The following is a 56,213-nucleotide window of genomic DNA, read 5'->3' on the forward strand; positions in this document are numbered from 1 at the left end:
CGCCAGCCGGGCCTCCTCGGCAAGCCGAGCCACTTCGGCGAGCCGGGCCTCTTCCGCGAGTCGCTCCTCCTCGGCGCGAATCCACGCCTCTGCCGCCAGCCGAGCAGCCTCCGCGCGCCGGGCCTCTTCCGCGCGCCGTTCTTCCTCGGCACGAACCCGGGCCTCTTCCGCCCGCCGTTCTTCCTCCGCCCGAACCCTCGCCTCTTCCGCGAGCCGTTCCTCCTCGGCACGAATCCGAGCCTCTTCCGCGAGCCGAGCCTCTTCAATCGCACGGAGTCGGGCTTCCTCCGCCAGCCGAGCCTCCTCCGCCCGCCGACGAGCCTCCTCCTCGGCGCGGAGCCGCTCCTCCTCCGCCCTCCTGCGCGCGGCCTCCTCCTCCTGCCTGCGCGCCTCCTCCCTCGCCTCCCACTCCTCCACCGACAGCGCCTCGACGCCCCCCTCGCGCTCCAACACGAGCAACAGCGCCTCGCGCGCGGGCGTCAGCGACTCCGGCTCACGAAACTCCCCCAACGTCCTCAACAACTCCCGCTCGGACGCATCCGTCAGCCACGGCTCGCACACGGCCACATCCGCGCACCGGAACACCCGCCCCTTCGCCCCACCCGCCCCCGGCCGCTCCAGCGCCGCCCGCACCACCCTCACCCCGGAGATGGGCTCGAACTCCGCCTCCACGCTCCCAGGCTCGAAGGCCGCGCGCTCGGCCAACTCACTCAACCGCCGCACGTGGGCAAGCACCTGCTGCTCCACCACCGCGTCCCGCTCCAGCCCGTGCTCCTCCAACAACTCCTCGTCCGCGGCGCCCGCACCACCCCGCGCCCACAGCGCATCCAGCGCCTCCGCGCTCAACAAGCCACTCTGCAACAGCGCCTGCGCCGGACTCTGATACCCAAACCCCAGCCGCGTCCCCACGAGGTCGCCCTCGCGCAGCATCAACCGCGACTCACGCCCTCCTGCGGACAAGGTCAGCCATCCCGTGGCTCGGGACTTGTGGGCGGAATACAGCGCTTCGGCGGCCTGCGACGGAATCATCCTCGCCGCAGTGTAGTCCCTCCTCACCGCCCCTCAACTTGCCGAGGGTGCCCGCCTGCCCGCCCCGGTGAAACACACCTGTCGCAGCGCCTCGTAGGTCCCCACCCCCACCGCCGTGGACAGGTTCATGCTCCGCCGCCCCTCCAACATCGGAATCGTCAGCGCCGTCCCCGTCCCCCCCTCCATCACCTCCGGCAACAGCCCCGTCACCTCCGAGCCGAACACCAGGTGGTCCCCCTCCTCGAACCGCGCCTCGTACAAGGTCTGCTCCGCCCGCGCCGAGAACAGCCACCGCCGCGCGTCCGGATACGCCGCCACGTAGGCCTCATAAGTCGGGTACAGCCGTAGAAATACCTTGTCCCAGTAGTCCAACCCGGCCCGCTTGAGGTTCCGGTCATCGATGGAGAAGCCCAGGGGCTCCACCAGGATGAGCCGGCAGCCCGTCACCGCGCAGAGGCGGGCCACGTTGCCGGTGTTGGGGGGAATCTGGGGGGAGACCAGAACCAGATGCAGAGGACGCGCCAGGGGCTCGAGCATGGGGTAGAACGCGCTACATGCGCTGGAAGGTGACCAACGAGACGCGGCAGAAGCCGCTGGCGGACCGGGCGGAGAAGGCCACCTCTTTCGCCCAGCGCTTCAAGGGACTGATGGGGCGCCAGGAGCTCGCCATGGGCGACGGCCTCCACATCCAGCCCTGCAACTCCATCCACACGTTCTTCATGCGCATCCCCATTGACGTCGCCTTCCTGGACGCCCAGGGCCGCATCGTCAAGCAGATGATGGCGCTGCCGCCCTGGAGGGCCACCTCCGTGTACTTCCAGGCCCGTTCCGTGCTGGAACTGCCCGCGGGCGTCCTGGCCGCGAGCGGCACCCAGGAAGGGGACCGCTTGAGCTTCGAGCCTGCCTCCCCTGCCCCGGTGTCCCCTGTCTGACCGCACCAAGAGCACGTCTTTTGACCGTTTTCCGAGCGCTTTGTTAACGTGCGCCGCCAGTTTCTCGTCCCCTTAGAAGAGTCCCCGCGCATGCGCATCGAGGTAGCCGGCAGCACCCACGTCGGGATGAAGCGGAACCACAACGAGGACAACTTCCTCATGTTGCCCGATGAGCACCTCTTCATCGTCGCGGACGGGATGGGCGGGCACTCCTCAGGAGAGATCGCCAGTCGCATCGCCGTGGACGAGTTGGGTGAGTTCTACAAGATGACCTCCAAGGACCAGGACAGCACCTGGCCCTTCAAGATGGACAAACAGCGCAACTATGACGAGAACCGGTTGGCCACCGGAATCAAGCTCGCCAACGCGCGCATCTTCGAGAAGGCCAGCAGCGAGTCGAAGTACAAGGGCATGGGGACGACCATCGTCAGCGTGCACTTCGCCAGCGACGTCGCGTACGTCGGGCACGTGGGCGACAGCCGCGTGTACTGCTTCCGCGCTGGAGCCCTCAAGCAGATCACCGAGGACCACTCCCTGCTCAACGACTACCTCAAGGCGAAGAAGCTCTCGCCCGAGGAGGTCGAAAACTTCCCGCACAAGAACGTCATCGTCCGCGCCCTGGGCATGAAGGAGAACGTCCAGGTGGACGTCTCCCGCGTGGACCCCCAGCCGGGCGACGTCTTCCTGCTGTGCTCGGACGGCCTGAGCGGCATGGTGACCGACCCCCAGATGCAGGAAATCCTCGGCCGCACGCCCGAGCTGGACAAGGCGTGCTCGCAGCTCATCGACATGGCCAACGCCGCGGGCGGCAACGACAACGTCACCTGCGTGCTCGCCCGCTACCACCCCGCCTGACCCGACGTCAGGCGATGCGCAGGAAGACCCGCAGCGCCTCGGCCACTCCCCAGGCCTGGGCGATGCACCCCCTTGGCCTGAAGGGGGGCGTGGCGTCGAAGATTTCGCTGACCTGACCAACGCCCGCCTGTCTCAGGTGGGTCTCCAGGCCCTCCATGACGTCACGCACGTGCGCGCGGGCCGGCTGAACCCTGAGCGCGGCGTCCACGTAGTGGCCAATCAGCCAGCTCCACACCGTGCCCTGGTGGTACGCCGCGTCACGCGCGCGCAGGTCTCCGTCATACGTGGCCTTGTAGTCGTCGTGGTCCGAGGCCAGCGAGCGCAGCCCCACCGGGGTGAGCAGCTCCGTCTCCACCTTGCGCAGCACGTCCGACCAGTGGTCCGGGTTCAACACCGGGTACTTGAGAGACAGGGCGAAAATCTGGTTGGGCCGCACGGCGGCGTCATTGCCGCCCCCTTGCGCGTCCACCACGTCGAACAGGCACCCCTCGGCCGGGTTCCAGAAGCGCCGGTTGAAGGAGTCCTGCGCCTGTTGCGCGGCCATCGCGTAGGGCGTCCCGTCCAGTCCCTGGAGCGCGGCCCACTCCGCCATCAGCCGCATGGCGTTGAACCACAGGGCGTTGAGCTCCACGGCCTTGCCGCGTCGGGGCGTCACCACCCAGCCGTCCACCTTCGCGTCCATCCAGGTGAGCTGGTAGCCCTCTTCGCCCTGCGTCAGCAGCCCATCCGTGGGGTCGATGCGGATGTTGTGGCGGGTGCCCTGCTGGTGCCTGCGGACGATGTCCTCGAACGTCGGGTAGAACTCCCGCAGCAGCTCCAGGTCCCCGGAGGCCGTCACGTAGCGGTCCACCGCGTGGAAGAACCAGAGCGTCGCGTCGGCCGTGTGGTAGAGCCCGTCGGCCTCTCCCTCCGGGAAGAGGTTGGGCAACAGCCCGTCCTTCACGTGGTGACGGAACGTGCGCAGAATCGCCGCCGCCTCACGGAAGCGCCCCGTGGACACCGTCAGGCCCTCCAGCGAAATCATCGTGTCGCGGCCCCAGTCGGTGAACCAGGGGTAGCCCGCGATGACGCTGCGGGCATCCTCGCCAATGGCCCGGGCCCACGCATCGTCGCGCGGACGCATGGGGTCGACGATGAACTGGTCGCCCGCGAGGACCAGGCGCGCCGCCGTGCCCGTCCTCGCCGCCACGGGCGCGCGCTCCAGCAGGCGCCACTCGCGCTCGCGCTCCATGTCGAAGCTCATGGACGGGTCCCGGTCCAACAGCGCCCAGTCATCCACCGTGGCACCGAGCGACAGGCGACTGCCTGGCCTCACCGTGCACTCGAAGTAGCCAGGGCTCGCCTGCGTCTCGATGTGGGGCATCCCCCGGGAGCGCTCCGTCCGGTAGAGCAGGGGTGAGGAAATCTCAGGCATCGCCACGAAGGGCACGATGCCATCGCCGTACAGCCGCAGCCGCAGCGAAGGCGCATCCTTCGCCGCCTGCATCTCGATGCGCTCTCCCTGGAGAATGACCTTCGGCTGGCAGTAGTCGTGCGGGAAGTCGTGCTCGTGCACTCGAAACACCGGGAAGGGCCGCAGCCGGAGCTTCACCGGAGGGCCGGACAGGTGCGCCCACTCGATGAAGAGCGTGTTCTCCCCGTGCACCAGCACCAGCCTGCGACGCAGACGGGAGGCGCCCAGGACGTACTCCCATTCGGGAATGAGGCCGTCGAGCCGGAAGGAGCGCAGCAGCGAGGCGTCCCCCATCAGCGCGCCGTCCGCCCGCACCTCGCCGTCCAGTCGGCACGTCTGCCCCTCCACCCGGGCCGTCTCCACCAGGCGGGACAGCATGACGGTGCGGCCCCGCTCGGGCAGGGTGGGGATGAAGAGGCCGTGGTAGCGGCGCGCGTTCACCCCCGCCAGGGTGCTGGACGCATAGCCCCCCAGGCCGTTCGTCATCAGCCACTCCCGTCCGAGCACCTCGATGGCCGGCGCTCCCACCGGCCATGCGAACTTCAGCTCCGGCAGCCCGCGCACCCGGCTCATCCGGCCTTCTGTGGGCCGAGCCCCTGGCCGCTCCTCCCGGTGCTCGTCATCCACAGGGCGGTCATCCCCGGTACGCGCCACGACGTCTCGACCCTCAGTGACTCCAGTGAGCAAGACCCTGCACCTCCGAATCGAACCTCTTCACTCGACAGTCCAAGACGCCACCCTTCATCCCGAGGTGGTGCGAGTAATGGTTCGGGGCACGGAGAGAGCTCCAGCTCGCCCCCCAGGTTGACGAGCAGCAGCCGGTCGCCTTCCTGTTCGCTGCCCGAGTAGCGCAGCACGAGCGCGAGCGGGGAGAGGACCGCGCCGGTGAGCTGGCCGCTGTCCTGCCGGGCAAGCACGGAGTCCTCGCGGCGCAGTCGGAGCAGCTCCCGGTGCAGGGTGAGCGGCCCGGTGTGGCGCTCGCGCTCGCTCCAATCGAGCCGGGAGAGGGTGAACGCCTTCTCGTCCACGTGCTCCACGTAGCCCTCGTGCTCCAGCGCGTGACGGGCGCTCTCGAACTGGCCGAGGAACTGGTCCCGACCCTTGCGCACCAACGGCTGCAGCTCCGGCTTGTGGTCCACGAAGTAGAAGAAGGGGGAGTTCGCGAACCACTCCTGGCCCATGAAGAGCAGCGGCGTCTGGGGCAGCAGCAGCCACAGCGTGGTGAGCGCGCGCGCCAGTCGCTCGCCGCAGATGCGGTGCAGCCGCTGGCCCTGGAGCATGTTGGCGAGCTGGTCGTGGTTCTGGAGGTAGAAGACGCACGCGCTCGCGGGCACGCGCAGCAGTGGACTGCCTCGGGCCTTCTTCTGCCAGCGGTAGTACTGCCCCTGATAGAGCGAGTTGCGCAGCGCGCACGACAGCAGCTCCTGCGCGGTGCCGCGATAGTCCTGGAGGTAGGCCTCCGCGCGTCCCGTGGCGGCGACACGGGCGGAGTGGTGGAAGTCATCCACCCAGAGGGCATCCGTGCCCCAGCCGCCCCGCTCCACCGACCTCACGCACAGTTCGTCCTGGGGCTCGTTCTCGGCGATGACGAGCACACCGCGGCCAGCCGCGGCCTCGCGCACGGCGCGCGTCAGCTCCTGGACGATGTGGCACGGCCCGTCGTCATACAGGGCCTGCGTCGCATCCAGGCGGAGCCCGTCGAAGTGATACTCGGCGACCCAGGCGCAGGCGTTCTGGATGAAGAAGTCGCGGCTGGGGCCCGCGGCGGCGCCGTCGTCGAAGTTCGTCGGCTCGCCCCACTCGTTCTCGTACTTGCGGGTGAAGTAGTCCGGTGAGTACTGGGCCAGGTAGTTCCCGTCGGGCCCCAGGTGGTTGTAGACGACGTCCACCAGCACGCCGAGCCCCAGCGCGTGCGCGGCCTCCACGAAGGCGCGCAGGTCCTCCGGCCGGCCGTACTGCCCGCTGGGCGCGAAGAGCTGCGCGCCGTCATAGCCCCAGTTGAAGCGCCCGGGGAACGTGTGCAGCGGCATCAACTCCAGGCAGGTGACGCCCAGCTCCTTGAGCAGCGGCAGCTTGGCGATGGCCGCCCTGTACGTCCCCTCGGGCGTGAAGGCGCCCAGGTGCAGTTCGTAGAGCACCTGCCCCCGGATGCAGGACACGCCCTTCCAGTCGCCGTCCGTCCACGGGTGCGCGTACGCGTCGACGACCTCGCTGAAGCCATGCGGGCCCTCGGGCTGGAAGCGCGACGCGGGGTCTGGGAACTCCTCGCTCGAATCCAGGCGGTACTTGTACAGCGCCCCCACGGCCACCGGATGCACGGCCTCGAAATAGCCCTGGGCGTCCCCCGCGAGTGGGAGCGGGCGGGAGCCTCCCTTCACCACGACCTCCACACTGCGCCTGCGTGGCGCCCACACACGGAAGTGAGTGCTGTCTCCCCCCGCCGGCCTGGCCCCCAGAGAACCTCGCCACTTCATGCCCCAGACCTCCCCTTGTTCCCCGCCGGAAACCCCCGGCGCAGGCAGGCTGTCCGTGGCGAAAGGTAGGGCCCATTGTCCGAAACGGCGACCTTCGTGCGGAGGACAGAGCTCGCTCGCACGCCGTGCGGTAACCGACCCTTTCCGAGCAGGGTTCGTGCGCGCGCGGACAGGAGTCGACAGGCATCACCATGCGGCCGCCCCCACACGCTCGCGGCGAGGGCACGCGCGAGCGGGCGGCGCACGGCACCCGCTGGCCGCGCACGCGGTCAGCTCATCCGAGGGCCTTGAGGCTCGTGCGAGTCAGCGCCCCGAAAGCGGCGCGGGAATCCGATGCTCCCGCCACGCAAGCAGCTCCGTGAGCGACTCATCCGCCTCGATCACGGTCTGCTCGAAGACGGCGGCGTTCTGGAGGCGAGCCCCCGCGTCCACCTTCACTCCGGCGCCCAGCGCCACGGACTCGCCGACGACGGCGCCCTCCGCCACCGTGACGCCCCGGCCAAAGTACGCGGGGCCCTCCACCTTCGCGCCACTCACGTGCGCGTCGGGATGCGCCCACGAGGACCCCGGCCCTCGCACCGTGCCAGCGAGCGGCGAGTCCGCCCCCAGCCACTCCAACCGCACGCGGCCGGCGAGCACGTCCCGCACCGTGGCCAGATACCGCGACGGCGTGCCCAAATCGGACCAGTAGCCATCCACGCGCACGCCTCGCACCACCTGTCCCTGGGACATGGCGCGCGCGTAGACCTCGCGGTTGATGTCCTCGGGTCCTTGCGCGCTCATGAAGTCGAAGACGCGCGGGGACATGACGTGCACGCCCGTGAAGTGCCACGGCGTCAGGCCCTCGCCTCCAGGCCCGTGTCCCGCGATGCGCCGCACCCGTCCGGACGCATCCAACTCCACCGACGCGTACTTCTCCCCCTCCGGCATGGGCAGCAACACCATCGTCGCCAGCGCACCGGACGCCTGGTGCACGGCCACCACCGGCCGCAGGTCCACCGGGTAGAGGATGTCGCCGTTGTAGACGATGAAGTCTCCGTCCGAGAGGAAGTCGCGCAGGCCCCGGATGCCGCCGCCGGTGCCCTGGATGACGGGCTCGCGCACCACGTGCAGCGCCAGCTTCGCGCGCGCGCACTCCTCGCGAGCCACCTCCTCCATCGTATCCGGCAGGTGGTGGGTGTTGATGCCCACCGCCGTGACACCCGCGGCCTTCAGCACCGCCAGGTGGTAGCGCAGGAGCGGCTGACCCAGGAACGGGAGCGCCGGCTTGGGCCAGCGCTCCGTCAACGGACGCAGGCGGGTTCCCAGACCCGCGCAGAGCACCATCGCCTTCATTGTCGACTCCCCTCCCCCGCCAATGGGCTCAGGCCGCCAGCTCCGGGACGTACTTCGCCACCAGCTCCTGCAGCCCTCGCAGCTCCGGCCGCTGACGGAACGCCTCGCGCACGTAGCGCAGCGACGCGGGGATGGAGACGAGGAAGCCCGGGTTGCCCTTCACGCGGTTGATGTACTCGAAGCGGCCCGCGTCCTTCAGCTTGCGCTGCACGGTGAGCAGGTCGAAGAACGCCTTGAACTCCACCGCGTCGATGCGCTCGCCGCTCGCCTCCTGGAACGTGGCGATGTAGCGGTCCAGCATCGCGTCCACGAAGGCCCGGTCCAGCTCCACGTAGCTGTCGCGCAGGAGCGCCACCAGGTCGTACTGCCTGGGGCCCTGGAGCGCGTCCTGGAAGTCGATGACCACCAGCTCGCCCTCCTTCACCATGATGTTGCGGCTCTGGTAGTCGCGGTGCGTGAAGCCCCGGGGCGCGGCGGCCAGCTGCTTCGCGATGTCCCGGAACGTCGCGTCCAGTTGCGCGCGCTCGGCGTCCGTGGGCAGCTTGCCGCTCCACGCCTCCAGGCCCCACTCGCGGAAGTGGTGCAGCTCCCAGTCGTACAGGTCCTCGTCGAACGAGCGCGTGAAGGCCAGGCAGTCCGGGTCCTGGTGCTTCTCCGCCTGCACCCGCAGCCGCGCCAGCAGGTCCACCGCGCGCGTGTAGAGCGCCTCGTTGTGCTTGCCGCCTTCCAGCGCGGACTCGAAGGTGATGTCGCTCAGGTCCTCAATCACCATCATCCCCGCCGGCTCGTCGTAGCGGAGGATGGCGGGCACGCGCACACCGAGCTTGTTCAGGTAGCGGTGCACGTTGACGAAGGGCAGCTCCTTCGGAGGCTCACCCTTGGTGGCCTCCTCGCTCTTCTTCGTCGCGTCCAGCGGCATCACCATCACCACCCAGCTCTCCGGGGGCGCGCCGACGCGGTAGTACGAGCGATTGCTCGCGTCTCCCTTCAGCTTCTTGATGGGAGCATGGGGCACGGGACGGCCAGTGGCCTGTCCCACCTGGTCGCGCAGGGCGGCCTCGAGTTCCATATCGACGGGGTTCTCCAAGGGGGTTGGGAGAAGAGGCTTGCGAGTATGGGAGGGGCGACTTTCCGCGTCAAAGGCCCGGCGCGGCGATTGCCCCCTGGCCCCTCGGGCTGTCACGTAAGCGACGGCGAAACCTTGAGCCCCCAATTCCCGTCGCGACGCGTCGCGCGCCCGGCCGCCCCCTGACGAAGCAGGCCCGTCCCTGCTGGCAGGTCGCCAGGAGACACCCCGGGTCCTGGTGCTCCAGGGGCGCGGGGGAAGTGCCCAGGATGGGGCACTGTTACTTCTCGACCGGGGAGATGGACTCCCGCTGTCGACCGGGCCCCTCCGGCGGCATATAAGACGCGCCGCGAACCCCCTTTTTTCTGGAAGCCCCGATGGACATCCACGACACCATTCTCTCCGCCATTGGCAACACGCCCCTGGTCAAGCTCAACAAGCTCGTCGGACCGAACGATGCGACTGTTCTGGTCAAGTGCGAGTTCATGAACCCGGGCGCGTCCATCAAGGACCGCATGGCGCTGTACATCATCGAGAAGGCCGAGCGGGAGGGGAAGCTCAAGCCCGGCGGGACCATCGTGGAGAACACGTCCGGCAACACCGGCATGGGCGTGGCGCTGGCGGCCGCGGTGAAGGGCTACAAGTGCATCTTCACGATGCCGGACAAGATGTCGCTGGAGAAGATCAACCGCCTGAAGGCGCTGGGCGCGCAGGTGGTGGTGACGCCGACGAACGTCGCGGCCGAGGACCCCCGCAGCTACTACGAGACGGCCAAGCGGCTGCACCGTGAGACGCCGGGCGCGTTCATGCTGAACCAGTACCACAACCCCGACAACATCGAGGCGCACTACCAGCTCACCGGTCCGGAGATCTTCGAGCAGACCGGCGGCAAGATGGACTACTTCATCTCTGGCCTGGGCACCGGCGGGACGATGAGCGGCGCGGGCAAGTTCCTCAAGGAGAAGATCCCCGGCCTGAAGAACGTGGGCGTGGACCCCGAGGGCTCCGTCTACGAGGGCTACTTCAAGACGGGCAAGCTGACCGAGCCGCACGTCTACAAGGTGGAAGGTATCGGCGAGGACATGCTGTGCGGCGCCATGGACTTCAAGGTCGTGGACGACGTGCGCCAGGTGGATGACCGCCAGTGCTTCGCGGCGGCGCGGCGGCTGGCGCGCGAGGAGGGCATCTTCGCGGGTGGCTCCTCCGGCGCGGCCGTGCACGTGGCCGTGCAGTTGGCGAAGGAAGTGGGCAAGGGCAAGACGATTGTCGTCGTGCTCCCCGACTCCGGCAGCAGCTACATCAGCAAGTTCCACTCCGATGAGTGGATGCGCGACAACGGCTTCGCCGAGGACAAGAGCACCGGCACCGTGCGCGACATCATCGGGAGCAAGCAGCGCGACGTGAAGACGGCGCGCAAGGGCGACCGGGTGGACCAGGTCGTGGAGACGATGCGCGGACACGGCATCAGCCAGATGCCCGTGGTGTCCGAGGACGGCCGCGCGGTGGGCATGGTGCACGAGTACGACCTGCTCAACGCGCTGGTCGCCGGGAAGGCGAAGTTCGCCGACACCATCGACGCCATCGTCTCGCCGCTGCAGGGCGCGCTGTCGCCGGACACGAGCATCGCCCGCCTGCGGGAAATCTTCGCGCAGGACAACGTGGCCGTCGTGAAGGAGGGCGAGAAGGTCATCGCCATCGTCACGAAGATCGACCTCATCGACTTCCTGCACCGCACGGCGGCCTAGTCGGCCCCCAGGCAGTCGCGTCTTGAAGAGGGCCTCTCACCGGTGGTGGGAGGCCCTTTTCGCGTCCGGAGGGCGCGTGCCATCGATGTCCGAAAACCGCGAGCGCGCACGGCGCCCCGATGACACTGTCTGGGCATGGACCTGCTCGATTCCGACGCCTGCTACCGCGTGCTCCAGACGCGGGATGCCCGCTTCGACGGCCGCCTCTTCGTCGCGGTGACGTCGACCGGCATCTACTGCCGGCCCATCTGCCCCGCGCGCACTCCGAAGCGGGAGAACTGCCGCTTCTTCGCCTCCGCCGCCGCGTCCCAGGAAGAGGGCTTCCGGCCGTGTCTGCGCTGCCGGCCGGAGACGGCTCCGGACCTCGCCTCCTGGCGGGGCACCTCCAACACCGTGTCGCGCGCGCTGGCCCTCATCGCGGAGGGCGCGCTGGACGGAGGCGAAGCGGGCGTGGACGCGCTGGCGGAGCGGCTGGGCGTGGGAGGACGACAGCTCCGCCGTCTCTTCAAGCAACACCTGGGCGCCACGCCGGTGGCCGTCGCGCAGACGCGGCGCGTGCTCTTCGCCAAGCAGCTCATCCAGGAGACGCGGATGCCGCTGGCCGAGGTCGCGCTCGCCGCGGGCTTCGGCAGCATCCGGCGCTTCAACGAGACGTTCCAGGACCTCTACCAGCGGCCCCCCAGCGCCCTGCGCCGCAAGCAGGCGGTGGAGACGACCTCCAGCGCGGCGGCGGAAGCGGGCGTCACGCTGCGGCTGCGCTACCGGCCGCCGTATGACTGGGCGGCGATGCTCGCCTATCTGTCCGCGCGAGCCATCCAGGGCGTGGAGCAGGTGTCCGACTCGCGTTACCTGCGCACGGTGTCCCAGGACGGCGCGGTGGGCACGGTGGAGGTGTCCCACGAGCCCGCGAGGGACAACCTCGTGGCGAGGATTCGCTTCCCGCGCGTCCAGTCGCTCCCCGCCATCGTCGCGCGCGTGCGCAGGGTGTTCGACGTGGGCGCGGACATCGAGGTGATTGGCGCGCACCTCTCCAGGGACCCCTTCCTGGCGCCCCTCGTGGCGCTGCGCCCCGGGCTGCGGGCCCCTGGCGCATGGGACGGCTTCGAGCTGGCGGTGCGCGCGATTCTGGGCCAGCAGGTGACGGTGGTGGCCGCGCGCAGGCTCGCGGGCCAGTTGGTGGGACTGTGCGCTGACGCCCCCGTGGACGGACTTGCTCCGGGCCTGTCGCGGGCCTTCCCTTCACCGGAGCGCGTCGTGGCGACGGACCTGGGAGCGCTGGGAATGCCCTCCGCGCGCAAGGCGTCGCTGAAGGCCCTGGCGGAAGCGGCGCTCGCGGACCCGCTGTTGTTCCAGCCGTTCGGCACGGTGGAGGAAGGCGTCGCCCGGCTGCGCTCCATCCGAGGCGTGGGCGAGTGGACCGCGCAGTACATCGCCCTGCGCGCGCTGCGCGAGACGGACGCGTTCCCCGCCAGCGACGTGGCGCTCTTGCGGAGCGCGGCGACAGACGCGGGCGCGCGTCCCACACCCGAGGACCTGCTTCAACGCGCGGAACCCTGGAGGCCCTGGCGGGCCTATGCCGCGCAACACCTGTGGGCCGCGGACCCGGGCCTGCTTCCACGACTTCAAGAGGTGCGTCATGGCTGAGACTCTCCGCTTCCTCATCGACAAGACGGACACCCCCATCGGCGAGCTGGTCATCATCGCGGACCGGGACGGACACCTGCGCGCCGTCGACTGGACGGAGCACGAAGGCCGCATGCGGCAGTTGCTGCGCCTGCACTACGGGGCCGGAGGCTTCGAGCTGGACGCCGCGAGAAATCCGGGCGGACTCACGGAGACGATGCGGACGTATTTCTCCGGGCGGCTCGACGCCATCGACGGCCTGTCCGTCCGCACCGAAGGCACGCCCTTCCAACGCGAGGTGTGGGCGGCGCTGCGGGGCATTCCCTGCGGCGCGACGGTGTCCTACTCGGAGCTGGCGAAGCGCATCGGCCGTCCCGCGGCCGTACGCGCGGTGGGCCTGGCGAACGGCGCCAATCCGGTGGGCATTGTCGTGCCGTGTCATCGCGTGGTGGGTGCCAATGGCTCCCTCACCGGCTACGGAGGTGGCATCGAGCGCAAGCGCTGGTTACTCGACCACGAGTCGCGAGTGCGACGGACATCCACGGCCTGAAGCGCTCTGCGTATCATCCGGCCCCGCTCCACACCCCTGTCGAAAGAGGACCTCTGCCCATGCCTGTCGCTCCGCCGAACTCCGCCCGGGACTTCCGTCAGTTGCACGAAGCGGGCTTGTTGCTGCTGGTCAACGCGTGGGACGCCGGAAGCGCCCGCGTCATGGAGAGCCTGGGGGCCAAGGCCCTCGCCACGACGAGCGCGGGCGTGGCCTGGGCCCAGGGATACCCGGACGGCGACCTGCTGCCGGTGAGTCGACTCCTGGACACTGTCGCCGCCATCACCCGCATCGTGAAGGTGCCTCTGACGGTGGACATCGAAGGGGGCTACTCGGAGGACCCGCACGCGGTGGGCGAAGTGGCCGCGGGGGTGCTGGAGGCGGGCGGCGTCGGCATCAACCTGGAGGATGGCTCGGGCTCGGTGGACCTGCTGTGCGCCAAGATTGAAGCCGTGAAGCGCGCCGCCGCGCGAAAGGGCGCGGACCTGTTCGTGAACGCGCGCACGGATGTGTTCCTGCGGGGCATTGGCCCGGCGGAGCGTCGCGTCGAGGAGACGCTGGCCCGGGCCCGTCGCTATCGCGCCGCGGGCGCGGATGGGCTCTTCGTTCCGGGCCTGAAGACGCCGGTGGACATCAAGGCCATCGTCACGGAAGCGGGCCTGCCCTTGAACCTGATGGCGATTGGCGGCCTGCCTCCCGCGTCGGAGCTCGCCTCGCTCGGCGTGCGTCGCGTCAGCGCGGGCGCGGGCATGGCCCAGTCCATCTTCGGCCGCATCGCGGCGCTCAGCGCGGACTTCCTGCGGGACGGCTCCTCCGCGCCTCCGCCCGAGGCGGGCATCAACTATCCCGCGCTCAATGCCCTGATGGCCCAGCGCTGAGCCGACGTCGCGCGGGCGGACAACAAGACGACGCGGTGTCGCTCGCCCACGCGGAGGGGCGCACCGACGTCGGGTCCAGCCAGCGCCTGGCAGGTGAAGCGTGGCCGCGCCGATGAATGGCGCGGCCCTTGCCATCGGTTCCCTGAGGATGGCTCGCGGCTACTTCGCCGCGCCGCCCTCGGGCCGTCGGGCGAACAGCGCGTTGGCGACCTCCGTCATCACCACTTCGCCATTCTGGTTGCGGACCTCGAAGCGGAACTTGATGGCGCCGCGGTCCGGCTTGCTGCGCGACGGCGTGGTGGAGAGGACCTCGAAGCGCGCGCTGAGCGCATCCCCGGGACGCACCGGCCGCAGCCAGCGCAGCTCGTCGAGCCCCGGTGAACCCAGGCTCGCGGACTTGCCCAACAGGCTCTCCACCGCGAGCTTGTGGCAGATGGAAGCGGTGTGCCATCCACTGGCGATGATGCCGCCGAAGATGCCTTCCCGACCTCCCTCGTCACTCAGGTGGAAGGGCTGCGGATCGAACTGCTTCGCGAAGGCGATGATCTCCTCCCGGGAGACCACGTAGGGCCCGGCCTCAATCGCCTCACCAGGTTGGAAGTCGTCGAAGTAACGCATGGGACTCCTCGGATACGGGTGACTCTTGCTGCGTGGCCCCCTGGCGCATTGCATAGGCCGCTCGCGGGGCCAGGGCAACGCATTGCGGCGCCCATCCGCTCCCGAACCATCTATCCTCGACTTTCTGGATTGGTTGTTTTCATGACAGACTGGCGTGGCCTCGTCAGGCACTGCCAAGGAGACACGCATGTTCGCGAAGCTGCTCAAGAGCCAGTGGTCCATGGTGCTGTGCATGTTGCTCGTGGTGGGGCTCGCCGCCCTGTCCATGGGTGAGCCTCAGGCCGCGCTCGTTGAAGTGGAAGGAGACGCGACGTGTGACCTGGAAGTGAGCACGCCGCCGGAGGGCATGCTGCTCGCCGACAGCGAGCACGCCAACGCGGCCTGTCGTCCCGGCTGCGTGGGTCCGTGCTGGTTCTGCCTGCTGGGTGTCTGTGAAAACCGCTGTATGTAGACAGTCCTCGGAGCGTTGAGCCACCCAGCATGGATGGACGCGGCCAATCTCTGCTCAGAAGTGCCCCATGAATCCGTCGCCTGGGATTCATGGGCTCGCGGAGTCAGGAGTCGCGGTCCTCGTCACGACAGGCTGTGACACTCGGAATTCTTCCGTGCCGCAGTCGGGTGACTCGTCGCGAAGGGGCAGCGCACCCGGCCTGCCCCCTCGCGGTCCTCACCTCAGGGCGCGGTCACCGGGCAGGGCCACCACGCGGGAGGAGAGGCCCGGTCATCCCAGGCGCCATCCCAGTAGTCTCGCAGCGTGTACGCCACCGTGTTCGCGGCGGTGCAGAAGCGCTCCGGATGGGGGTTCACGAGCAGCACCTGGTCGAGGCGCGACACGGGACGGATGTACGTGCCGCAGCGCTGGGTGCTCCCCGGCGGTGGCGGCCCCATGGTGGAGGCGCGCACCGAGTCCACGAGGACGCTCGCGTTGGGCAGCTCACAGGCCATCTGCTGGAGGGCCTGGCTCGCCTTCAGGACGACGTTCACGTCCACCTTGCGCGTCGTCACGAAGCACTCCTCGGAGGTAGGCGTGTAGCGCATCGTCACCACGGAGTACCCCTGGGGAATCTCCGGGCAGTTCGGGAAGTCCAGGTGGAAGAGCGGGTGGAGCGCGCCCTCGCGAAACATGATGAATGAGCTCTCCGTCTGTTCTCCGTCGAAGCCCTCCTGAAACCCGACGACGATGTCAGGGCTGGAAAGAGCCTCGGTCGGGACTCGGTCCAGCTTGCCGTTGCCGTTGCCGTCCACGTAGGCCATCACATAGGCCATGCCCAGCCGGGAGCCTTCCTCCCCCATCAGGGCTCCAGGCTCCGGCAGGCGATTGAGGGGCATGCTGAAGGAGTTGGGGAACCGGCCGTTCACCTTCACGTCCACCCCGGGATGGTGGAACGACGACCTGGGGCTCAGCCGCGCGCACTTGGAGATGCCCTCCGGGTACGTTTGCTGGACCAGGCAGTCCACGACGACCTTGGGCCAGGTGTTCCAGAGCAGCGCCGCTCGCAGCCGGTCGGAGTTGGAGTTGCCCAGATCGAATGAAGCGCTGGATTGAAGCGTCCCCTCCAGCGTGAGCAGCGGCTCATCCCCCGCCTCGTCCCCCAGGACACCGCCGCACCCCGCCAATGCCAGTGAAAGCAGGCCCCACTTCCAGAAACCGCGCTCCAGCCTCGTCGTCATATGGCCTTCCTCTCGGTGCATGGGAGCAATCCCATGTCGCGTGACAGACACCGGCCAGGAGACACGCGCGCCGTGCTTCGAATGCGCTCGGGCCACCTGAACGATGCGAGAAAGGAGACGCGCGGACAGCGAGGCGTGGGACATCCCTTTCACGCGCTTCCGTGTCACAGCCCCCAGGTGCAACCCAGCAGCAGTTGTGGCGCGAGTTGCGTGCGGAGCTTTTCATCCTCGCGCATCAACGCGACATGGCCGCCCAGCCGAGCGAAGAGGCCCGTGCGCGCCCCCACCGGCACCTCCGCGGAGAGCGAGGCGAACGCGGCTGCTCCCGCGCCCGTGCGTGTCCGCCGCGCGGGCAGCCCCAGCTCCCGGCGTCGCTCCGCGTCCGGGCTCGTCGCGCGTTGAACCAGGCCCAGCACTCCGAGGCCCGCATGGGCTCCGGCCCAGACACGTCCCAAGGAGCCCGCCACGCCCAGGCCACTCCACAGCCCCAGCTCCAACTGCTCCAGGTCCTGAGCGGTGGTTGAGCCCCGGGTGGCTCCCAGCGTGAGGCCCCCGAGGAAGGACACTCCCAGCCCTCCCGTGCCCTCGCGCGCGAGCAGCACGCCCACCTGCGGCCCCCATCCGCCCAACTGCGTCGAGGAGCGGCCCGCGCCCAGCGCCGCTTGAAGTCGCCAGGAGCTGGCATCCAGGAGTTCGCCCTTGCGCTGGTGCAGGGCCAGGGTGCGCACCTCCAGGGACTCGGGATTCAAGCGCTGCCTCTCGCCCCAGGGCAGGTACACCTTGCCGTAGAGCACCTGCGAGCCACGCCGCACCTGCACGCGGTAGCGCCCCGAAGGCAGGGCGATGCTCACCGGGTCCTCCGCCCGCGGCTCCACCTCCGCCATCACCTGCAGCGTGCGCTCGTCCACGAGCACGACGCTGTCCCCCACCAAGGGAGGAAGTTCGAGGTGCGCGTGGGCTCGCGAGAGCGTGGTGAGGAACAGGTCCCCTTCTCCCGCGAGCTGGCTGGACAGCTCCGGGTGCTGCACCGCCGCCGTGGAGCCATGGGAGCCCGCGAGCGTGCGGTGGTAGACGTGGCCATAGGCTTCCGTGAGGGTGACGCGGCCGTCGGCGTCCACATCCGCCGCGCCCCGCAGGCCCGAAATCAGGTGGTGCGTGAAGAACGAGCCCCGGAGGCTGTCCGACTCCTGCGCGACCTCGTGTGCGCCGGCGGAGGCGATGAACACGCGGCCCTCCGGCCCCACCTGTCGGAGGAAGGAGACATCGAAGGCGGGCGCGGACTTGAGGCCCTTGGACCGGCCGCGCACGAGCGCGCCACTGTGACAGGCATCCATCATGGCGATGGTGACGGTGGCAGGGACTTCGGCGAGCAGCCGTTGCAGCTCCACGAGCGGGAGCGCCTCCCCACCCATGCGCAGCGCGGCCTCGTCTCCGTGGCCTGAGTAGAAGAAGAACAGCAGCGTGCGCTCCCCGGCGCGGCGAGCCTCCTCGATGCGGCCTCGCATCCGCGCCAGTCCCAGCCGGAGATTCGAGACCGACTCACCGCGCAGGAGGATGCGGCGATCCTCGGGCACGCCGCCAAGCTGGCCGAAGACCGCGTCCATGCGTTCGGCGTCCTGCTGGGCCCAGCGCAGGGGCTCATCCGTGTCCCGGCCCAGGTTGTGTCCCACGCTGATGGAGAACCGGTTCTCCGCGCTCGCGACAGAGGCGGCGAGGAGGACGAGCAGGCCTCCGAGCACGCGCGCCGCCCCGGCGCTCAAGGCAGCTCCTTGGGCAGCGCGCGCACGGCGTGGCGGGTGCCGGGCAGCGGCGTGAGTGACGGTGGGAAGACCGTCTCTCGCGCCGCCTGCTCCAGCCAGCGATGGATGGCCTCTGGCGACGGTGCATCACGGGCGTCGGCCGCGAGCACCACCACCAGCGCCTCCTGCTCGGGGGCGTCATCCAGCTCCAGGCTCCCGGGCAACACCCACCGCCCCGGCTGCATGGACAACGCGCCCCCCGTGGCCGGAAAACCCTGGAGCGGTGTGACGCGGCCACGCTCACTCAGCGCCAGCACATAGAGCGCGCCCCCCTCCACGTCCTCCACCTCCACGCGCACCCTGTCGCCGGAACGCAGCACCGCGCCGGGCCCCTGCTCGAAGACGACGTCGCCTCGCTTGACGAGCACCCGCGCAGTGAGGCCACCGCGCACGCGCACCCGCTCCACCTCCTGGAGCGAATGAAGCCGGGGCAGCACCGCCGCCAGCACCACGCCGAGCACCAGCACGGGCTGGCTCCAGCGCCAGAGCATCCGCCAGCGGCTCGGACGAGGGACCTCCAGACGCGCGCGCACCGGCCCGAAGGGACGCACGAGGGAGAAGGCCGCCTTCTCCGCCCGTCGCTCGCGCAGGTGCGCGGCCAGCGCGGGCGAGGCCCTGGCCGCCTCCTCCACGTGACGAGCCTCTTCCGAAGAGAGTTCGTCACACAGGTAGCGCTCCACCAGGAGGTCCGGCACGCCCGGGAAGTGAGGAATGGATGAGGTGCTCATGCGGAGACCGCTCCCTTTCGCGGCTCAGGACGGGGGGCGACTTCCAGCAGCCGCCGTGCGGTGTCGAAGAAGGCCTGGAGCTTGCGCTGCACCGTTTTGCGCGAGACGTCGAGCAGCGTGGCGATCTGCTCCTGCTCCAGCTCGTCGATGAAGCGGTGGGCCACGATGCGCTGGACGTCCTCCGGACAGTGGGCGAGGACACGTCTCACCAGGTCCGCATCCACCAGGAGCCGCTCCAGCGTGGCCTCCGGTGAAGCGTGGGCGTCCGGAAGCGGAGCCAGTCGCGTCAGCGCGCTGGTGGCCTCCGTGCGGCGGCGACGCAGCACCGAGAAGCACTGTCGGTCCGCCACGGTGAGCAACCACGACAAGGCAGAGCCGGCGGCGCGAAGCTGCGTCAGGTGCGCGTGGGCGCGGAGGAACACCTCCTGCGTCGAGTCCCAGGCCAGCGCGTCGTCGCCAAGCAAGCGCAGGCAACGCCGGTGCACGGCCTCACCGTAGCGACGGTAGTAGCCCTCGGTCTGCTCGACCTCATTCACTGGCTCGCGCACGCAAGGACCTCACCCTGGGCCGACACCTGCCCCCACAGTCAGTCTCGCCCGGCGCGGGCGTCGGGGGAGGCTCGACCCACGAAGCGAGACGCATGACCCTCATTCCGTGGGACATTTCCCGAGCCCATTCTTCTCGGCTTGACGGGAAGCAGACGGCTCGTTCCAGGCGGGCGGGCCTCACCGGCCACCCTCGGCGGAATCCTCCATGACCCGGTATGCAAATACGCAGGTGATGTGCGCCGCGCTGACGGCGGCGCGCGACTCGGAGCGCACATGGGCCGCGTATCTGGATGCGCGGCTTACGGCACGGACGGGCGCGGCGTGCAGGCAAGAGGCGCCACCGAGCGACGGAGCGGCGCCGCCGTAGTGCTCCGGGGCTCCGTTTTGGCGGGAGCGCCCCAATTGCCGTTACGGCTCGTCGAGCGCGTCCAACTGCACCTGGGCAAGCTCGCGGTAGAATGGAACAACCTCAACATCAAGCAGCTCCAGAAGCGGTGCACGCGCGGCGTCAAGGTCACCTTCCTCCTGGCGCTTGTCCACTTCGGCAAGAGCGCGCGACAGGCGCCACGAGCCCACGCGAATGCGCTTCGCAATCTCCTTGAGCAGAGCGGCGGCACTCGCGTCGCCCTGGAGGGCCTGGGAGACCTCCTGCGGCGCGATAGCCACCTCGGAGGCCGTGCCAATCAAGAGCGCTCGGATTTCATCCGTGAGGGCGAACGGCTCCCCGAGGTCGATGACGCGGCGATTCAGTTCCCTGATTTCGTTCCAAGTTCTATGGTCCGGCATCGGAAGCCCCTAGCGTTTACTCTGGCTGCACAGTTCGTAAGGCCATTGGTGTTGGCCTTCGCAGTTGCGTAGGCAGTCATAGCAAGGCCCCACCCATCGCGGCTTCTTCTGGCTCTTGCACCGCACATAGTTGTCGATGCAGTGCTGTCGCCATCCTTCATCGGGGTCGTCGCCTTCGCTCGACGTGGCCAGCACTGACGTGGCCGTCGCGGCAGCCGCGAGGATGATGGCAGCTTCCGCATCGGTGAAACCGCACGCAGCCGGGTTGCCCGGATGTGACTGCAGGCAACACGTCTCGCTGTCCATGCAGCGCCCCCCAGGGGTGGCGCATTGCAGCGAGAGCGCGGCGACGAATGCGGTGAACCCGATGGATTGCACGTTTGTCATGGTGAGCAATTTATCCACCAGGAGTGACGTCAATGCGTTGGACGTGATGCCGCGCTGACGGACGCCTGCAAGGTACGGCATTAAGCGCGGCGCCACTGGTACGCATCCAGCACACCGTCGGTCCGGGACGCCAAGGTGCGTCCTGCGGCACCCGGTTGACGGCCGAACCCCAGGCAAGGATTCCAACTGACAATGCAATACCCCTCGGAGTCACGTCCGGGGCCGCGCTTTCAGGCAGCGCTCCGAAAGCAGTCCAGTCTGAGGCCTACCCCGCGCGCGTCCGTGAGCGCGCCGGGGCCGCTCGGCGAAGGTAGCGGTCGAGCAGGCACACCACCTCGCTGGCGAAGTCAGGCCGGTCCAGCAGCTCCGGCCTCGAAGTGGCCGCCTCGTGAATCACCGCGTGCAGCGTCACCCGGACGAAGAAGGCCGCGAGCGGCAGGTCCGTCACGTTGCGCACGAACGGCGCCAGCACCTCCCTCCAGAACCGGTCCACCTGCGCATCCGGCACCTCCGAGGGAGCCCGGGCCGAGCGCGGCAGCTCCTCGGAGAAGATTCGGTGCAACTCCGGCGCAACACGATGCTCGGCGATGGCCCCCTCCACCACGAGCTCGAGCACGCGCGGAAGCGTCTTCTGCGCCCGCAGCGCGGAGATGGCCCCCTGCATCCCCTCCCGTGACTTCGCGACATGTCGCCGCTGGAGCTCCACCACGATGGCTTCCTTGTTGGGGAAGTACTGGTAGAGCGAGGCGATGTTCACCCCGGCCCGCTCCGCCACGCGGTTGGTGGTGAAGCCCTCCCAGCCCTCGCGGACCAGAATGTAAGTCGCGGCTTGCAAAATCGCGTCGACCGTCGCGACGGAGCGGTCCTGCTTCGGCTTTTTGCGGGGAGAGGTCCTGGGCTTTCGCGCGGCCATCGCTGGGTCCTGAATGCAAGTTGTGAATCCAAGCCCCAACTTACATTCTTGACACATGACAGACCAGCCCCACACCGAGCCTCGCTGGAGCCACTTCTGCGAGGTCAACGAGCACCGCCGCGCCATCCGCGATTTCGATGGAGCCCCCCTCCCGGACGAAGACGTGCGCGCGGTGTTGCAGGCCGCGCTGCTGGCGCCATCGAGCGGCAACCTCCAGCCCTATGAGCTGCACTGGCTGCGGGACACGGACCTGAAGCAGCGCGTGGTGGAGGCCTGCCACGCCCAGCGCGCGGCCCGGTCCGCGTCGACGCTGGTCGTCGTCGCCGCAAGCAGGAGCATCGGCCTCAGGACAGCGGCGCGGCAGCTCGAGCACGTCGAGCACGCCACGGACCTGGATGCCCGGTCCAGGACCTACCACCTGGGACAGGTCCGCAAGTTCACGCGCTTCCTGAAGCTGGCCCCGCTGCTGCTCTGGACGCCGATGCGCGCCCTGCTGTCGCTGCTGAATCCCGTGCACTCGCTCCTACCCATCGGCACGTCGGGCATGCGCAACTGGGCGGCGCGCAGCGGCATCTATGCGGCCCAGACGCTCATGCTGGCCGCGTCCGCGCGAGGACTGGACTCGTGCCCCATGGAAGGCTTCGACGCCCCCAAGGTCGCCAAGGCGCTGGGGCTGCCGCGCGGCACGGTGATTCCGATTGTCATCGCCCTGGGCCATCGCAGCGCGGACGCTCGGCTGGAGCCGCGCTGGCGCAGGGCGCTCACGGACGCGGTCATCGAGCACTGAAGCTGTCCCGCCGCGTCCTCCGCGAGCAGGCGGGGCAACGGGCCTCGCCCCTCCATCGCTCCTAGCTTCAAGAAGAGACGCTGGAGGTGCGTCATGCCCAATCCCCACACCCTGTTGAGCAGCCCGGAGCTGATTGCCCGGCACATCATCGAATACGGCGCCACGGTGGACGAGCAGCCACTGGAGGCGACGGCCCTTCCCAGAGGCCCCCTGCCCGCCGAGGTGGCCCTGGGGCTGACCTGGCCCACGGGCCTGGAGCCGCGTCCCCGACGACTGCCGACCACACCCGACCCCGGCGCCGCGCTTCCGCAAGCCGACTACCTGGTCGTCACGTGGACGGTCGCCGAAGTGGAGGCCCTGGCGGACACCCTCACCCCGGGCGTGCGGCGCACCGCCTGGTACCCATACGACAGGAACTTCCAGAGCCACTACCAGCCGCTCATCCGCAAGTCGGCGCCCGCCCAGCGCGTGCAGCGCCTGGGAAGCTGGTTCCTCACCGACATCGGTGGCCGGAGCGTGCTGTGCTTCAAGTCGGAGCTGCACCTCAACCAGGACGGCATGCGCACCGGCGTCGGCACCGCGACGCTGCCGGTGAAGGACCTGTTCCACCAACTGCTGCGGGAGGTGAAGCCTCGCATGGTCATCACCGTGGGAACCGCCGGAGCGACGTTCGCGGACCACGAACTGGGCGACGTCATCGTCACCCGCGCCGCCCGCTTCCGACTCTCCCAGGAGTTCCGCAACGAACCCTTCAACGACAAGACCTATCGCTGCGAGATGGACGTCCCCACCCGCTTCTTCGACGACGCGGAGCGGCTGATGGCCCAGCACGCGCCACAGCTCGGCGAGCCGGACTTCGGGCCGCCCACCAAGCGCTACGCCTTCGACGGACCCTTGCTCCAGGGCCCCCGCAGCACCCCCGACATCAAGCTCGATGGCAGGGACCTGCCCGCCTTCCACCCCATCCTCACCACGGACTTCTTCGAGTTCGGCACCTCGCGAAACGGCCTGGAAGCCGTTGGCGCGGGTGTGGAGATGGGCGACGCGGTGCTCGGCATGGTTGCGGAGGAACTGGGTAACACCGCACCCCTGTGGCTCGTCATCCGCAACGCCTCCGACCCTCAAATCAACGGAGACCTGCCGGATGCGCCCAGCCGGCTCGACATGCAGGCGCACTGGGCCGTCTGGTACTACGAGGCCTACGGATACTGGACCAGCGTCAACAGCGCGCTCGCCACCTGGGCGGTCATCGCCGGGCAGACAGCCCCGGGGGTACGACACTGAAGGCAGTCCATCTCCCGAGATGACCTGGCGCGTAGGGCGGTAAGCTCCCCGCCCTATCTGCCTGGAGGCATCGAATGAAGGTCGGGACGTGGCTGGCCGCGCTGGGAGTCGTCTTCGCCGGCCTGGGCTGTGGTGGGTCCGATGGTGTGAACGGCGCGCAGGGCGGCCAGGGACTCCAGGGGCCGCAAGGCGCCGCGGGACCTCAAGGCGTCGCGGGACCCCAGGGCGTCGCGGGGCCTCAAGGTCCCATTGGCCCCGTGGGCCCATCCTGGCAGGTGGGGACAGGGTTGGAGCTGAAGGACGATGTCCTGAGCCTCCGGTACGGAGACGAAGCCACCGCCCCCGTGCCGAGCAGCGACCCGCGCCTCACCGATGCGCGCCAGCCCCTGCCGGGCAGCACCAACTACATCCAGAATGGCGTCCTCGCCCAGGACGCCTCCTTCTCGCTGTCGGGCACGGGCACCACGCGCGGGCGGATGACGACTCGCTCCGACCTGCTCGTCGATGCGGCGACGGCCATCGCCACTCCCACGTCCCTCTTGAAGCTCCAGAACACGACGTCGGACGGCGTGAGCTGGACCGCGTTCCCCCTCTTCACCGTGGACTCCGCCGGTGGGCTGCTGGTGCGAGGCGAGCAGGGCCAGGGCAAGCTCCCCATGACGGGCAAGGGAGCCCGCCTCATGTGGGCGCCCCACAAGGGAGCCTTCCGCGCGGGTAACGCCGACACCCAGTGGGATGAGAGCGGCGTCGGATTGTTCTCCTGGGCGGGCGGCACCCTCTCCACCGCCAGCGGGAAAGCATCGTTCGCCATGGGTGAGAGCTGCGTCGCGAGCGCCGAGTCCTCGACGTGCCTGGGCAAGTCCAGCAGTGCCCATGGGACCAACAGCGTGGCCATGGGCTTCACGAACACCGCGAGCGGCAATGGGGCCATCTCCGGGGGACTCTTCAACCTCGCTTCCGGCCAGGGCGCCGTGGCCCTGGGCTCCGGCGTCACGGCGAACGCCGACTACAGCATCGCGCTCGGTCAAGCGGCGTCGACGAACGGCCACACCGGCTCGTTCATCTGGGGCGACCAGTCGACGGCCACCGTCATCAACAACACCGGCAACAACCAGTTCATGGTGCGCGCCGCGGGTGGCATTCGCCTTCGCGCCAGCGCGGACGCCAGCGCGGGCTGCGACCTGGCGCCGGGCGGCGGCAATTTCACCTGTACGTCGGACCGGAACCAGAAGGAGGGCTTCCGGAGCGTCGACGGCGAGCTGCTGCTGGCGAAGGTCTCCGAGCTGCCCATCTCGACCTGGCGCTACAAGCAGGAGCAGTCCGATGTGCGGCACCTGGGCCCCATGGCACAGGACTTCCGGGCGGCCTTCGGCCTGGGCGCGGACGACACGAGCATCGGCATGCTCGATATTGGCGGCGTGAATCTGGCCGCCATCAAGGCGCTGGAGGTCCGCACGCGGGAGCTGCGCGAGAAGACCGCCGAGGTCGACACCCTCAAGGCCGAGCTGGCCGAGCTGAAGCGCGGTCTGTCGCGCCTGGAAGCCGCCGTCCACGCACAGGCCGCGCGCCCGTAGCCATCCGGACTTGCGCCACGGCACGCGGCCCTGGAGCCGTCGCGCCGTGGCACCCGCGCCCCACCACCGCTGGAGCGATGAAGGGCCTCCCGACTCCAGGGAGGGAGCACGGGAGGCCCTGTTCAACCCCGGCGTCGTGATGCCGGGCCTACTCGGACTCGGGGGCTTCGGTTCGCGCGGGAGGCTCAGGCGCGTCGGCCACGTCCTCCAGCCGGTCCGCTGGAGGCAGCGGAGGCCGAACCCTCAGGCTCTCCGGCATGTTGGCCGGGTCATCCACGGGTCCAGGCACCGTCTCCATCGGCTCCAGCGTCTGGGCCTGGGACGACGTGCGCACCGCCGGCAGCGACTTCGTCACCGTGAGGGTGTCGCGCACAGTCCCCGTGGAGGTGATGAGCCGCGCCGTCAGCGTGCCGCCGTCCACCACCACGTCCATGAAGCCATACACCTGGTTGTCGCGCAGGGCCGTCCACGAGGGCTGGCTGCCCGCGAAGGGGCGCAGCGTCGCGCCGCCGCTGCCCACCACGACATAGGGAATGCCACGCGTGCCCGACGGCGCCACGGCGTCTCCCTTCATCGGCTTGCTGCGCTCGTAGTTGTGGTCATGCCCGGTGAGCACCAGGTCCACGCCGTACTTCTCGAAGAGCGGGCCGTACGTGCGGCGCATGGTGAGCTGCGAGCCGTGCTCTCCGCTGGACCAGGGCGGGTGGTGGAAGAAGACGACCTTCCACGGCAGCGCGCTGGCCGCCAGGTCCTGCTCGGCCCACGTCTTCTGCGCCGCCGCCGAGCACCGGTCCGAAGACGCCATTCCGATGGCGCAGTTGGAGTCGAGCGCGGTGAAGTGCACGTTGCCCCAGTCGAACGAGTAGTAGCGCTCGCTCTTCGCCGGGTTGTTGGTGGGCAGGTAGAAGTTGTCCAGGTAGGGCTGCCCCTGGTTCGTCACGTACTCGTGATTGCCCAGCGAGGGGAACACCGGCACCTCGCGCAGCAGGGCCCCCATGGGCTTGAACATCCGGTCCTGGAACTCCTGCTCGGTACCGGAGGAGTAGGCGTTGTCCCCCAGCGCGACGAGGAACTCTCCGCGCCACTCCGGCTTGTTCATCATCGCCATCACCTTCGACTGCGCGGAGCCGCCCGTGCCGAAGTCACCCATCGTGGTGAAGCGCACGCGCCGCGTCCCCGGCGCCGACGCCGTGCGGAACGTCCGCAGCCCCGTGACGGAGCCACACGCCTCCACGCTGTAGCCATACGCGCGGCCCGGCTGCAGGCCCTCCAGCTTCACCGCGTGACGCCAGCCCGCGACGGTGGCTGTCGCCGTGCGCGCCAGCAACGTGCCCTCGCCGAAGCGGACGAAGGGCGTGCAGGACACGCCGGAGCGAAACACGACGATGGCGCTCGTGGGCCCCACGCTCTGGAGGTACGGCAGGCGCGGCAACACCGGTCCGGAGTCGGCGGTGGGCGCGGGCGGCACGGTCTGCTCACCACACGCGCGCGTCTCCGCGATGGAGGCCCAGTCATTCACCGTGTTGCCATTCACGGTGATGCTCACGTAGCGGGCCTTGCGCGCGCTGAACGCATACGTCTGCGCCTGGTTGTTCAATGCGCTGTCGGCCGCATACGCCTGGGTGAAGGTGGCGCCGTCCTCGGACGTGGAGAGGACGAAGTGGTTCTGTCGCTCGTTGCCCCGGTGCCACGCGACAGTCGTCCCCACCAGCGTCTGGGACGCGCCCAGGTCCATGATGAGGAACGCGCCCTTGCCCGGACCACTCCAGCGCGTGTCCAGGTTGTCGTCCTGCGAGTTGGCCGCGACGCTGCCATCACCGTCGTCACCGCTCGCCGTCACGGAGGCGGTGGCGAGCATGCGGCAGTCGGGCGCCGTCAAGGCGGCCTCGGAGACCTGCGACTCCGTCGTGGGGACTTCGGGTGGAACGACGTCCTGGTCGGCGGACGCGGGGAGCTCGTCGCAGCCAGCAACGGCCGCGAGCAGCACGCCCAGGAAGCATGTGGAGAGATTGCGTCGGTCGCTCATGATGGGAGCCCAAACGGAACCCATCTGGCGACATTCCATTTGTGAACACTCGCCCTTCCCCCCAGGCGGCAGGGCAGCCGAGCGCGAGCCACGGTTGGCAGGGCGTGGACAGACGAAGGGCCTCCGCGCGTCCCGTGTGCGAGGGAGCGGGGAGGCCCTTGGAAGCCCGCAAGGCGCGGGGCCTTTCGCGGTTACTTCACCGCGTCGAGCGCCTGGGACAGGTCATCGATGAGGTCGCGCGAGTCCTCGATGCCGACGGACAGGCGGATGAAGCCATCGGCGATGCCGAGCTTCTCGCGCGTCTCCTTGGGCACGGAGGCGTGGGTCATGATGGCCGGGTGCTCGATGAGGGACTCGACGCCGCCGAGCGACTCCGCGCAGGCGAAGACCTTCACCGTCTTGAGGAAGCGGCGCGCCGCCTCCAGGCCGCCGTGGATGTCGAACGTCAGCATGCCGCCGAAGCCCGTCATCTGCTGGCGCGCGAGCGCGTGCTGCGGATGCGTCTCCAGGCCCGGGTAGGTGACCTTCTTCACCTTGGGGTGCGTGGCGAGGAACTGGGACACCTTCATCGCGTTGTGCGCGTGGCGGTCCATGCGGACATGGAGCGTCTTCACGCCGCGCAGCACGAGGAAGCTGTCGAAGGCGCCGGACACGCCGCCCACCGCGTTCTGGAGGAAGTACATCCGCTCGGCCACGTCCTCGCGGCTGGTGCAGACGAAGCCGCCCACCACGTCGCTGTGTCCGTTGAGGTACTTGGTGGTGGAGTGCGCCACCACGTCGAAGCCGAGGTCCAGCGGGCGCTGGAAGTACGGCGTCATGAAGGTGTTGTCGGCGACGGCGAGGATGTTGTGCTTCTTGGCGACCTCGGCGATGCGCGCCAGGTCGATGAGCTTGAGCATCGGGTTGGTGGGGGTCTCCACCCACACCATCTTCGTCTTCGGCGTAATCGCCGCCTCGAAGGCTCTCGGGTCGGACAGGTCGACGAAGGAGAAGTTCAGGCCGCAGCGCTTGTAGACCTTGTCGAAGAGGCGGAAGGTGCCTCCGTAGACGTCGTCGGAGACGATGACGTGGTCACCGTGATCCAACATGTGCATCAGCATGTCCGTGCCCGCGAGGCCGGAGGCGAAGGCGGCGCCGTACTTCGCGCCCTCGAGCGCGGCCAGACAGTCCTGGAGCGCCTTGCGGGTGGGGTTCTGCGTCCGGCTGTACTCGTAGCCCTTGTGCTCTCCGGGCCCGTCCTGGACGTAGGTGGAGGTCAGGTAGACGGGGGTCATGATGGCGCCCGTCGTGGGGTCCGGCTCCTGACCGGCATGGATGGCGAGAGTGTCGAAGCGCATGGGCGGGGGAGTAACACAGCCCCCTGGGCCGTGCATCAGCCCCGCTGCCCTACTCGAACGTCCCGTGCCGCCCCGCCCCCTTCGCGAAGCGGGTGGCCCCGGCGATGGACTCCGATTCCAGCACCTTCACGCCCCCCACGAACTCCTGACGCAGCGCTTCTTCCAGGCCCAGGCCCCCCTGGGCGTAGGCCGAAGCCCGGTCCGCGTTCATGCAAGCCTGCGGAAACGCGGCCACTTCCCGGGCGAGCGCTTCGGCCGCCTCGCGTGCCTGCCCCCGGGGCACCACGCGGTTGACCAGTCCCATGGCCAGCGCCTCCTGAGCCGACACGGGGCGTCCGGTGAGGATGAGGTCCATGGCCCGAGACAGGCCGATGAGCCGGGGCAGCCGCACCGTTCCGCCGTCGATGAGCGGTACGCCCCAGCGCCGGCAGAAGACGCCCAGCACCGCGTCCTCCTCCGCCACGCGCAAGTCGCACCACAGCGCCAGCTCCAGGCCACCCGCCACGGCGTGGCCTGAAATCGCCGCGATGACGGGCTTGCCCAGCACCATGCGCGACGGGCCCATGGGGCCGTCCCCGTCGACTTGAAGGCGCGGCATGCGGCCCTCGGAGACGGCCTTGAGGTCCGCGCCCGCGCAGAAGGTGCCGCCGTCGCCGTACAGCACCCCCACGCGCGCGTCGGAATCGGCATCGAAGGCGCGGAAGGCGTCAGCCAGGAACTGGGCGGTGGCGCCGTCCACCGCGTTGCGCACCTCGGGCCGCTGGAGGACGACGGTGGTGATGGGGCCGCTCTTCTCGACGCGCACACTCATGGCGCCGAGTCTTCCCTCCCCCAGCACTCGCCGCAATGCCCGCGCGGGGGGCGTGCGCTTCGTCACCTGACCGCCCGAAGCGACCTCTTCCGAGCTTGTCGTCCGTCCGCGAGTCAGGGATGAGTGGGGCCGAGATGGCAGACCCACACGATACTCACGGCAACGGCGGCAACGAGATACCCGGGACGACCGAGGCGGCCATGTTCGCCAACCGGCTGCGCAAGGGCGCGAAGCACTTTCGCAAGTGGGCCCAGGCCCGGGGGCTGACGTCGTTCCGCGTCTACGACAGGGACATCCCCGAGTACCCCTTCGCGGTGGATATCTACGGCGACTGCGTCCACGTCACCGAGTACCCGCGCCGACGCGCGCTCAAGTCCGGCACGGCGGAGACGCAGCGCACGGAGGTGCTCGCGGCGGTGACGGAGGTGCTGGAGGTCCCCGCCGAGCGCGTCTTCGTCAAGACGCACACGCCCCAACCCTGGGGCCGCGCGCAGTACGGCCGCGTGGGCCAGGGCAATGGACGGCTCGTGGTGGAGGAGCGGGGCCTGAAGTTCTGGGTCAACCTGGGCGACTACCTGGACACTGGCCTCTTCATGGACCACCGCGACACCCGTCAGCGCGTGCGCGAGGAGGCCAAGGGCAAGCGCTTCCTCAACCTCTTCGCGTACACGGGCGCGTTCACCGTGTACGCCGCCGCGGGTGGCGCCGCGAGCACGGTGACGGTGGACCTGTCCAACTCGTACCTGGACTGGGCCGAGGACAACCTGGACCTGAATGGACTGGCGAGCTCGCGCCACGAACTCATCCGCGCGGACGCGAAGGCGTGGGTGGAGGCCCAAGCCCGGGGCCCCGAGCGCTTTGACCTCATCGTCTGCGACCCGCCCTCCTTCTCCACCTCGAAGAAGATGACGGGCTCGTTCAACGTGCAGAGAGACCACCCGCGCCTGCTGGACGCACTCCGGACACTGTTGTCACCCGGAGGCGTCCTCTACTTCTCCAACAACTTCCTCGGCTTTCAGCTCGACGCCAAGGCGACGCGCGGCTGGAAGTCCGTGGAGGAGCTCACACCGGCCTCCATCCCCGAGGACTTCCAGCGCAAGGACATCCACCGCTGCTGGCGGATGGTGGCGCCCTGAGGACGGACCTCAGCGCGCCACCCGTCATGACGGACTACAGCCAGCAGACGTTTTCCTGGCAGCGCTCTCCCGCCGGGCACTCGCAGTTGGCCACGCAGGCCTTGCCGCTCCCTCGGTTGACGGGCTTGCACGCGCCCTCCATGCAGGCCTCTCCCGCCGGGCACTCGCAGTTGGCGCGGCACACGGTGGTGGTGCCCGCATCCTGCGGCGTCGGAGGCGGAGGCGCGCGGCAGTAGTTGTTCGTGCACACCTGACCTGAAGGACAGTCGCAGTTGGCGGCGCAGGCATTGCCCGGGCCCGCGTCGGGCGGAGGAGGCGGCGGAGCGGGAGGACGGCAGTAGCCGCTGGTGCAGACCTGGCCGGAGGGGCAGTCGCAGTTCGCCAGGCACGTCTGACCCGGTTCCGGCTCCGTGGAGCGGCACTGGCCGTTCGTGCAGACCTGGCCCGAGGGGCACTCGCAGTTGGCGCGGCACTCACCGCCGTGGGGAATGGGCAGGCAGTAGCCAATCTGGCAGGACTGGTCCGCGGGGCATTGAGTGGTGGACTCGCACTGCGCACGGCACTGGCCGTCCACGCAGTCCTTGCCACCCGAGCAATCCGCCGCCGTGCGGCACGCGTTCGGGTCCGGCGGACGCGGGCGGCACACGCCGAAGACACACGCCTCGGTGCTGGAGCACTGCCCATCCGTCGCGCAGCCGCGGTGACACTGGTTGTTGATGCAGTAGTTCCCCGTGCCGCAGTCCGCGTTCACCTGGCACACGGGCCCCGGACCCGCATCCATCGGAGGATGCCCCCCGTCGGGAGGACCCGCGTCGGGACGACCGCCGCCATCCGGGCGAGGGCCACCGTCGGGCTTCGGGCCGGAATCGGGAGTGCCGCCGTCACGCGGCGGCCGCGAACTACTCGGGGTGCAGAAGCCGTCCTCGCACCTGCCACCGGAGGAGCACTCGGCGGTGCGGGTGCAGGGCTGATTGCAGACGGAGTTGATGCAGATCTCCGTGCCGGGGCATTCGAGCGTGGAGGTACACCGATCCGCGTTGGGCCCCAGGTCGCGACAGTAGCCCGCACGGCAGTACTGGTCGGCGTCACAGTCGGCGTTGGTGGCGCAGTAGCAGAGTTCCTCGTCGTCCAGCCAACTGTCATCGTTCTCGTGGATGATGCAGCCAGAGAATGCGAACAACACGAGGAGCGGCGCCAGCAGGCCGCGTGCGGGGTGGTGCCTCATGAGCGGGGACTCCATGCTTCGGGGAACCGGTCCGGCCACCGGGTGGGTTGTCCGGTTTCACCCGCGTTCGACTCCAAGGCGCTGACGGCTGATCAAAAATCTTTTTTGATCGGGTCACGTCGCTGCGGCGACCCAGGGGCACGGAGGTAGTGTGCTGGCCTGGACCTTTCACATGGACGGTGGGGCGCTCCTACAGGGGGGGACCTCATGGCGCGTCCCGGAGGGAGAGCGTCCGGTGATCTTCCGCGAAGCCCAGGCATTGGCGCCGGCCGCCTCGCCCGAGGAGCGCCCTGGACAGGGCCCTTCCTCACCTCCCACGTCGGATGAGCCCCAGCTCCAGTCGCTGGTGCGCCGGCTCCAGGAAGGAGACACCACGGCCTTCGAGCACCTCTACGAGCTGACCCGGGTGGACGCCGCGCGCACCTTGCGGCACCTGGTGGGCAATCGCGTGGACGTGGAGGACCTGCTCCAGGAGGTGTACCTGCGGCTCTTGACGGCGGTGAAGGGCTTCCGGGGCGAGTCGCGCTTCCGGACGTTCTTCTACCGGGTGTGCTCGAACGTGGCGCTGTCGCATCTGCGCTGGAAACGGCGCAGGCCCGAGGACTCGGTCGCGGAGCCGCCCGAGCAAGAGTCTCCAGACGAGGACCCGGAGCGTGCCGCGTCGCGGCGGCAGGCCGCTCGGCTGGTGGAGGCGGCGCTGGAGAAGCTCAAGCCGAAGAAGCGAATCGTCTTCGTGTACTACGAGCTGTGCGGAATGAGCCCGGACGAAATCGCCGAGGCCGTGGGAAGCTCTCCCAACACCGTCCGCAGCCGCCTGCACCACGCGCGATTGGAGTTCAACGAGGCCATGCAGCGACTGCTCGCCACCCGCCGCCCTGGAGGCCCTCATGGCGCACCCTGAGGCACGGGCGCTGTGGGCGCTGGCGGCGAACGAGCTGAGCGCCGAGGAGACGGCGAGCACGCGCACGCACCTGTCGAGCTGCGCGACGTGCACCGCCGAGTGGGAGCAGGTGCGGACAAGCCGCGCAGTGCTGCACGAGGCCAGGAGCGTGGAGCCCCAGGTGAACTGGGACGCGGTGGGCACGAAGCTGCGCGCCGAGGCCGCCGCGCGACTGGAGACGAAGTCCTGGCGGCCCCGGTGGCCGTGGAGCACCGCGACGGCGCGACGCTCCGGGAGCGAGGAACACGCGCGACAGGAGGGGAAGTCCACTGCGGCCTTGTCGCCCGTGAGAACGGTGAGCGCGCGACGGGCGGACAAGTCATTCCGACCGACGTGGCCCTGGGCGCTCGCGCTCGCGGGAACCTGCGCCGTGGTGTTCGCGCTCTGGGTGAGCCGTCCAACAGGGCCGTCCGTGAGTCCCCGTCCTCCTGAAGTGGTGCTCGCGGAGCAAGCGGCTCCGCCTCCCGAGGCGACGGTGGCGATGGGCACGCCCACGTCCCCCGCCGAGCAGGATTCGACCCGAGCGGAGAGCACGACGGGCGCGGTGATGCGCGAGCGCGGCGGCGCGGAGCGAGAGCTGCGGGCCGGGATGCGTTTGCGCTCGGGGGCGGCGGTGAAGACTCCGGCGCGAGCCTCCGCGATGTTGCGCCTGCCGGACGCGAGCCGGGTGAGGTTGTCGTCGGACTCGGAGGTGGAGCTGTCTCGCGCGGAGGCGAGCGACGTGCACCTCACGGTGCGCCAGGGCCGGGTGTCCGTGAAGGCCTCGCATGCGGAGCGCCGTGGCTTCCTCGTGGACGTCGCGGGCCTGCGAGTGTCGGTGGTGGGCACGGTGTTCACCGTGGAGCGCACGGCCCTGGGGGCATCGGTGGCGGTCTCCGAAGGTCGAGTCCGCGTGGAGCTGCAGGGCCAGCCCGCGCGGATGGTGGGCGCGGGCGAGCGTGTGGAGTTGTCCGAGCAGGGGGGCGCGCTGAAGCAGGAACCGCTGTCCGAGCCGGACCGCGATGCGCTCGACTCGATGGACCTTCCCACCGAGTCGTCCACGCAGGAGCCAGGCCCGACGGTGCCGACAGGTGCGAGCACACCCGAGGCAGCTCCGAGCGTGGTGCCGGCGGTGGCCCATGCCCCCCAGACGCCGAGCACCGTGAAGCCGGCCCTCGCAACGGAGCCCTCCCACAAGGTGGAGCGCAAGTCGAAGGTGGTGGCCGCATCCATGAAGTCTCGACAGGAGAAAGCTCCGCTTCAGCCAGGTGCATCGGAGGTAAGGGAGGAGTCCCCCGTGGAGCCCACGTCACCGCCGCCGACCGCGGTGGCCTCGTCAACGCCCTCGCCGGCCTCCACTCCTCGGAATCCCGCGGACCCCACGCAGGAGTTCGCGCCCTACCCCGCGCCGTCGGTGACGGAGAAGCTGCCTCCCGCGCAGCTGGCTCCCAACGTTCCCGAGACGAAACCGCCGGTGCAGGTGGCGGAGCGTCCTCAGCCCAAGAAGAAGGAGGGACTCATTCCGATGTCCCTGCTGTCGAAGGACGCTGACGAGCGGTTCCTGGGCTACGCGCGAATCCAGATGGGGCCACGGACGTGTGAGAACTTCCTCGCGGGCCTGGAGGAAATCGCGGACAAGAGCCCGCGCACGGACCACCGCGAGCAGGCGCGCTATCTGCGCGCACGCTGCTTCGAGGAGCGACTCCAGGGGCAGGACGCGAAGATGGAGTATCGCCAGTACCTGAACGACTTCCCGCGCGGCCGGTACGCGCGAGAGGCAGGCACCGCGCTGCTGCCCTGAACCCCGCGAGCACCCCGGTGCCCGACGCGTCAGCCTTCGGTGCCTGTGCGCTGTTGCTTCACCCGCTTCATCGGCTCCTGGGCGAGGCCACGCTCCACGAGCACGCGCAGCACGGACTCCAGCGCGCGGATGCGCGTGCCCGCGCGCCCGGGTGCCCACGAGGGCACGTCCGGACCGGCCAGCAGCTCCATCGCGTGCTCCACACCGCCGGCCTTGCCCTCCAACGCACGCGCCGTGGCCAGCCGCACGTTCCTCGCGGGCCTGCGCTGCACACCGCCGCTCCACAGCAGGTCCAGCGCGAACGTCGTCCACACCGCCAGCTCGTCATCGGGACGCAGGAAGCGCTCGAACCGCTCGAGCGCCTGCACCCGAGGCTCGCCCGCGCGCAGAACCTCTTCCGACAGCTCCACGTGCAACGTCGTGCTGCGAGCCAGCGGCTGCTCGGGCGCGATGATGGCCTCGAAGCGCTCGCCCGTGGCCGGACGACACGCCACCACGTGCACCAGCTCCGGCGGGATGTCCGCACCCGTCGGGTGCGCATTCGCCTCGCCGTAGAAGACGACGAGGTTCTCGAAGTCCTCCGCCAGCGAGCGCAGTTCCTGCGGCGGACGCCACGGACCAAAGTGGATGCGGCGCCGGTTCGGCGACGTCCGCGTCGACTGTCGCCCCAACTGCGTGTCCACCATGTACTCGAACGCCTTCAACATCGTGTCGAAGCGCTCCGGCTCACCTTCCAGCAGCCCGAGGATCTCCACCACCGCCTCGATGGTGGAGACGCAGTGGTCCGCGGGCTCCGCGCGGATGCGGTAGTTGCTCGGGCGGCGAGGCACGAAGCCGATGCGCGGCAGCCCGGCGAGCAGCGGGTTCCGGGCGACGACCTTCTTCGCCTGTGGCCAGGTGCCATCCACCACGATGAGCGTCTTCGGCGGATGCGCGCGCGCCTGCTCCACGGAGATGGCGTCCTCACCAGGGAAGAGGACCGCGACGGACCCGGGGTCCGCGGCCAGCTCCTCCAGCCGGGTGTGGCCGGTGAAGTCGACGCCGTGGTGAAGCTCGGAGTTGGCCAGCGCCAGGTGCGCCATGCGCGCGGTGCCAATGGCCACGCGGCGCTCACGCGGGTGCTGGAGGAAGACGACGCGGGTGCGAGTGTCCAGCCGAGGCGGCAGTTGCGAGCAGTAGCAGGTGCTCTCGGGGCGATGGCAGCGAAGACAAAGGTTACGCACAGCCCGGCTTTACGGCACGGCCCGGGGCCGGGCAAGCACTGCTGGTGGAAGGGCGCCCCACCTGTCAGGGAGCCGGGCGCTCCAGGGCCACCCTGGAGGGAAGAAGGGCCCCACGGCGCCCCCTGGCCGGGGTACAGAAGCTCCCCGTGAACCTGCTGCTGCTCTTCGACGAGGACTTCCTTCCGGACGGCACCGCGCGCCTCACCGGCCGCCGGGCCCAGCATGCGCGCGAGGTGCTCCGCGCCGAGCCCGGCGAATCCCTGCGTGTCGGCCGCCTGGGCGGACTCATCGGCACCGGCGAAGTGCTGGAGAACAGCCCCGGCGTCCTCCACCTGCGCGTGGACCTCACCGAGCCGCCTCCGCCGCGCGCCCGCATCGACCTGCTGCTCGCCATCCCCCGGCCCAAGGCGCTCAAGAAGGTCCTCCCCGCCGTGGCCTCGCTGGGCGTGGACCGCATCGTCCTGGTCAACGCGGCCCGGGTGGAGAAGAGCTACTTCGACTCCAAGGTGCTCGACGGCGCCTTCGTGAGAGAGCTGCTCCTCCAGGGCCTGGAGCAGGCCCGCGACACGTACCTGCCGGAGGTCCTCGTCCGCGAGCGCTTCCGCCCCTTCGTCGAGGACGAACTCGACACCGTCTTCCCCCCCGATGCCGTCCGCCTGCTCCCCCACCCGCCCGCGAGCCAGCCACTGCGCGCCGTGTCAGCATCCCCCGGCCAGCGCTCCGTCCTGGCCATCGGCCCCGATGGGGGTTGGGTGTCGTTCGAGGCCCAACTGTTGGAGTCCCACGGCTTTCGGCCGTTCTCCCTGGGGCCTCGCATCCTCAGGGTGGAGACGGCGGTTCCCGTGCTCGTCGGGCAAGTAGCCCTTCTCGCGGAAGACACTGCTCCGCGTCAGGATGCATCTCGGGCTTGAGGAGCGCGGGGCGCTGTTGAAGAGTGCCTCGCCATGGCCACGTCCATCCCTTCGTCCCCGGTCGCTTCCGACAGCTCGCAGCCCGCGGTCGGTGAGCAGCAGCCCCTCGTCACGTCCGAGCCGCAGGCGCCAGCGAAGCCCGCCAGCCACGACTCGGTGCCGCCGCCCGCGCTGCTGGACTTCATGCTTCAGCAGTGGAAGCCCTCCGCGCAGAAGCTGCCTCCGCGCATCAAGTACGCGGACGCCTTCAAGGCCCGTCGCAAGGCGCTGTCACAGGCGTTCCCCGGAGAGACGCTGGTCATCCCCACGGGCCACGAGAAGGTGCGCGCCAACGACACCTACTTCCGCTTCCGCCCCGGCACGGACTTCTACTACCTGACGGGCAACCTGGAGCCGGACTGCGTGCTGGTGCTGGAGCCGAAGGACGGCGGTGGCCACACGGACATCCTCTTCGTGGAGCCCAACCCGGGCCGCGCCAACGCGACGTTCTTCACGGACCGCGTGAAGGGCGAGCTGTGGGTGGGCCCGCGCCTGGGCGTGCCGGAGAGCCGCGCGCGACATGACGTGGACGAGGCGCGCGGCCTGGACACGCTGGCGGACTACCTGACGGGCCTCAAGGGCGCGGCGACGAAGCCCTCGCGCGTTCTGCGCGGCCACTCGGCCAAGGTGGACGGCGCGGTGACGGAGGGCGGCGAGCGCGACAAGGCGCTGGCCACCACGCTGTCGGAGATGCGGCTCATCAAGGACTCGCAGGAGCTGCGCGAGCTCCAGATTTCCATCGACGCCACGCAGCGCGGCTTCGAGGACGTCATCCGCAGCCTGAAGGTCGCCAAGAGCGAGCGCTACGTGGAGGGCGTGTTCAACCTCCGCGCCCGCGTGGAAGGCAACGACGTGGGCTACAACACCATCGCCGCCAGCGGCTCGCATGCGTGCGTGCTGCACTGGACGCGCAATGACGGCCCGCTGGTTCCCGGGGACCTGCTGCTGCTGGACGCGGGCGTGGAGGGCCACACGCTCTACACGGCGGACATCACCCGCACGCTGCCCATCTCCGGGCGCTTCACACCGGAGCAGAAGGCCATCTACGACCTCGTGTATGCCTCGCAGGAGGCGGCCTTCGCGGCGGTGAAGCCGGGCAACGACTTCATGGAGCCCAACCGCGCCGCCATGCGCGTGCTGGCCGAGGGGCTGCAGAAGCTGGGCATCCTCGAGAGCGCGGCCGAGGCGCTCAAGGACGAGCACCAGTTCTACAAGCGCTACTCGCTGCACAACGTCAGCCACATGCTCGGCCTGGACGTGCACGACTGCGCGCAGGCGCGGCAGGAGGCCTACAAGTACGGCAAGCTCCAGGCGGGCATGGTGCTCACGGTGGAGCCGGGCCTGTACTTCCAGAAGGACGACCTCACGGTGCCCGCGCGCTACCGAGGCATCGGCGTGCGCATCGAGGACGACCTCGTCGTCACCGCTCGGGGTTGCAAGGTGCTCTCCGCCAACATCCCGCGCACGGTGAAGGACATCGAGGCGTGGATGGGCGGCCTGTGGAATGCCGACAAGGCCCCGGCCGCGAAGGCGAAGAAGTCCGCCGCGAAGAAGCCCCAGGCCCGCGTCGCGAAGAAGGCCCCCGCGAAGAAGGCGAAGGCCGGCAAGCGCAAGTAGCACGCGGCGACGGAGTCGGGCCCGACGGTCCGACTCTCGGCGCCCGACGCGGGGCTCGGAGTCACAAGTTCCGAGCCCACCTTGTGGCGCGAAGCCCGACGCCCCCCGTTCGCGTCAGGACACCGGCGCGAAGTGGACGTCGTGGGACGGGCTGTCAGGAGCCGCGAAGGCGAGCAGCCGCGCCCCCTCCTCCGTCAGCGCCGCGCGGTCCTCGCGCGCAATCCGTTCGAAGGGTTCGATGCGCAGCGTGACGCGCTCCTTCTCGCGCTCCAGCTTCCACATCCCTCGCACGAAGCCATCCACCAGCACCGTCGGGCGGATGATGCCGTTGATGGTGAAGACACGCTTGCGGTAGGGCTCGGAGATGATGCGCGAGCGCTCCGCATGCGACAGCAGCAGGTTGTCGAACTCCGCCACCAAGCGCACCGGAGCCGGCGCATCCCCTTCCGGCCGAGGCGCGTCCGGCACATCGAACAGCTCGACCCCCTGCTCGTCGCGGAACGTTCGCAGCCGAGGACGAAGCTGCTCGACGGTGTCCGCCAGTCGAATCAGCCCGGACCAGGCCTGCATGTCCTTCACGCTCGCGGGACCGAAGGCGCCCAGGTAGCGCAGCACCACGTCCTCCAGGGGCAGCGCGGGGCCTGGCGGCTCACCGAACCACGACTTCGACGTGGCGAACTCCACCTCTCCGCCCACGCCCCACGTCCCGAAGGGAGGCACGGTGACGAGCGGCTCGGCCACCCGCACCACGAAGCTCAGCGCACGAGCATCCCGCTCCGGCCAGCGCGCCTGGAGGCGACGCCCCAACTCCACGGTGCTCAAGGGCTCCTTGGCGAGCAGCTTCCGTCCCTCGGCGACCACCAGGTCCAGGTCCAACCCCACCAGCTCCCGCGGATAGACGCTCTGTTTCATCATCCGGTCCAGGACCGCCTGGAGCGTGGGCCGCAGGCGCTGGAAGTCGCGCGCGGTGACGAGGTGCTGCGTGGACCGCATCATCGTCGCCCGAACGACGGTGCGCTCCTGGTAGCACCGCGTCAGGTCGTCGAGCTGGAAGTCCTTCATCCGCGTCCAGAGAGCCAGGTAGGGCGCGTTGCCGGCCTGCGCTTGAAGCCCCACCAGGTGCTCAATCACCTCCGGGAGCGAGCTGGCCGTCCGGCGCAGCAGGTACTGCCGCTGGAGCAGGGCCCGGTTGAGCTCCCGCGTCGTCAGCACCGGAGCCAGTCCACCCTTCCCGCTCCGACGCGGGGTGGTGGCGGATGACGGGCTCTTGCTTCGAGGCGACAAGGCGACCTCCTTCACATTCCGGGGTGCGGCAACCACGCGCTGGCGACGTCCCGGGTTCTTCGCACCGCCCACCCTGGAGCGCGTCTCTTCGGCCGGAATGAAGGGGAAAGGCAAGAACATCAAGGGGATGGGAATCATGGGGCCTGGGGTCCTGGGCGGGTCCGGAAGCTCGACGGCTTCGTAAGACGCACCATGACCCTCGGGCGTGACAGCTATATGTCAGGTATCTGGGCAGGCGCCCCGCCGCCCGCGCGCGACAAGAAACACGGCAGCTCAGGCGGCGACGGTGTCGGCCAGGAGCGGCACGCGCTGGAGCAGGAGTTCCCCGTCGCGCAGCGAGAAGCGCAGCAGCGACGAGCCCTCCTCGTCCTCCATCAGGAACGAGCGGACGGGACCGAAGACGAACTGGAGCTCCTCGGCGTTGCACGTGGGCAGGTACGTCCGGAGCACTCGAGGGTCGTAGTAGCGGAAGTAGAGGCGCTTGCCCCGCTCGTCCTGGACCTTGAGGAACCGTCGGAAGTGACGGCGCAGCAACTCCGGCGCGACGGGCGCCTCGACGTAGAGCCCCCACGCGCGGCCCCACCCCGTACCAATCAGCTCTCCCAGGAGGGGCGCATCGGGCCGCAGCCGGACCAGGTAGGGAGCCACCTCGGCCAGCTCGGCGGGGATGCGCCCTTCGTAGAGACACGAAGCGGCGGGCTCCCAGCGAATCAGCGAGTACACGCGCGACTCACGGGCCGCGTCGAGCAGGGCGTAGCGCTCCAGCGGCGGCGAGCCCTCTTCCGGAGCGGCCCAGAGCAACGCTGACAAGTGTCTGGCGCGCGGTGACATCCTCGTTCTCCCCTTCAGGCGGCGCGCTTCTGGGGCCCTTGCAGGGCCTTCTTCGCGCACTCCTCGCAGAAGGGCGTGCCGTCGGCGGCCGCCTGTCGCAAGGCGCGCACCTGCGCGGCGATGTCCTGCTCGGGCGCGGGAGGCGGAGGCGCGGGACGCTCCACCGGAGCCTCGCGTTCGATGACCACCGGCTCGGTGAACGGAGGCGGCACGTGACGTACGAGCGGCACCTCGCGCACCGTCAGTTCGCCATCGAGAAGGGCCCGCTCCAACCGCTGCTTGAGCCGCTGTTCGAAGTGCGTGCGCTCCAGCGTGGACAGGCCCATGGGACACATGCCGCCCAGCGCCTCGTAGAGCGAGTACACCGTCGCCCGCGAACCCGCGAGCCACCGGTCCAGGTGCCAGATGGCCAGCCCGCCCGCCACCGGCGCGAAGCCCTCGCCGTCCTCGAACGTCATGTCGACGGCGCGCGCAATCTCGTAATCGAGTTGCGTTCCCGGCAGCAGCCAGGACCGCGCATGGGAGGACTTGCGGCGAGGAAGCATGAGCTCAGTATCTCACAGGGCTTCGCGCGAAGTGACTGCACCCGCGCGCGACTAGGGCGTGGGCGAGGGGGCGACTTCCACGGGGATGGGGGCTTCGTCGGTCGGAGCCGACGCGGGCGGTGCCGTCTCACCCGGAACCTTGTCGGTAGGCTTGCGCGTCTTCGCCCACTCCTCGGCGGAGAGGGGGATGATCTCCTTGAGCGTGGAGTACTCCACCTTGAGGTCGCGCGGCTCGGTGCGAGTGTCCAGACCGGCGGTGAAGGACAGGCGGTTGATTTCGTGCCCGGCCTCCGTCTCCAGCACCACGCGCCAGTTGCCGGGCTTCAGGTTGGACGTGGTGGCGTAGAAGCGGTAGCCGCCGTCCGTCCCGTTGCTGCTGACGTTGGCGATGAAGCCGTTGCCACTGGTCGTCCAGCCCTTCTCCGGGTGGTCGTAGTACCAGCGCACGCGCACCTTGTAGGGCGCGAAGTGCTTCGGGGCGAAGATGCGGAAGAAGTAGTACGGCTTGTCGCCGGGCCGAATCACGAAGTCCGGGCCGAACCACGTCCACGGCTTGTACCAGAGCGAGTCGTCCACCGAGGTGAGCTGGTACAGGCCCGGACTGACGCGCTTCACCTCGTGGAAGATGCCCGAGTACTGCACGGCCAGGGGAATCGGCGGGATGACGCCCACCAGGTAGCAGATCAGCAGCGCCGCCTGCACGCCGAAGCCCGGCAGGGCCACCTTGCGCACCACGTACTCGACATCCGGGCGCAGGCGCTCCATCAGCCGCATCAGCCCGAACACGCTCGCGCAGCCCAGGGACACGGCCAGCAGGAACACCCAGAAGCCCATCCGGCCGATGAGCACGGGCAGGAGGAAGGCGAAGTACATCGTCACGCAGAGGCTGAGCAGCGACACGCGGACAATGGGGCCCAGTTGCCGGAAGCGCGGCAGCTCGTTGGCCACCAGCAGGCCGAAGAGGCCCACGATGAAGAGGTACGGCGTGAAGCCCGACGTGCTCTTGAACAAGAGCAGCATGAAGACGCTGAGGAGGCTTCCGAAGAAGAAGTGGATGGCGTCTTCGCGCCAGCGCCACACCTTCGACAGCACCCCCGGGGGCGGCGTGCCCTCCGGAAAGCGCTGCTCCAACAGGATGAGGGTCGCCAGGATGAGCAGGTAGGCGAAGCTCTGCACCATCGTCAGCGTGTCGTCGATGCGGCTGAGCGAGACGATGTCGTAGAGGAAGCCGCCGAAGAAGAAGGCGGCCATCTCCCACTTCTCGTGCCGGGTGCGGAACGCCTGCACCTTCTCCATCAGCGTGGGCGTCTTCGCCGTGGCCACCAGGTCATCGGGGTCCACCACCGCGGGCGCGACGCCCGGTGGGGCATCCGTCAACACGACAGCGGCGTTGGTGGCGGCGTTGGAGACCGGCGGGGCACCCGACGGGTCTGCGGTCTCTTCGGTCTTCTCGGACGGGTTGGGCTGAGTGGCGGTGACCACGGTGTTTCCTCGCGGGAGCGGCCACCCATTCTACCCGCAGGAGGGGAGCAAATCTCCCCTCCCCCCTCCAGCCCGGGTCAGGCCGGGGGCCTGCCAGCGACCAGGTCGGTCAGCTCGCCGCGCTCCGCGATTTCGGCCAGGATGTCCACGCCGCCGACGAACTGCCCGCGGATGAAGATCTGCGGGATGGTGGGCCAGTTCGTGTAGTCCTTGATGCCCTGGCGAATCGCGGGGTCGGACAGCACGTCCACCGTGAAGACCTCACCGTGGGGCTGGAGTATCTGCAGCGCCCGCGCGGAGAAGCCGCACTGGGGGAACAGGGCATTGCCCTTCATGAAGAGGACGATGGGGTGCGACTGGGTCAGCTCGTCGAACCGGGCCTTGAGCTCTGGGTTCATGGATGGGTCTCCTTCGTTAGCGGTTCCCGAGCTTCTTCCACTGCTCGGGCGAGTAGGTCTTGAGGGCCAGGGCATGCAGTTCGCCCGACTTCAGCCATTGCTGGAGCGGCGCGTACACGAGCTGGTGTTGCTGAACCATCGCCTTACCGGCGAAGTCGGGGCTGATGACACGGGCCTCGAAGTGGTCGCCCGTCCCCGTGGTGTCCTGGACCTCCACCTCGGAGCCCGGCAGGGCCTCCAGGATTCGGCTGCGGACGAAGTCTGCGTCAAGCATCAGTTCATTCCCCTTCCCATCACCAGCATGGCTGGGTCCACGCCCATGCCACGCAATGTCGTCTCCCACAACTTGCCAGGCTCCATATCCAGCACCGCGTCCGCGCTGGCCTCGGTGAAGAGCCAGGAGCCGGCGGCAATCTCGCTCTCCAGTTGTCGGGGTCCCCAGCCCGCATAGCCCAGGCAGAAGCGCAGGCGGGGCGCCCCGCGCTCCAGCAGCGGCCCCAGGGCATCCAGCGTCACGCTGAGGAACAGCCCGGGCAGCACCGAGTGCTTCTCCAGGACACCTCCATCGTCGTGCAGCACGAAGCCCCGTTGAGGCTCCACGGGGCCGCCGACGAAGACGGGCTGGCTGGTGCGCTCCGTGTGGATATCCAGGTTCTGCCCGCGCGCCAGCTCGCCCAGGGTCAGCGGTGCGCCCCGGTTGACGACGAGCCCCATGGAGCCGGACTCCCCATGCTCAATCATCAGGATGACGGAGCGGTAGAAGTTGGGGTCCCCGAGCTGAGGCATGGCCAGCAGGAAGCCGGGAGCGAGGTTCTTCACGAGCCGAGCATCAACCGTTCGAGCGGGCGGCGCAACCGGAACCGCCCCCGTCGGGGCTCGCTCCGAGCACGCCGCCGCCCTGGCTTTCAGTGCCAGCTGGTGTGCTTGGACTGCAGCGCCTCGGAGAGTCGCTCCGGGTTGAGCGGCTTGCCGATGAAGAGGTCCGCGCCCAGGCCCTTGCACTTGCGCGCCATGGCCGCGTCGCTCATCGCGCTCACGCCGATGAGGACCGCTTGCGGGAAGCGCTCGCGCAGTCGGGACATCAGCGTGGCGCCGCTGCGACCGGGGAGGAACACGTCGACGATGGCGGCGTCCATGCGCTTGTTGCGCACGGCGAACTCCGCCTCCTCGGCGCTGCCCACGGGCATGGGCTCGTATCCCCAGCCCGCCAGCATCTCCACCAGGATTTCGCGGTGGGATGGATCATCCTCCACGACAAGGACCGAGCTGCGCACGGTCTCCACCTTCAACTCGTCGCTGCGTTCCGTGCGCTCCTTCGCGTCGTGGCCGAGCACGGGGATGGTCTCTTCAGTGGTAGGCAGGGACATGAGGGCACCGGTTGGGCAAAAGGTTTCCGTGTGATGGGAACCCACATTTCCACGGTGGGAATTCCTCACACCCACCGGTGCCCCGGTGCCTGCTCAGGTGGCCTTGCGAGGGCTCGCCGAGAGTGCCTGGGAGGCGAGCGAAGCGCCGAGCACCAGGAGGACGAGCAGCGCCCATGCGGGCAGGACGACGCGAGCGCCGCCCTCGTAGATGAGGGCCGCGTAGCTGGTGCCCAGGTAGCGCCCGAGCGACATGGGTTCCATGCGCGCGATGCCGAAGAAGCTCACGGTGGACTCGGTGAGGATGGCGGTGGGCAGGCGGCTGAGGAACACGGCCAGGGCGAAGGGGCGCAGGGCGGGCCAGAGGTGGACGCGCAACACATGCGTGCCGCCACCGCCGAGTGCTCGGGCCGCGGCGACGAACTCCTGTCCTTCCAGTGTGGCCAGGCGATTGCGGAACATGCGAGCGGGGCCCGCCCAGCCGACGAGCGCGAGTGACGCCACCATCAATCCGAAGGGGCCCAGGCCGCCGCTGTGTCCCGCGTCCGCGAGGGATTGGCCCGCGAGTTGGAGCACCATGACGACGAGCACGTCGGGCAGAGCGAAGACAGCGTCCACGCCGCGCAGCAGGGCCTGCTCCCACGCGCCACCGACGAGTCGAGCCACGGCCGCGACGATGAGGCCGATGAGCGTGGAGAGCCCGCCCGCGCACAGGCCCACGGCGAGGGACACCCAGAGCCCACCAAAGGCCAACTCGCACACCGTGCGGTCCGGCCGCGTCGGGTCCACGCCCAGCGGACAGGTGCTGGCGAGCCAGTCCGGGAACAAGCGCCCGGCCACGAGGCTCAGCGCGCCGAGGCCCACGAGGAGGATGAGCCCGAACGTGGCGCGAGCGGGAACGCGTCTCATGCGAGCACCTCGAGTGGAGCCGGCGACCTCGGGCTCACGACACCGTGCATACGGCGAGCCCCGCGTGTGCGCGGCATCAGCGAGTCACACGACCGCGGTCTCACGAAGCCGCGCGCGGGGCGAGCGTGACACGTGCGCGGAATCTGCGCATCGCACAACCCCGCTCCGTAGCAGGTGGATGCAGGAACAGGCCTCATGCGCGTGCCTCTCGTGAGCGAGGGTCCACCGCATACCGCGTGAGTTCTACCGCGAGGCTGACGACGACGAGAAGCGAGGCAAAGGTGGTGGTGGCCACCACGACGACGGCCACCTGTTTGTTGAGGACGGCGAGGACGTAGAGCTGACCGAAGTACGGCAGTCCCAGCACACGCTCGGCGGCGAACGAGCCGGCGAGCAGCGCCGTGGCCACCGGCCCCACCGCATCCAGCAAGGCGGGCAGCACGTTGGGCAACACGTGACGGCGAAGCACCGTGCCGGGGGCGAGCCCCTTGCCCAGCGCGGTGCGCACGTAGTCGCGCGACAGTTCCGTCTCCAGCGAGTCACCCACCAGGGTGCCCAGGAAGATGCCGGGCCAGATGGACGTGACGAGCGCGGCGCAAAGCTCCGGCAACATGTTGCCACGCTCCACCACGGCGGGAGCGAGCAGGAGCGCGGGGATGAAGACAGGGGTGCCGAAGGCCAGCGCGGGCACGACATCGCCCAGCGCGGCCCAGCGGCCCCGACGCCAGCGCGTGCGCACCATCGCGAAGCCGAGCGCCCACGTCAGCGCCAGGGGCAGCGCGAGCAGTCCGACGCCGACACTGCCGGACAGCTTGCGCGCCAGCTCGTCGCCGGTGACTCCTTGCGCGCTCGTGCCCAGTCGCTCGCCGCGCCAGAGCTTCTGCCACGGCCGAAGAAAGCCCAGCGGCTCACCGATGCCCAGGTCCCGTCGATACGAAGCGGCCAGCTCCGGTGACACCTGTCGCTTCGCTTCGCTCTCCGTGGTGAGCGGAAGCATCGCCATGAGGAAGTACGAGGCCACCGCCACGAGCGGTACCAGCACGAGCTGTCGCGCCAGCTTCTGGAGCACCGACCTCATGGCGTGACCTCGGCGCGCTGCGACTCCACCGGGAGCAGCAGCCATGGTGGGGCCAGCGCCATGTGCCACAAGCGCCCTGCCGTCATGGCGTAACCTCGGCGCGCCGCAGCTCCAACGGGAACAGCCATGATGGTGCCCGCGCCACGCGCCACAAGCATCGCCGTCATGGCGCCACCTCGGCCTGCTTCGGTTCCGGAGCAGACCGGCGCAGCGTGCGCAGCGCCAGGAAGTTGAACGGGTCCACGTCCAGACCGCGAAGCGTGTCCCGAGCACGGAAGTAGCGGTCCGGGTGGTAGAGCGGCGCAATCACCGCCTGCTCCCCCACCAGCACCTCCTGCGCCTGGGTGTACAGCGCATGGGCGCGGGCCTCATCCGCCTCGCCATCCGCCGCCTCCAGGAGTCGCTCGAAGCGCCCCATCGGCTCCCCACCCGCCTGCGTCTCCCAGCCCGTCTGATGGTTGCCCTCGCGCTCGAAGAGCGTGAAGAACGTATTCGGGTGCGCGTAGTCCCCGCCCAATCGGCGCAGATACAGGTCATACGCGCGAGGCCCCTGCGCCGTGCGCCGAGCCACCTCCGCCATGAAATCCGAGCGCGCTTCCAGCACCACCTGCACACCCACGCGAGCCAACTGCGCGGCCACGCGCTCCGCGATGGCGACCTCCGGCACGAAGTTGTCCCCAGCGCGATACACGAGCCGCAACGGCCGCTCCAACCCGGGCACCCCAGCCAGCTCCTGCTTCGCGCGCTCGGGCTCGTAGTGCGGCAGTCGCGCCGCCTCCTCCGTCGAAGCCGCACCCGGAAGCTCCGGAGGCAACAACACATGCGACGGACGCGAAGCCGGCAGCAACCCCGCCACCAGCGCCTCCCGGTCCAACGCCCGTGACAGCGCGCGACGCACCTCGGGCCTGTCCAGCGGGGCGCGCTCCGTGTTGAAGGCCAGGTAGTACGTCGACAGCAAAGGTTCGCGCTGCAGGTCCTCGGGCCGCTTCACGCGCAGGGCCGCGGCACTGTCCACGAAGACGAAGTCCACGCGGCCCCGCTCGTACAGCGCCGGGCCAATCTCCGACTTCATCAAGGTGATGACGGGCACGGGCGCCTCGCCGGGCACCAGCGGCGGAGGAAACGCCGAGCGCGGGTTGTACACCAACCGCACCCGCTCGCCCGCGCGGTCCCAGCTCTCCACGCGGTACGGCCCCAGCGCCAGCGGACGTCCGTCACGAGGCCGATCGAAGTAGTCACGGACCTCCTCATCCGCCCTGCCCTCCAGGTCCGCGGCCGGCGCCGGATAGAAGATGTAGACGTTGGCCACACGGGCCAGGAAGTAGCTGCGTGGATGCACCAGCGTCACCCGCAGCGTGTGCGCGTCCACGGCCTCCACGCCCACGCGCTCCATCGCCGCGCGGAGGTCCGCCTCGGGCGCCATCCGCTCCTGGAGCGCCAGCACCTCCGATGCGCCATCCAGGTCCGCCATCTCCCCGCGCTCCCGCCCGCGCAGCGCACGTCGCCAGCCGACGACGAAGTCCCGCGCGGTGAGCAGCGAGCCATCGGACCAGCGCACATCCCGACGCAGGTGGAAGACGTAGACCTCGCGGCCCTTCTCGTCGCGAGTGCGCTCCCAGCGCTCCGCCAGCCCCGGCCGCACCGAGTGGTCCGCCCCCAGCACGGTGAGACCGCGCTGCGTGGCCAGCATCACCGGATAGTTGGCCCAGCTCTCGGGGTCCGAGTGACTCCAGTCCAGTGTGGTGGGCATGGCGGGCACCACCACCTTGACGCCCGCGTCGGGCTGAAAGCCGCACGGCCCGCAGGCCCCGGTCACCCAGGCCAGCAAGAGACACCACCAAGCGAGTCGCGCGCGAGGAGCCACCGGAGCACGTTGTACCCCGAAGCGCCGCTCCCCCGAAAAGGAGAAGCCAGGAGACCGGCGACTCCTGGTCGGCCGGCATCCTGGCTTCGGTACCTCACGGAGGAAACTCCTCCGCTGTCACCCCGGAACTAGGCCGGGGCGGGGGCCGGCGTGGACGGAAGGTCCGGCGGCGCGGCCTTCAGGCTGTCGGAGAACGGCTTGCGGCCGAACTCCTCCGGCTTCTCCAACACCAGCGCCTCGCGCAGCACGTCGTCCACGAACTCCACCGGGACGATGCGCAGCTGCTTGCGAATCTTCAGCGGGATGTCCTTCAGGTCCTTCTTGTTCGCCTTCGGGATGAGGACCGTCTTGATGCCCGCCCGGTGCGCGGCCAGCGTCTTCTCCTTCAGGCCGCCGATGGGGAGCACCCGTCCACGCAGGGTGATTTCACCCGTCATCGCGACGTCGCGACGGATGAGGACCCGCGTGAGCGCGCTCACCAACGCCGTGCAGATGGTGACACCCGCCGAGGGACCGTCCTTCGGAATGGCGCCTTCCGGCAGGTGGACGTGGATGTCGTAGTTCTCGAACACCTTGCGGTCGATACCGAAGCGCTCGGCGCGGCTGCGCACGTACGACATGGCCGCCTGGGCGGACTCCTGCATCACCTCACCCAGCTTGCCGGTGATGATGAGCTTGCCCTTGCCCGGCATCACGGTGGCCTCGGTGGTGAGAATCTCACCGCCCAGCTCCGTCCACGCAAGGCCGGTGACGATGCCCACCTGGTCCTCCTGCTCCGCCACGCCGTAGCGGTAGCGCGGGGTGCCCAGGAACTTCATCGCCATCTTGCGGTCCACCGCCATGTCCCGCTTGCCGTTCTTCAGCACGTCGCGGGCAATCTTCCGGTACACGCCGCCAATCTCACGCTCGAGCGAGCGCACGCCGGACTCACGCGTGTAGCGGTGGATGATGGTCTTCAGCGCCTCTCGGCTGATGTCCACCTTGATGTCCGCCAGCCCGTTGGCCTCCTGCTCCTTCGGGATGAGGTAGCGCCGGGCAATGGAGAGCTTCTCCGGCTCGGTGTACCCCGCGATGCGAATCACCTCCATGCGGTCCTGGAGAGGACCGGGGATGTTGTGCATCGTGTTCGCGGTGCAGATGAACATCACCTTCGACAAGTCGTAGTCGAGGTCCAGGTAGTGGTCGTTGAAGTTGTGGTTCTGCTCGGGGTCCAGCACTTCCAGGAGCGCCGCGCTCGGGTCGCCTCGGAAGTCCGTGGACATCTTGTCGATTTCGTCGAGCAGGAAGACGGGGTTGTTGCTGCCCGCCTTCTTCAGCGACTGGATGAGCTTGCCCGGCATCGCGCCGATGTACGTGCGCCGGTGGCCGCGAATCTCGGCCTCGTCACGCACGCCGCCCAGGGACAGGCGCACGAACTTGCGGCCCGTGGCCCGAGCAATGGAGCGCGCCAGCGACGTCTTGCCCACGCCCGGAGGACCCACGAAGCACAGCACGGGGCCCTTGAGCTTCTTCACCAGCTGCTGCACGGCCAGGTACTCGAGGATGCGCTCCTTCGGCTTCTTCAAGCCGTAGTGGTCCTCGTTGAGCACCGTCTCCGCTTCCGTCACGTCGAGCCTGTCTTGCGTCTCGTCGTACCAGGGGAGGCTGATGATCCAGTCGATGTAGTTGCGGACGACGGTGGCCTCGGCGCTCATCGGGCTCATCATCCGGAGCTTCTTCAGCTCCTTCTTGACCTTGAGCGTGGCCTCCTTGCTCATCCGCTTGTTCTTCAGCTTCTCTTCAATCTCCTGAATCTCGTTCTTGAACTCGTCGCGCTCACCCAGCTCCTTCTGAATGGCCTGCATCTGCTCATTCAGGTAGTACTCCTTCTGGGTCTTCTCCATCTGCTTCTTGACGCGGGTGCGGATCTTCTTCTCCACCTGGAGAATCTCGATCTCCCCCTGCATCAGCTCGTACAGCTTCTCCAGCCGCTTGGCCGGGGACTCCGTCTCGAGCAGCGCCTGCTTGTCGTTCAGCTTCAGCGACAGGTGCGCGACGATGGTGTCAGCGAGCCGCGCCGGGTCGTCGATGCTGGCGACCTGCATCAGCATCTCTGGCGGGATGCGCTTGTTGAGTTTGACGAAGGCCTCGAACACGGAGTGGACGCTGCGAACCAGCGCCTCCAGCTCCACGCTCTTCTCCGTCTGCTCTTCAACCTCCTCCACCTCCACCATGAAGAAGGCGTCGTTGGGGTGGAACTTCTTCACCTTGGCCCGGCGCACGCCTTCCACCAGCACCTTCACCGTGCCGTCAGGCAGGGGAAGCAGCTGGATGACATGGCCCATGGTGCCGAAGTGGAAGATGTCGTCAGGAGAGGGGTCATTCGTCTTGGCCTTCTTCTGGGCGGCCAGCAGGATGACGGCCTTGTCGTCCGGCCCCTTGTGAGCCATCGCGTCCTTCAACGCCGCGATGGACTTCTCCCGGCCGACGAACAGCGGAACCACCATGTGCGGGAACACGATGATGTCCCGAAGGGGCAAGAGCGGGACGGTGAGTCCCCGCTTCTGGGCTTCCTTCTTGTCGTCACGTCCGAAGAACATGTATCCGCCACCTGCTGGCCTACCGGGAGGGTAGGCCCCTGAAGAGTTGCCCGGTTGCTCGCCCGACGAGCGCTTACCCGGGGTGAAGCATGTCTATAACACGTCGGTTTCAGGCGCCGTTCCCCGCCTCAAGATTGGGGAACGACTTGCTGCCTTCAAGGGAACACCCGGAGCCGACTCGGGTGTCCGCCTGGGGTGTCAGCGGCCCTGCGCTGACTGCCCACCCTGGAGCCCTCCCACCTCCAACGCCTGGAACAAGAACGCGTACTGGTCCGCGCTGGATTCAATGCTCTTGGCCACCTGGTCCGCGCCACCATGTCCCGCGTTCATTTCGATGCGGAGCAGGGCGGGTGACAAGCCGCCAGGTGCGTTCTGCACCGCCGCGATGAACTTGCGAGCGTGCATGGGGTCCACCCTGTCATCGTGGTCCGCGGACATCATCAAGAGCGCGGGGTAGCGCACGTCCGAACGGACGTGGTGGTAGGGCGAATAGGCGTGAAGCGTCCGGAAGTCCTCGGCCTTCTCCGCCGTCCCGTACTCGGGAATCCACGTCCGCCCGCTTCCGAAGAGGTGGTAGCGCACCATGTCCAGCAGGGGCACCTGGCACACCACCGCGCCGTACAGCTCCGGGCGCTGAGTCATGGCCGCCCCCACCAGCAGGCCGCCGTTGCTGCCGCCCTGGATGGCCAGGCGGCGAGGCTGGGTGTACTTCTCGCGGATGAGGTACTCGGCGGCGGCGTGGAAGTCGTCGAAGACGTTCTGCTTGTTCGCCTGGCGACCGGCCTCATGCCACGACGTCCCGTACTCGCCGCCCCCGCGCAGGTTGGCCACCGCATACACGCCTCCCGCGTCCAGCCAGGGCAGGATGCTGGCTCGGAAGCTGGCCTCCATGTTCACGTTGAAGCCGCCATACCCGTACAGCAGCGTGGGGGCGTCACCGTCCCGCTTCAGGCCCTTTCGGTACACCAGGAACATGGGCACGCGGGTGCCGTCCTTGGAGGGGTAGAAGACCTGGTCCACGGTGTAGGCCGTCGGGTCCATGGGCAGCTCCACCTGGGCCCACAGCTCTGACTTCCCGCTCTGGACGGACGTCTTGTAGACGCGCCGGGGCGTGGTGAAGGACGTGAAGACGAAATAGGCCTCATCCTCGTCCTCCAGGCCGGACAGGTTGGAGGCCGCGCCCACGCCCGGCAGCTCCACCTCGCGCACGGGCTTGCCCCGCAGCGTCGTCACGCGGATGACGGTGGTGGCGTCCTTCATGTACTCCAGCGCCAGGTGCCCCCCGACGATGTTCATCGTCTGGAGCGAGGCCACCGGGTCCTCGGGGACGAGCTCCTTCCACGAGGCACGTGCGGGGTGCGCCGGGTCCACCTCGAACACGCGCTGGCGCGGAGCGCCCTCGTCGGTGTTGACGTAGAAGCGGCCCTTCCAGGCCAGCGCGGTGTAGCGGGCGCCCTGCCCCTTCACCAGCAGACGGAAGTCCTTCTCCCCGGGCCGCTTCCAGTAGATGTCGTTCTCGTTCCAGCCCCGGAGCACGTAGACGAAGAGGAACTGGCCGTCGCGGCTCAAGTCGCCCTGGAGGAAGGTGCTCGGGTCACCCGTGTGCGGGTGCACCAGCGCGTCCTTCGCGGGGTCCTCGCCGAGCGCGTGGAAGCGCAGCGTGGTGTAGCCCGGTCGCGCGTCCACGGGGATGGAGGCGTCGGTGGGCAGCCACTCGTAATAGAAGCCCTTGCTGTCCGGCGTCCACCGGGGCTGGGCGTACTTGGCCCCCTCGATGACATCCGCCTTCGACCACTGGCCCGAGTCCACGTCCATCACGTGCAGCACGGCCTCGTCGGCCGCGTTGGGCTTTTGCGCGAAGACGAGCTTCTTGCCGTCCCACGAAGGTGCCCACGTGCCCAGCGACACGGAGCCGTCCTGGCTCCAGCCGTTGGGGTCCAGGAGGACTTTCTCCGCGCCCTTCTCACCGTCGCGCCAGTAGAGGACCGCCTTCTCCTTGTCCTTGTGGGTGCGCATGTAGAAGTAGCGGCCCGCGCGCCGGCTGGGCATGGAGATGGAGTCCACGTAGAACAGCTCGCGGAAGCGGCGCACCAGCGCGTCGCGGCCGGGCACCTTCGCCAGGGCCTCGCGCGCGACGGCATCCTGCGCCTTCATCCACGCCTGGACTTCGGGTGCCTTCTCGTCTTCCAGCCAGCGGTAGGCGTCCGACACCGGCACGCCGTGCACCGTGTCCACCACCGCGTCCACCCGTGTCGCCGGGTATGCCATGCGCGAGTGTTCCTCCTGGGCCCGCGCCCCCACCGGAGGCGCTTCCCGTTCCGCCGGCTTCGAGCCAGCGCAGGCAGAGAGCATCAACCACAAGGCGGGCAGGGGCAGCCGTCTCATGGAGCCAGCACATACAGAAAGCCCCACGCCCGTCCCACAAAAACCGTGGGCCGCCTGGAAGGCCGGCCCTGCTCCAGAATGGATGGGGCGCGTCGGGCCTGCTGCCTGGCCCTTGACGCGCCCCGTCACATCTCAAGGGGCCGCCCCTGGAAGAGGCGGCCCGGCGCCGCGCTAGGCGGATTCCTTCTTCGGCTCCGCAGGCTCTTTCTCCGCCGCGGAATGGAGGATGACGGGCTCGCTCTTCTTGAGGATGACCTCCTCGGAGATGAGCACCTCGCGCACCGTCTTGCGGGACGGGATTTCGTACATCACGTCCAGCATGGCCGACTCGAGGATGGAGCGCAGGCCGCGGGCACCGGCCTTGCGGCGGATGGCCTCGCTGGCGATGGCCTTGAGCGCGCCGTCGGTGAACTTCAGCGCCACGCCGTCCAGTTCGAAGAGCTTCTTGTACTGCTTGGTGAGCGCGTTCTTCGGCTGGTTGAGGATGTTGATGAGCGCGGGCTCATCCAGCTCCTCCAGCGCGGTGATGATGGGCAGACGGCCGATGAACTCCGGAATCATGCCGAACTTGAGCAGGTCCTCCGGCTCCACGTGCTTGAGCAGCTCCGTGAGGTTGCGCTGCTTCTTGGACTGAATGTCCGCGCCGAAGCCCAGGCTGCGGCCACCCAGGCGCCGCTCGATGACCTGGTCCAACCCGCCGAAGGCACCACCGCAGATGAAGAGAATGTTGGTGGTGTCCACCTGCAGGAACTCCTGCTGGGGGTGCTTGCGGCCACCCTTGGGCGGAACGTTGGCCACCGTACCTTCGATGATTTTCAGCAGGGCCTGCTGAACGCCCTCGCCGCTGACGTCGCGGGTGATGGAGGGGTTCTCCGACTTGCGGGCAATCTTGTCGATTTCGTCGATGTAGACGATGCCGCGCTGCGCCCGCTCGATGTCGTGGTCGGCCGCCTGGAGCAGGTTGACGATGATGTTCTCGACGTCCTCGCCCACGTAGCCGGCCTCGGTGAGGCACGTGGCGTCCGCAATCGTGAAGGGGACGTTGAGGATGCGCGCCAGCGTCTGCGCCAGGAGCGTCTTGCCGCTGCCCGTGGGGCCGAGGAGGAGGATGTTGCTCTTCTGGAGCTCCACGTCCTCGAGCGCGACCTTGGACTCGATGCGCTTGTAGTGGTTGTGAACGGCCACCGACAGCGTCTTCTTCGCCCGCTCCTGGCCAATGACGTACTCATCCAGCACGGCCTTGATTTCAGAGGGCCGGGGGATGCGCAGCTTGGTGTCCTTGGTCTCCTCGCGGTCGATCTCCTCCGCGATGATGTCGTTGCACAGCCCGATGCACTCGTCGCAGATGTAGACCGTTGGCCCCGCGATGAGCTTCTTCACTTCCTTCTGCGACTTGCCGCAGAAAGAGCAGCAGAGGGTCTGGTTGTCTCGCTTCTCCACGTTCTTGCCCGCCATGAAATCCCTCGCTGCGCCTGTAAAGCCGCCACCCTGCCTCGCGCCACCCGACCCGGCCTCAAAGCAATCTAGTCAGCCCCCATCAGGGACGTCCACGCGCCTTCCCGGTACTTAACAGGGAGAGTGGGTCGGCGCAGAAAGCAGAAAGCCGGAGGCGCGGGGACGAATTCCCGCGGCTCCGGCCACCGGCCGAGGCGTCAAGCCCCGGCGAACGGCTACTTCTTCTCGTCCTTGCCCAGCCCCACGACCTTTCGGGGGTTCTGGATTTCATCCACGATTCCGTAGGCTTTCGCCTCCGTGGCGCCCATGAAGTAGTCGCGATCCGTGTCCTTCTCGACGCGCTCGATGGTCTGCCCGGTGTGCTTGACGATGATCTCGTTGAGCTTCGCCTTCATCCGGAGGATTTCCCGGGCCTGGATTTCGATATCCGTGGCCTGGCCCCGCACCCCGCCCAGCGGCTGGTGGATCATGATGCGGCTGGAGGGCAGCGAGTAGCGCTTGCCCTTCGTCCCGGCGAGCAGGAGCACGGCCCCCATCGACGCCGCCTGCCCCACGCAGATGGTGGAGACCGGCGGCTTGACGTACTGCATCGTGTCGTAGATGGCCATGCCCGCCGTCACGGAGCCGCCCGGCGAGTTGATGTAGATGTTGATGTCCTTGTCCGGGTCTTCGGACTCGAGGAACAGCAGCTGGGCGACGATGACGTTGGCCACGTCATCGTCGATTTCGGTGCCCAGCATGATGATGCGGTCCTTCAGGAGCCGACTGTAGATGTCGTACGAGCGCTCACCGCGGTGCGTCTGCTCGATGACGTAGGGAACGGGCATGAAGGGCATGTCGACCTCGAGTAGCGGGCTGAAGCGCTGAAGACGGCTCGGAAGAGAACCTCAGGAATACTTCGCCCGGCCCTTCAGGAATTCAATCGTCTTTTCCTCGCGCAGTCGCAGAGACAACCCGAGGCGCTCGTCCGGACCCTTGAAGTACTTCTTCACGGCGGCCACCGGCTGGCCCGCCTCGACGGCGAGCTGCTCGATGCGCGCTTCCACGTCCGCGTCGGACGCCTGCACGCCCTCCTTGAGGGCGATGGACTCCAGGAGCAGCGTGCCCTTCACTTCCTGGAGGGCCTTCTCGCGCATCTCCTCGCGCAGCCGGTTGAAGTCCAGGTTCAGACGGCTGGGGTCCACGCCCGAGCGCTGCAGCTGCTGCAAGGCGCCACGCAGCATGGAGTCCATGGCGCGCTCCACCATGGCGCGGGGGACCTCGAACGGGTTGCGCTCCACGAGCACCTTCACCAGGGCCTCGCGCTCGTCGTTGTCCGCTTGCGAACGGCGCGCCTTCTCCATGTCGGTGCGCAGCTTGCCGCGCAGCTCCTCCATCGTCTGCGCGATGCCCGTCTCCTTGGCGAACTCGTCGTTGAGCTCGGGGCTGATCTCCTTCTTCAGCGCCTTGAGGGTGACGTGGAAGCGGCCCGTCTTCCCCTTCACCTCTTCCACCCGGTAGTCCGCGGGGAAGGCGTAGTCGATGTCCTTGGACTCGCCCACCTTCACGCCTTCCAGGGCGGCGATCTTCGACTCCACCAGCTCGCCGGGCTGCACCTGGACGGTGATGCCCTCGGCCTTGCTGCCGGTGAACGGCTGGCCGTCCACGGTGGCGTCATAGTCCACGGTGGCGTAGTCGCCGGAGGCCGCCGAGTCGCGGTCGGCCACGGGCTCCAGCCGGCTCAGCGACTGGCGCATGCGGTCCAACTGCTCGTTGACCTGCTCGTCGGTGACGGCGGCGTCCGACTTCGTCAGGGGCAGCTCCGCGTACTCCTTCGCCTCGACCTTGGGCTTGACCTCCACCCGGGCCTCGAAGGTGAACGGGGCGTCGGCCTTGAGGCCCGCGTTGGTCACCTGCGGGCTGGCGACGACCTCCACGTTGTGCTCGCGCACGGCGTCCAGGTAGGCGGTCTGCACCACGCGC

51 protein-coding genes and 1 pseudogene (1 of these 52 running past the window's edge) are annotated in these 56,213 nt (G+C 68.9%); 16 read left to right on the top strand and 36 right to left on the bottom strand.

From position 1 onward, the window contains the following. A pseudogene (locus tag HUA78_RS31530) lies at positions 1-1,029 on the bottom strand (molecular chaperone DnaJ); the annotation flags it as partial. Between the two features lie 33 nt (positions 1,030-1,062). Next, entirely contained in the window at positions 1,063-1,566 is a 504-nt protein-coding gene (locus tag HUA78_RS31535; protein WP_174458593.1) for a tRNA (cytidine(34)-2'-O)-methyltransferase, read from the bottom strand. Positions 1,567-1,583: 17 nt separating this feature from the next. On the opposite strand from HUA78_RS31535, the gene HUA78_RS31540 reads away from it, so the two are divergent. After that, positions 1,584-1,961, top strand: a complete 378-nt coding sequence (locus HUA78_RS31540) for a DUF192 domain-containing protein (RefSeq protein ID WP_174458592.1) — start codon at positions 1,584-1,586, stop codon at positions 1,959-1,961. 90 nt (positions 1,962-2,051) lie between these two features. Next, complete coding sequence (locus HUA78_RS31545; protein WP_141642395.1) at positions 2,052-2,816, top strand: Stp1/IreP family PP2C-type Ser/Thr phosphatase; 765 nt, start codon at positions 2,052-2,054, stop codon at positions 2,814-2,816. Between the two features lie 7 nt (positions 2,817-2,823). Here the strand turns inward: HUA78_RS31545 and HUA78_RS31550 are convergent, their stop codons facing one another. From HUA78_RS31550 to HUA78_RS31565, 4 genes are all read right to left on the bottom strand, one after another. Beyond that, positions 2,824-4,842 carry an amylo-alpha-1,6-glucosidase gene (locus HUA78_RS31550; RefSeq protein ID WP_174458591.1) on the bottom strand — a complete coding sequence of 673 codons (2,019 nt, stop codon included), beginning with the start codon at positions 4,840-4,842 and terminating at the stop codon, positions 2,824-2,826. Continuing rightward, positions 4,839-6,743 (bottom strand): malto-oligosyltrehalose trehalohydrolase, encoded by a 1,905-nt coding sequence (treZ, locus tag HUA78_RS31555; RefSeq protein WP_174464150.1) that lies wholly within the window; start codon positions 6,741-6,743, stop codon positions 4,839-4,841. Before treZ ends, HUA78_RS31550 begins: the two co-directional genes overlap by 4 nt. Before the next feature lie 303 nt (positions 6,744-7,046). Continuing rightward, a complete protein-coding gene (locus HUA78_RS31560) occupies positions 7,047-8,078 on the bottom strand; it encodes a sugar phosphate nucleotidyltransferase (RefSeq protein WP_174464151.1) in 1,032 nt (343 codons plus the stop codon). A gap of 28 nt (positions 8,079-8,106) precedes the next feature. Next, positions 8,107-9,147, bottom strand: a complete 1,041-nt coding sequence (locus HUA78_RS31565; protein WP_174464152.1) for an aminoglycoside phosphotransferase family protein — start codon at positions 9,145-9,147, stop codon at positions 8,107-8,109. Positions 9,148-9,521: 374 nt separating this feature from the next. On the opposite strand from HUA78_RS31565, the gene HUA78_RS31570 reads away from it, so the two are divergent. The 4 genes from HUA78_RS31570 to HUA78_RS31585 all read left to right on the top strand — a co-directional run bounded on the left by HUA78_RS31570 (position 9,522) and on the right by HUA78_RS31585 (position 13,937). Continuing rightward, on the top strand, positions 9,522-10,889 hold the full coding sequence (locus tag HUA78_RS31570) for a pyridoxal-phosphate dependent enzyme (RefSeq protein WP_141642400.1): 1,368 nt from the start codon (positions 9,522-9,524) through the stop codon (positions 10,887-10,889). Positions 10,890-11,024: 135 nt separating this feature from the next. Next, a complete protein-coding gene (locus HUA78_RS31575; protein ID WP_174464153.1) occupies positions 11,025-12,533 on the top strand; it encodes an AlkA N-terminal domain-containing protein in 1,509 nt (502 codons plus the stop codon). Continuing rightward, positions 12,526-13,062, top strand: coding sequence for a methylated-DNA--[protein]-cysteine S-methyltransferase (gene ogt, locus HUA78_RS31580; RefSeq protein ID WP_174464154.1), 537 nt, complete (start codon positions 12,526-12,528; stop codon positions 13,060-13,062). Before HUA78_RS31575 ends, ogt begins: the two co-directional genes overlap by 8 nt. A 59-nt stretch (positions 13,063-13,121) precedes the next feature. Further along, positions 13,122-13,937 (top strand): isocitrate lyase/phosphoenolpyruvate mutase family protein, encoded by an 816-nt coding sequence (locus HUA78_RS31585; RefSeq protein ID WP_174468246.1) that lies wholly within the window; start codon positions 13,122-13,124, stop codon positions 13,935-13,937. Between the two features lie 159 nt (positions 13,938-14,096). Here HUA78_RS31585 and HUA78_RS31590 read toward each other — a convergent pair whose 3' ends face one another. Continuing rightward, positions 14,097-14,555, bottom strand: coding sequence for a MaoC family dehydratase (locus HUA78_RS31590; RefSeq protein WP_174458584.1), 459 nt, complete (start codon positions 14,553-14,555; stop codon positions 14,097-14,099). 187 nt (positions 14,556-14,742) lie between these two features. On the opposite strand from HUA78_RS31590, the gene HUA78_RS31595 reads away from it, so the two are divergent. After that, positions 14,743-15,006: a hypothetical protein gene (locus HUA78_RS31595; RefSeq protein WP_174458583.1), complete on the top strand. Its 264-nt coding sequence runs from the start codon at positions 14,743-14,745 to the stop codon at positions 15,004-15,006. A 221-nt stretch (positions 15,007-15,227) separates the two neighbouring features. Here the strand turns inward: HUA78_RS31595 and HUA78_RS31600 are convergent, their stop codons facing one another. The 4 genes from HUA78_RS31600 to HUA78_RS31615 all read right to left on the bottom strand — a co-directional run bounded on the left by HUA78_RS31600 (position 15,228) and on the right by HUA78_RS31615 (position 19,301). After that, positions 15,228-16,226: a hypothetical protein gene (locus tag HUA78_RS31600; protein ID WP_174458582.1), complete on the bottom strand. Its 999-nt coding sequence runs from the start codon at positions 16,224-16,226 to the stop codon at positions 15,228-15,230. 164 nt (positions 16,227-16,390) lie between these two features. Then, positions 16,391-17,986, bottom strand: coding sequence for a caspase family protein (locus HUA78_RS31605; protein WP_174477827.1), 1,596 nt, complete (start codon positions 17,984-17,986; stop codon positions 16,391-16,393). Next, on the bottom strand, positions 17,983-18,753 hold the full coding sequence (locus HUA78_RS31610; protein ID WP_174467415.1) for a hypothetical protein: 771 nt from the start codon (positions 18,751-18,753) through the stop codon (positions 17,983-17,985). The genes HUA78_RS31605 and HUA78_RS31610 overlap by 4 nt, the downstream gene beginning before the upstream one ends. Next, on the bottom strand, positions 18,750-19,301 hold the full coding sequence (locus HUA78_RS31615) for an RNA polymerase sigma factor (RefSeq protein WP_174477828.1): 552 nt from the start codon (positions 19,299-19,301) through the stop codon (positions 18,750-18,752). Before HUA78_RS31615 ends, HUA78_RS31610 begins: the two co-directional genes overlap by 4 nt. A gap of 205 nt (positions 19,302-19,506) precedes the next feature. On the opposite strand from HUA78_RS31615, the gene HUA78_RS31620 reads away from it, so the two are divergent. Then, positions 19,507-19,668, top strand: coding sequence for a hypothetical protein (locus tag HUA78_RS31620; RefSeq protein WP_174464159.1), 162 nt, complete (start codon positions 19,507-19,509; stop codon positions 19,666-19,668). Between the two features lie 41 nt (positions 19,669-19,709). On the opposite strand, the gene HUA78_RS31625 is transcribed toward HUA78_RS31620, so the two are convergent. The 3 genes from HUA78_RS31625 to HUA78_RS31635 all read right to left on the bottom strand — a co-directional run bounded on the left by HUA78_RS31625 (position 19,710) and on the right by HUA78_RS31635 (position 21,387). Continuing rightward, on the bottom strand, positions 19,710-20,087 hold the full coding sequence (locus HUA78_RS31625; protein WP_174464160.1) for a DUSAM domain-containing protein: 378 nt from the start codon (positions 20,085-20,087) through the stop codon (positions 19,710-19,712). A 9-nt stretch (positions 20,088-20,096) separates the two neighbouring features. Further along, a complete protein-coding gene (locus HUA78_RS31630; RefSeq protein WP_174477829.1) occupies positions 20,097-20,555 on the bottom strand; it encodes a hypothetical protein in 459 nt (152 codons plus the stop codon). A gap of 184 nt (positions 20,556-20,739) precedes the next feature. Then, positions 20,740-21,387 (bottom strand): TetR/AcrR family transcriptional regulator, encoded by a 648-nt coding sequence (locus HUA78_RS31635; RefSeq protein ID WP_174464162.1) that lies wholly within the window; start codon positions 21,385-21,387, stop codon positions 20,740-20,742. Between the two features lie 55 nt (positions 21,388-21,442). Here HUA78_RS31635 and HUA78_RS31640 point away from each other — a divergent pair, with 55 nt between their 5' ends. The 3 genes from HUA78_RS31640 to HUA78_RS47580 all read left to right on the top strand — a co-directional run bounded on the left by HUA78_RS31640 (position 21,443) and on the right by HUA78_RS47580 (position 25,032). Then, entirely contained in the window at positions 21,443-22,174 is a 732-nt protein-coding gene (locus HUA78_RS31640) for a nitroreductase family protein (RefSeq protein WP_174477830.1), read from the top strand. 93 nt (positions 22,175-22,267) lie between these two features. Then, entirely contained in the window at positions 22,268-23,458 is a 1,191-nt protein-coding gene (locus HUA78_RS31645; RefSeq protein WP_174464164.1) for a hypothetical protein, read from the top strand. Positions 23,459-23,532: 74 nt separating this feature from the next. Then, positions 23,533-25,032, top strand: a complete 1,500-nt coding sequence (locus HUA78_RS47580) for a tail fiber domain-containing protein (RefSeq protein ID WP_174464165.1) — start codon at positions 23,533-23,535, stop codon at positions 25,030-25,032. A 148-nt stretch (positions 25,033-25,180) separates the two neighbouring features. Here the strand turns inward: HUA78_RS47580 and HUA78_RS31655 are convergent, their stop codons facing one another. The 3 genes from HUA78_RS31655 to HUA78_RS31665 all read right to left on the bottom strand — a co-directional run bounded on the left by HUA78_RS31655 (position 25,181) and on the right by HUA78_RS31665 (position 29,206). Next, a complete protein-coding gene (locus HUA78_RS31655; protein ID WP_174477831.1) occupies positions 25,181-27,058 on the bottom strand; it encodes a metallophosphoesterase in 1,878 nt (625 codons plus the stop codon). A gap of 191 nt (positions 27,059-27,249) precedes the next feature. Beyond that, the gene (locus HUA78_RS31660; RefSeq protein WP_141642414.1) at positions 27,250-28,395 is read right to left on the bottom strand and encodes a cystathionine gamma-synthase; all 1,146 of its coding nucleotides are present in this window, start codon (positions 28,393-28,395) and stop codon (positions 27,250-27,252) included. Positions 28,396-28,444: 49 nt separating this feature from the next. Further along, the gene (locus HUA78_RS31665) at positions 28,445-29,206 is read right to left on the bottom strand and encodes a crotonase/enoyl-CoA hydratase family protein (RefSeq protein WP_174467408.1); all 762 of its coding nucleotides are present in this window, start codon (positions 29,204-29,206) and stop codon (positions 28,445-28,447) included. A gap of 134 nt (positions 29,207-29,340) precedes the next feature. On the opposite strand from HUA78_RS31665, the gene HUA78_RS31670 reads away from it, so the two are divergent. Further along, the gene (locus HUA78_RS31670) at positions 29,341-30,342 is read left to right on the top strand and encodes a class I SAM-dependent methyltransferase (RefSeq protein ID WP_371745698.1); all 1,002 of its coding nucleotides are present in this window, start codon (positions 29,341-29,343) and stop codon (positions 30,340-30,342) included. A 34-nt stretch (positions 30,343-30,376) separates the two neighbouring features. Here HUA78_RS31670 and HUA78_RS31675 read toward each other — a convergent pair whose 3' ends face one another. Next, the gene (locus HUA78_RS31675) at positions 30,377-31,567 is read right to left on the bottom strand and encodes a hypothetical protein (protein WP_174464168.1); all 1,191 of its coding nucleotides are present in this window, start codon (positions 31,565-31,567) and stop codon (positions 30,377-30,379) included. A gap of 235 nt (positions 31,568-31,802) precedes the next feature. On the opposite strand from HUA78_RS31675, the gene HUA78_RS31680 reads away from it, so the two are divergent. Beyond that, complete coding sequence (locus HUA78_RS31680) at positions 31,803-32,468, top strand: RNA polymerase sigma factor (RefSeq protein ID WP_174458571.1); 666 nt, start codon at positions 31,803-31,805, stop codon at positions 32,466-32,468. Then, the gene (locus HUA78_RS31685; protein WP_174477832.1) at positions 32,455-34,287 is read left to right on the top strand and encodes a FecR domain-containing protein; all 1,833 of its coding nucleotides are present in this window, start codon (positions 32,455-32,457) and stop codon (positions 34,285-34,287) included. The genes HUA78_RS31680 and HUA78_RS31685 overlap by 14 nt, the downstream gene beginning before the upstream one ends. Before the next feature lie 29 nt (positions 34,288-34,316). Here HUA78_RS31685 and HUA78_RS31690 read toward each other — a convergent pair whose 3' ends face one another. Next, complete coding sequence (locus tag HUA78_RS31690; protein ID WP_141642419.1) at positions 34,317-35,510, bottom strand: DTW domain-containing protein; 1,194 nt, start codon at positions 35,508-35,510, stop codon at positions 34,317-34,319. Positions 35,511-35,656: 146 nt separating this feature from the next. Between HUA78_RS31690 and HUA78_RS31695 the strand changes: the two genes are divergently transcribed. Both HUA78_RS31695 and HUA78_RS31700 read left to right on the top strand, forming a co-directional pair. Then, positions 35,657-36,421 (top strand): 16S rRNA (uracil(1498)-N(3))-methyltransferase, encoded by a 765-nt coding sequence (locus HUA78_RS31695; protein WP_174477833.1) that lies wholly within the window; start codon positions 35,657-35,659, stop codon positions 36,419-36,421. 33 nt (positions 36,422-36,454) lie between these two features. Next, positions 36,455-38,077, top strand: a complete 1,623-nt coding sequence (locus tag HUA78_RS31700; protein ID WP_141642421.1) for an aminopeptidase P family protein — start codon at positions 36,455-36,457, stop codon at positions 38,075-38,077. A 114-nt stretch (positions 38,078-38,191) separates the two neighbouring features. Here HUA78_RS31700 and HUA78_RS31705 read toward each other — a convergent pair whose 3' ends face one another. The 17 genes from HUA78_RS31705 to tig form a co-directional block, all read right to left on the bottom strand. Continuing rightward, a complete protein-coding gene (locus tag HUA78_RS31705) occupies positions 38,192-39,361 on the bottom strand; it encodes a winged helix DNA-binding domain-containing protein (RefSeq protein WP_254623994.1) in 1,170 nt (389 codons plus the stop codon). Positions 39,362-39,634: 273 nt separating this feature from the next. Continuing rightward, positions 39,635-40,171, bottom strand: a complete 537-nt coding sequence (locus HUA78_RS31710; protein ID WP_254623995.1) for a DUF4123 domain-containing protein — start codon at positions 40,169-40,171, stop codon at positions 39,635-39,637. Between the two features lie 35 nt (positions 40,172-40,206). Then, on the bottom strand, positions 40,207-40,737 hold the full coding sequence (locus HUA78_RS31715; RefSeq protein WP_141642424.1) for a hypothetical protein: 531 nt from the start codon (positions 40,735-40,737) through the stop codon (positions 40,207-40,209). Between the two features lie 51 nt (positions 40,738-40,788). Continuing rightward, on the bottom strand, positions 40,789-42,219 hold the full coding sequence (locus HUA78_RS31720; RefSeq protein WP_141642425.1) for a DUF2914 domain-containing protein: 1,431 nt from the start codon (positions 42,217-42,219) through the stop codon (positions 40,789-40,791). A gap of 77 nt (positions 42,220-42,296) precedes the next feature. After that, complete coding sequence (gene grxD, locus HUA78_RS31725) at positions 42,297-42,617, bottom strand: Grx4 family monothiol glutaredoxin (protein ID WP_174477836.1); 321 nt, start codon at positions 42,615-42,617, stop codon at positions 42,297-42,299. A gap of 16 nt (positions 42,618-42,633) precedes the next feature. Beyond that, the gene (locus HUA78_RS31730) at positions 42,634-42,891 is read right to left on the bottom strand and encodes a BolA family protein (protein ID WP_141642427.1); all 258 of its coding nucleotides are present in this window, start codon (positions 42,889-42,891) and stop codon (positions 42,634-42,636) included. Continuing rightward, positions 42,891-43,436, bottom strand: coding sequence for a YqgE/AlgH family protein (locus HUA78_RS31735; protein WP_141642428.1), 546 nt, complete (start codon positions 43,434-43,436; stop codon positions 42,891-42,893). The genes HUA78_RS31730 and HUA78_RS31735 overlap by 1 nt, the downstream gene beginning before the upstream one ends. Before the next feature lie 86 nt (positions 43,437-43,522). Continuing rightward, positions 43,523-43,984, bottom strand: coding sequence for a response regulator (locus tag HUA78_RS31740; RefSeq protein WP_141642429.1), 462 nt, complete (start codon positions 43,982-43,984; stop codon positions 43,523-43,525). A gap of 93 nt (positions 43,985-44,077) precedes the next feature. Beyond that, positions 44,078-44,890 (bottom strand): ABC transporter permease subunit, encoded by an 813-nt coding sequence (locus HUA78_RS31745; protein ID WP_174458563.1) that lies wholly within the window; start codon positions 44,888-44,890, stop codon positions 44,078-44,080. A 193-nt stretch (positions 44,891-45,083) separates the two neighbouring features. Further along, a complete protein-coding gene (locus tag HUA78_RS31750; protein WP_141642431.1) occupies positions 45,084-45,968 on the bottom strand; it encodes an ABC transporter permease subunit in 885 nt (294 codons plus the stop codon). Beyond that, positions 45,965-46,135 carry a hypothetical protein gene (locus tag HUA78_RS45995; RefSeq protein WP_217442663.1) on the bottom strand — a complete coding sequence of 57 codons (171 nt, stop codon included), beginning with the start codon at positions 46,133-46,135 and terminating at the stop codon, positions 45,965-45,967. Before HUA78_RS45995 ends, HUA78_RS31750 begins: the two co-directional genes overlap by 4 nt. Next, positions 46,132-47,718 carry a peptide ABC transporter substrate-binding protein gene (locus HUA78_RS31755; protein WP_254614867.1) on the bottom strand — a complete coding sequence of 529 codons (1,587 nt, stop codon included), beginning with the start codon at positions 47,716-47,718 and terminating at the stop codon, positions 46,132-46,134. Before HUA78_RS31755 ends, HUA78_RS45995 begins: the two co-directional genes overlap by 4 nt. Positions 47,719-47,960: 242 nt before the next feature. Next, positions 47,961-50,411, bottom strand: a complete 2,451-nt coding sequence (gene lon, locus HUA78_RS31760) for an endopeptidase La (protein ID WP_141642433.1) — start codon at positions 50,409-50,411, stop codon at positions 47,961-47,963. Positions 50,412-50,609: 198 nt separating this feature from the next. Next, positions 50,610-52,679 (bottom strand): prolyl oligopeptidase family protein, encoded by a 2,070-nt coding sequence (locus HUA78_RS31765; protein WP_254623996.1) that lies wholly within the window; start codon positions 52,677-52,679, stop codon positions 50,610-50,612. Positions 52,680-52,967: 288 nt separating this feature from the next. Next, on the bottom strand, positions 52,968-54,251 hold the full coding sequence (gene clpX, locus HUA78_RS31770; protein ID WP_141642435.1) for an ATP-dependent Clp protease ATP-binding subunit ClpX: 1,284 nt from the start codon (positions 54,249-54,251) through the stop codon (positions 52,968-52,970). Positions 54,252-54,466: 215 nt separating this feature from the next. Further along, positions 54,467-55,087, bottom strand: a complete 621-nt coding sequence (gene clpP, locus HUA78_RS31775; RefSeq protein ID WP_141642436.1) for an ATP-dependent Clp endopeptidase proteolytic subunit ClpP — start codon at positions 55,085-55,087, stop codon at positions 54,467-54,469. Positions 55,088-55,138: 51 nt separating this feature from the next. After that, a protein-coding gene (gene tig / locus HUA78_RS31780; protein ID WP_174458560.1) for a trigger factor crosses the window boundary here: on the bottom strand, positions 55,139-56,213 show its 3' portion. It continues 203 nt past the right edge of the window; the window shows 1,075 of its 1,278 coding nt (coding positions 204-1,278); the start codon falls outside the window, past its right edge; it ends in the stop codon at positions 55,139-55,141.

The organism is Myxococcus sp. CA033 (genome assembly GCF_013336625.1).
GTDB lineage: Bacteria > Myxococcota > Myxococcia > Myxococcales > Myxococcaceae > Myxococcus > Myxococcus llanfairpwllgwyngyllgogerychwyrndrobwllllantysiliogogogochensis.

What these genes read in the sequence shown, in the direction of transcription:
- HUA78_RS31540 (WP_174458592.1), top strand. Translation starts at nt 1,584, where the DNA reads ATGCGCTGGAAGGTGACCAACGAGACGCGGCAGAAGCCGCTGGCGGAC.
- HUA78_RS31625 (WP_174464160.1), bottom strand. Translation starts at nt 20,087, where the DNA reads ATGCCGGACCATAGAACTTGGAACGAAATCAGGGAACTGAATCGCCGC.
- HUA78_RS31575 (WP_174464153.1), top strand. Translation starts at nt 11,025, where the DNA reads ATGGACCTGCTCGATTCCGACGCCTGCTACCGCGTGCTCCAGACGCGG.
- HUA78_RS31535 (WP_174458593.1), bottom strand. Translation starts at nt 1,566, where the DNA reads ATGCTCGAGCCCCTGGCGCGTCCTCTGCATCTGGTTCTGGTCTCCCCC.
- HUA78_RS31665 (WP_174467408.1), bottom strand. Translation starts at nt 29,206, where the DNA reads ATGAGTGTGCGCGTCGAGAAGAGCGGCCCCATCACCACCGTCGTCCTC.
- HUA78_RS31750 (WP_141642431.1), bottom strand. Translation starts at nt 45,968, where the DNA reads ATGAGGTCGGTGCTCCAGAAGCTGGCGCGACAGCTCGTGCTGGTACCG.
- HUA78_RS31685 (WP_174477832.1), top strand. Translation starts at nt 32,455, where the DNA reads ATGGCGCACCCTGAGGCACGGGCGCTGTGGGCGCTGGCGGCGAACGAG.
- lon (WP_141642433.1), bottom strand. Translation starts at nt 50,411, where the DNA reads ATGTTCTTCGGACGTGACGACAAGAAGGAAGCCCAGAAGCGGGGACTC.
- ogt (WP_174464154.1), top strand. Translation starts at nt 12,526, where the DNA reads ATGGCTGAGACTCTCCGCTTCCTCATCGACAAGACGGACACCCCCATC.
- HUA78_RS31640 (WP_174477830.1), top strand. Translation starts at nt 21,443, where the DNA reads ATGACAGACCAGCCCCACACCGAGCCTCGCTGGAGCCACTTCTGCGAG.
- HUA78_RS31545 (WP_141642395.1), top strand. Translation starts at nt 2,052, where the DNA reads ATGCGCATCGAGGTAGCCGGCAGCACCCACGTCGGGATGAAGCGGAAC.
- HUA78_RS31565 (WP_174464152.1), bottom strand. Translation starts at nt 9,147, where the DNA reads ATGGAACTCGAGGCCGCCCTGCGCGACCAGGTGGGACAGGCCACTGGC.
- HUA78_RS31660 (WP_141642414.1), bottom strand. Translation starts at nt 28,395, where the DNA reads ATGCGCTTCGACACTCTCGCCATCCATGCCGGTCAGGAGCCGGACCCC.
- HUA78_RS31670 (WP_371745698.1), top strand. Translation starts at nt 29,341, where the DNA reads ATGGCAGACCCACACGATACTCACGGCAACGGCGGCAACGAGATACCC.
- HUA78_RS31620 (WP_174464159.1), top strand. Translation starts at nt 19,507, where the DNA reads ATGACCCGGTATGCAAATACGCAGGTGATGTGCGCCGCGCTGACGGCG.
- HUA78_RS31700 (WP_141642421.1), top strand. Translation starts at nt 36,455, where the DNA reads ATGGCCACGTCCATCCCTTCGTCCCCGGTCGCTTCCGACAGCTCGCAG.
- HUA78_RS31590 (WP_174458584.1), bottom strand. Translation starts at nt 14,555, where the DNA reads ATGCGTTACTTCGACGACTTCCAACCTGGTGAGGCGATTGAGGCCGGG.
- clpX (WP_141642435.1), bottom strand. Translation starts at nt 54,251, where the DNA reads ATGGCGGGCAAGAACGTGGAGAAGCGAGACAACCAGACCCTCTGCTGC.
- HUA78_RS31730 (WP_141642427.1), bottom strand. Translation starts at nt 42,891, where the DNA reads ATGCTTGACGCAGACTTCGTCCGCAGCCGAATCCTGGAGGCCCTGCCG.
- treZ (WP_174464150.1), bottom strand. Translation starts at nt 6,743, where the DNA reads ATGAAGTGGCGAGGTTCTCTGGGGGCCAGGCCGGCGGGGGGAGACAGC.
- HUA78_RS31745 (WP_174458563.1), bottom strand. Translation starts at nt 44,890, where the DNA reads ATGAGACGCGTTCCCGCTCGCGCCACGTTCGGGCTCATCCTCCTCGTG.
- HUA78_RS47580 (WP_174464165.1), top strand. Translation starts at nt 23,533, where the DNA reads ATGAAGGTCGGGACGTGGCTGGCCGCGCTGGGAGTCGTCTTCGCCGGC.
- HUA78_RS31765 (WP_254623996.1), bottom strand. Translation starts at nt 52,679, where the DNA reads ATGGCATACCCGGCGACACGGGTGGACGCGGTGGTGGACACGGTGCAC.
- HUA78_RS31645 (WP_174464164.1), top strand. Translation starts at nt 22,268, where the DNA reads ATGCCCAATCCCCACACCCTGTTGAGCAGCCCGGAGCTGATTGCCCGG.
- HUA78_RS31635 (WP_174464162.1), bottom strand. Translation starts at nt 21,387, where the DNA reads ATGGCCGCGCGAAAGCCCAGGACCTCTCCCCGCAAAAAGCCGAAGCAG.
- HUA78_RS31585 (WP_174468246.1), top strand. Translation starts at nt 13,122, where the DNA reads ATGCCTGTCGCTCCGCCGAACTCCGCCCGGGACTTCCGTCAGTTGCAC.
- HUA78_RS31560 (WP_174464151.1), bottom strand. Translation starts at nt 8,078, where the DNA reads ATGAAGGCGATGGTGCTCTGCGCGGGTCTGGGAACCCGCCTGCGTCCG.
- HUA78_RS31600 (WP_174458582.1), bottom strand. Translation starts at nt 16,226, where the DNA reads ATGACGACGAGGCTGGAGCGCGGTTTCTGGAAGTGGGGCCTGCTTTCA.
- HUA78_RS31655 (WP_174477831.1), bottom strand. Translation starts at nt 27,058, where the DNA reads ATGAGCGACCGACGCAATCTCTCCACATGCTTCCTGGGCGTGCTGCTC.
- grxD (WP_174477836.1), bottom strand. Translation starts at nt 42,617, where the DNA reads ATGAACCCAGAGCTCAAGGCCCGGTTCGACGAGCTGACCCAGTCGCAC.
- HUA78_RS31595 (WP_174458583.1), top strand. Translation starts at nt 14,743, where the DNA reads ATGTTCGCGAAGCTGCTCAAGAGCCAGTGGTCCATGGTGCTGTGCATG.
- HUA78_RS31755 (WP_254614867.1), bottom strand. Translation starts at nt 47,718, where the DNA reads ATGCCCACCACACTGGACTGGAGTCACTCGGACCCCGAGAGCTGGGCC.
- HUA78_RS31630 (WP_174477829.1), bottom strand. Translation starts at nt 20,555, where the DNA reads ATGCCGTACCTTGCAGGCGTCCGTCAGCGCGGCATCACGTCCAACGCA.
- HUA78_RS31550 (WP_174458591.1), bottom strand. Translation starts at nt 4,842, where the DNA reads ATGAGCCGGGTGCGCGGGCTGCCGGAGCTGAAGTTCGCATGGCCGGTG.
- HUA78_RS31740 (WP_141642429.1), bottom strand. Translation starts at nt 43,984, where the DNA reads ATGTCCCTGCCTACCACTGAAGAGACCATCCCCGTGCTCGGCCACGAC.
- HUA78_RS31715 (WP_141642424.1), bottom strand. Translation starts at nt 40,737, where the DNA reads ATGCTTCCTCGCCGCAAGTCCTCCCATGCGCGGTCCTGGCTGCTGCCG.
- clpP (WP_141642436.1), bottom strand. Translation starts at nt 55,087, where the DNA reads ATGCCCTTCATGCCCGTTCCCTACGTCATCGAGCAGACGCACCGCGGT.
- HUA78_RS31610 (WP_174467415.1), bottom strand. Translation starts at nt 18,753, where the DNA reads ATGAGCACCTCATCCATTCCTCACTTCCCGGGCGTGCCGGACCTCCTG.
- HUA78_RS45995 (WP_217442663.1), bottom strand. Translation starts at nt 46,135, where the DNA reads ATGACGGCGATGCTTGTGGCGCGTGGCGCGGGCACCATCATGGCTGTT.
- HUA78_RS31570 (WP_141642400.1), top strand. Translation starts at nt 9,522, where the DNA reads ATGGACATCCACGACACCATTCTCTCCGCCATTGGCAACACGCCCCTG.
- HUA78_RS31675 (WP_174464168.1), bottom strand. Translation starts at nt 31,567, where the DNA reads ATGAGGCACCACCCCGCACGCGGCCTGCTGGCGCCGCTCCTCGTGTTG.